Source organism: Falsiroseomonas sp. (assembly GCF_041690465.1).
Lineage (GTDB): Bacteria > Pseudomonadota > Alphaproteobacteria > Acetobacterales > Acetobacteraceae > Falsiroseomonas.
Genome location: NZ_JAWLHG010000002.1, coordinates 166,026 through 223,696, shown reverse-complemented (window position 1 = coordinate 223,696; position 57,671 = coordinate 166,026). Strand labels below are relative to the sequence as shown.

Below are 57,671 nucleotides of genomic sequence, written 5' to 3'. Positions count from 1 at the left end.
AGCCCGGCCAGCACCAGCGCGGCGGCGATCCAGGCGGCGCGCGCCTCGGCGGTGCCGCGGACCGACCAGGCGAAGGCGGCGCAGGCCAGCGGGGCGCCGAGCAGGCTGACGGCGCCCGCCACCGCATAGCCGGGGTAGAGGTTCTGCTGCACCACCAGCCAGGCTTCGGCGCCCAGGCGCAGCTTGCCCGGGATCTCCAGGACGTGCCCGGCCGGGGCGAACAGCGCGAACACCAGCATCAGCAAGGCGGCGAGCCGCAAACGATGGGCCATCTCCATCCGATCCCCGCATCCGGCAAGCGGCGGGGAACGTCGGCGGTGCCGCCCGGTTGCGGGTTCAGTCGGCGGGGATGGCGATGGGCAGCCAGAGCACCTGCCCGATCGCCTGCGCACCGCTGGCCAGCATCGCCAGCCGGTCGAAGCCGAGCGCGATGCCGGAGCCGGCGGGCATCCCATGAGCCAGGGCGGCGAGGAAATCCTCGTCCACCTCCCAGCCTTCCTCGCCGGCCTCCTGCTTGCGGGCCTCGACGTCGCGGGTGAAGCGGAGGCGCTGCTCGGCAGGGTCGGTGAGCTCGTCGAAGGCGTTGGCGATCTCAAGCCCGGCGACGAACAGCTCGAAGCGCAGCGCGGCGCGGGGATCGGCGGGGTCGCGCCGCGCCAGCGCGGCCTGCGGCGCCGGCCAGTGGGTGAGAAAGGTCGCCCGCCCACGGCCGATCGCCGGCTCGACATGGGTGAGCACCAGGTGGAAGAAGGCGTCTTCCCACCCCAGCCCCGGCGGCAGCGCCAGCCCCGCCGCGCGCGCGGCTTCGTGCAGCGCGGCGGCGCCGCCCTCGGCCGAGGCGGCGTCCACCGTCGCCAGGATGTCGAGGCCGTTGCAGTGGCGGCGGAAGGCCTCGGCCATGGTCAGCCGCTCGAAGGCCTGCCCGAGATCGGTCGTCACGCCGGCATGGGCGACCACGGTGGGGCAGACGGAGCGGAGCAGCGCCTCCGTCTCGTCCATCAGGCCGTCGAGGCCGAGGCCCGGCGCATACCATTCCAGCATGGTGAATTCGGGCGCGTGGCGCGGGCTGAGCTCGCCGTTGCGCCAGACGCGGGCCAGCTCGAACACCCGCCCGGCGCCGCCGACCAGCAGCCGCTTCAAGGCGAGCTCCGGCGAGGTGCGCAGCCACAGCGTCGCCGGCCGCCCGGCGCCGAGATGGGGGCGGAACGCGCTGCGGAAGGCGCGCAGATGCACCTCCATGCCCGGCACCGGGACCAGGGCGGGCGTCTCCACCTCGGTGTAGCCGCGGGCGGCGAGGAAGGCGCGGGTTTCGGCGGCAAGGCGGGCGCGGCGGCGGAGGAAGGGCAGCCGGGCGGCGAGGCTCTCGGGGTGCCAAGGGGGCATCGGTCGGGGCAGTGGTCGCGGGAGGGGCATGGACTTGACGGCCTCGATGGCGCTACGCGCCCGACCATGCCCGATGACGCGCCACCCCGCACCCCGAGCCCGGAGCGCACCTTGCGCAGCGTGGGCGAGCTGGTCGCCGCCGGCCTGCTCGCCCCCGCCGAAGCGCCGGCCCTCGCCCGCCTGGCCGAGCGCTACGCCGTCGCGGTGACGCCTGCGGTCGCGGCGCTGATGGATGCCGGCGACCCCGCCGACCCGATCGCGCGGCAATACATCCCCGACGCCGCCGAGCTTCTCACCGCGCCGGACGAGATCGACGACCCGACCGCCGACGCCCCCTTCACGCCGGTGAAGGGCGTGGTGCATCGCTATCCCGACCGCGCGCTGCTGAAGCCGCTGCTGGCCTGCCCGGTCTATTGCCGCTTCTGCTTCCGGCGCGAGGTGGTGGGCCCCGATGGCGGCCTGCTGACCGAGGCCGAGCTGGAGGCCGCACTCGCATGGCTCGCCGCCACGCCGGCGATCCGCGAGGTGATCCTGACCGGCGGCGACCCGCTGATGCTCTCGCCGCGGCGGCTGCAATGGCTGGTGCGGCGGCTTTCGGACATCCCCCATCTCGAGATCATCCGGGTGCACAGCCGCGTGCCGGTGGCCGACCCCGGGCGCGTGACGGCCGAGCTGGCGGCGGCGCTGGAGACGGAGAAGGCGTTCTTCCTCTGCGTCCATGCCAACCACGCGCGGGAGTTCTCCGACCGATCCCGCGCGGCGCTGGCGCTGCTCTCGCGCGCCGGGGTTCCGCTGCTGGGGCAGAGCGTGCTGCTGCGCGGCGTGAACGACACGGCCGAGGCGCTGGAGGCGCTGTTCCGGGCGATGCTGCGGGCGCGGGTGAAGCCCTACTACCTGCACCAGCTCGACCCCGCCCCCGGCACCGCGCGCTTCCGCGTGCCGGAGGCCGAGGGGCTGGCGCTGGTGGCGGGGCTGCGCGGCCGACTGAGCGGGCTGGCGCAGCCGGCCTATGTGAAGGAGACACCGGGGGGCGCGGGAAAGGTGCCGGTGCGGGGATAGCACCGGGACCGCTCGACCGACGTGAACCGCACCGGATTGATGGCGCGACGCGTCAGGCCACTTCCCGCGCCGCCGGCGCCAGCCTGGCCAGCATGGCACCGATCCGCTGGAGCGACGCAGCATCCTGGCGGAATGCCACGGCAACCTGGCCGGACCCGCACCGCGCCACGCGCGCAGGGATTGGCGCGACGCCGGCGAAGCCGACCTCCAGCTCGGTCCCGGGCTTCAGCGCGGTGTCACTCTCGAACAGCGCGCCGCCGCGCGCGATGTCCAGCAGCACGCCGGCGCTGGGCGCACCGCCACGCACACGCAGCTCGGCCGGCAGGCGCTGGCCCGGGATGCGCTCGAAGTGGCGGCGCTCCGATTCATCCACGCGCATCGCCTGGAGGAACTGCTCGACCTCCGAGCGGACCTCCTCCGCCACGCGGCTGACCTCGACCGAGGAGGTGCGGACGCGTTCAGCCTCGGCGCCGCCCTGCTCGGCGCTGCCGACCAGCGAATCCATCGCGCCGGTCGCGGCTTCGGTGCGGCTGGTCACCGCCAGCACGCTGGCGGCGATCTCGCGCGTCGCCGCGCCCTGCTGCTCCACCGCGCCGGCGATGGCGGAAGCGACGGCATCCACGCGCGCGATCGCCTCGCCGACGCCGGCGACCACCGTGACGGCCTCCGCCGTCGCGCCCTGGATCGCGGCAACCTGCTGCGAGATCCGCTCGGTCGCCGTCGCCGTCTGGGTGGCGAGCTGCTTCACCTCGCCGGCCACCACCGCGAAGCCCTTGCCGGCCTCGCCGGCCCGCGCCGCCTCGATGGTGGCGTTCAGCGCGAGCAGGTTGGTCTGCGCCGCGATGTCGGCGATCAGGCGCACCACCTCGCTCACCTGGCCCGCCGCATCGGCGAGGCCCTGCACCGTCCCGCGCGTGGCGTCCGCACGCTCCACGGCCTGCTGTGCCGCGGCCGCGGCGTGGCTCACCTGGCGGCCGATCTCCGCCACGCTCGCGGTCAGCTGTTCCGTCGCGGCGGCGACGGCTTGCAGGTTGCGCTGGCTCTCGCGGGCGCCTTCGGTGGTCTCGACGGCGCCGGCGCGGGTACGCGCCGCGCCGCTGGCCAGCGCATCCGCCGCCACGCGCGTCGCCTCGGCATTCGAAGCGAGGGCGGCCATCACGCCCGAGATGGACGCGCCGAACTCCTGGGTGTGATGGTCCATCGCCGCCTGGCGCCTCTCGCGCGCCTGCCGCACCGCCGCCGCCTCGGCGGCGAGCCGGCCATTCTCCTTCAGCTTTTCCAGGAAGACATGGGCGGCGCCCGCGATCGCGCCCACCTCGCCCGGTCCGCCGGGCGGCAGCTTCGCACCCTCCAGCCTGCCTTCCGCCATCTCGCGCAGCGCGTCGGCGAGCGAGCGCAGCGGCCGGGCGATGTCACGCTGCGTCAGCCAGAGCATGCCGCCGGTGACCACCGACACCGCCAGCGCGGCGAAGCCGATCAGCATCAGCGCCAACCGCCGCGAGGCGGCCACCGCCTCGGCCTGGAGGCGCTCCACCGTGGCGTCCAGCGAGACCGAGAGCGCGTCGAGCGCGTTGGAGAAGGCGGTGCGGTTGGAACGATTGGCGTCGTTGTTGCCCAGCCGGTCCGCCGCCTCCCGGCCTTCCTCCACGCCGATGCGCGCCAGTTCGCTGCGCAGCTCGACGAAGCCGCGGAGCGCACCTTCCAGCCGCGTGGCCGTGGCGGCCTCCCCCGGCGGAAGGCGCGGACGCAGCTCGGACCAGGCCTTCTGCATGTCGTCCAGATGGCGCGTGAGCCCACGGGCGAAGCCTTCCGCCTGGCGACGGCTGGCGGCGAGGTAGAGGCCGCGGCTCTCCATCACCACGGCATAGACGCCGACGCGCACGCGCTCGATCAGCGCCTGCGCCTCATGCAGGCGGGCGGTCTCCAGCTGGCGCGCGGCCTGTTGCTGCAGGGCGAGGAAGGTGACGCCGGCGCCGCCGAGGGCGACGGCACCGAGCAGGATCAGGCCGGCGGCAAGCCGCAGCCCGATCGAGGCGCGCCAACGGCGCATGGCAGTTCTCCCAGCGATTCTGCCGGGAGATTGCACGCACCGGGTTGAGGGATGGTTGAGGCGGCGGGTCTCATTTTCGTTCCGGCCCACCGGCCCGGAACACGCCCCGGAACACGCGCGGCGCGCCGGGTCGGTGGCCGCGGCCCCGCCCCGACGCCGCCGGCTTCAGCCGACGATCTCGCAGCCGGCGAAGAAGTAGGCGATCTCGATCGCGGCATTCTCGGCGCTGTCGGAGCCGTGCACGGAATTGGCCTCGATGCTCTCGGCGAAGAGCTTGCGGATGGTGCCGGGGGCGGCGTTGGCCGGGTTGGTGGCGCCCATGATCTCGCGGTTCTTCGCCACCGCATTCTCGCCTTCCAGCACCTGCACCACCACCGGGCCGGAGATCATGAAGGTGACCAGGTCGTTGAAGAAGGGCCGCTCGCGGTGCACGCCGTAGAAGGTCTCGGCCTGGGCGCGGGTCATCTGGATCCGCTTCTGGGCGACGATGCGCAGCCCGTGCTCCTCGAAGACGGCGTTGATCTTGCCGGTCAGGTTCCGGCGCGTCGCGTCGGGCTTGATGATCGAGAAGGTGCGCTCGGTGGCCATGGGGGCGTTCCTTGTTGCGTCTGCGAAGGCGGGCGCGGGATAGGGGCATGCGGGCGGCGGCGCAAGCCCTGCGCCGCCTAGACCCCGCCCTCCCGCCGGCGCGCCTCCTCGAAGCCGTCGTCCAGCGTGGCGTCGCGCCGGGCAGCCTCCGCAGCGCTGCGCAAGGCGCCCGCGAGGTCCGCCTCCGCACGGGCCAGGCGCTGGCGGGCCGCCTTCGCCCCGGCCTCGGCTTCCGCCAGCCGCACCTCGGCGGCGGAGATCCGGCTGACGGCATCCTCGGCACAGGCGTCCATCAGCAGGGCCGCCCGGCGTTCCCGCTGGCGCACCCAGAGCCGCGCACCGAGGCAGGCGGTGCCAAGGCCGCAGGCCAGCAGGAACAGCACCAGCGCCTCCTCGGCGCCGGCCGCGAACAGGCTCACCCGGCGTCCCTCGGCGACCCAGGTGACCGCAAGCGCAGCCACCAGCAGACCGAAGGCGGCGCTGCTGCCGCCAAACAGCAACCAGGCCAGCACCACGCCCGGCAGCGCCAGCAGCACCTCGGCATGGAAGGGCAGCACCGAGGCGAGCAGCACGCCGAGGCACACGCTCCACAGCGCCAGCGCCGCCGCGAAGGGATCGCGCAACAGCGGCGGCCACTTCGCCACGTCCCGGAGGAGGCGCTCCAGCGCCGCATGGATGCCGGCCGGGCCCATCTCAGGCAGTCCGGCGCAGGCGGCCCACGGCGCTGCGCAGCCCGTCGCGCAGCTGGAAGGCGATGGGCGGGACCAGCGACCGCGCGAAGGCCCTGATCCGCGTGCGCCGCCTGCCGGGCAGGAAGGTGATCGGCGCGCCCTGCTTCACGGCCTCCGGATCGGGGCTCCAGTAGAACACCGAGGCGGATCGGCGGGATCGGTCGGCGGGGCACCGCAGCGCGTCGGGGAAGCCGTGCAACGTCTCGGACGTCGTCGGGAAGAGCACGGCGCGATTGAACAGCGGCGCCAGCCGCGCGCCGGCCGCATCGGCACCGGGCTGCCAAAGCTCCAGCGCACCGCCCCATTCCTCCCGCCAGTCGCGGCTGAGATAGACGATCAGGTTCAGCCGCCGCACCAGCGGCAGGTGCGGGTGCTGCGTCCAGTCGGCGTGGATGTTGAGCCAGCCGCCGCGGAAGCTCTCATGCAGCCCGCCGCCGTGGAACATCGGGTCGGCGACCAGATCCTCGATACCGGTGACCTCGCGCAGCCATTCCAGGAAGGGCTCGGAGCAGAGCTGCCAGAGAAAGGCATTGGCATAGGCCGGCACGCCGATCAGCCCGCGGGAGGTGCGCTTGATCTCGTTGGCGGTGTCGTATTGCACCCAGTCGGGCGGCGTGGCGTCGGGGAAATCGGCGGCGACGCGGTCCAGCACATGCGGATCGAACAGCCCGTCCAGCACCACATGCGGATAGGGGCGGGCCGCCCGGTAGCGGCCGGCGATGGCCTGCCGCTCCGCGACGAGGCGCGCGAAAGGCACCATGCGCGCGACCTCGCCATCGAATCCCGGCAGCGGCCGCGTGGCCCCGGAGATATCCTGGTGTGCCGACGACATGCTTCCCCCGCTCGTTCCCGGCGCATGCCCGGCAATAGCCGGCTTGGCCGGGGGCGCCGAACACACGGAACGGTCAACGACCGACACTGTTGCGCGATCGGCCGCGCGGCCCCCCGCCGCATCCTGGCCTACGCGCGATGCCCGCTCCGGGCTATAGCGGCACCCCATGACCGTCCTCGCCATCCGCAACCTGGTGCTCCGCGTCGGCGGCCGCGTGCTGCTGGACGGCGCCGACATGACGCTCGACACCGGCCGCCGCCTCGGGCTGGTCGGGCGCAACGGCGCCGGCAAGTCCACGCTGCTGAAGGCGATCACCGGCGATCTCCAGCCCGATGGCGGGGAGATCCGGCTCGCCGCCCGCGCCCGGCTCGGCCAGGTCGCGCAGGAGGCGCCGGGTGGCGAGGGCAGCCTGCTCGACGCCGTGCTCGCCGCCGACACCGAGCGCGCCGCCCTGCTCGCCGAGCTGGAAGCAGAGCCCGAGGCCCATCGCGCCGCCGAGATCCATGAGCGGCTGATCGCCATCCGCGCCGATGCCGCCCCCGCCCGCGCCGCCGCCATCCTCGCCGGCCTCGGCTTCGACGAGGCGGCGCAGGCGCGGCCGCTGGCCTCTTTCTCCGGCGGCTGGCGGATGCGCGTGGCGCTTGCCCGCGCGCTGTTCCTCGAACCCGACCTGCTGCTGCTGGACGAGCCGACCAACCATCTCGACCTGGAAGCGACGATGTGGCTGGAGGGCTGGCTGGCGCGCTTCCCCGGTGCGGCCATCGTGGTCAGCCACGACCGCAACCTGCTCGATCGCTGCGTGGACATCATCGCCCATCTCGATCGCGGCAAGATCACCACCTACCAGGGCAATTTCGAGGATTTCGTCCGCCAGAAGACCGAGCGCGCGGCGCAGCAATCGGCGGAGGCGGCGAAGATCGCGCGCGCGCGGGCGCACATGCAGGCCTTCGTGGACCGTTTCCGCTACAAGGCTTCGAAGGCGCGCCAGGCGCAGTCGCGGCTGAAGGCATTGGCGAAGCTGCCGCCGCTCGACGCCGTCATCGAGGACACCCCGACCCGCTTCGCCTTCCCCGAGCCCGAGCAGCTTTCGCCCCCCGTGGTCGCGATCGAGCGTGCGGAAGTGGGCTATGGCGGGCCGCCGGTGCTGCGCGGGCTCAACCTGCGGCTGGACCAGGACGACCGCATCGCGCTGCTCGGCGCCAATGGCAACGGCAAGTCCACCCTCGCCAAGCTGCTTGCCGGGCGGCTGGCGCCGACCCGCGGCGAGATCCGCCGCGCCCCGCGCCTCAAGGTCGGCTTCTTCGCCCAGCACCAGGCGGAGGAGCTGGACCCCGAAGGCACGCCGCTCACCCACATGCAGGCGGCGCTGCCCAAGGCGACGGAGACGGTCTGCCGCGCGCAGCTCGCCCGCTTCGGCCTGGCCGGCGAGAAGGCGGAGACGCGGATCAGCCAATGCTCGGGCGGCGAGAAGGCGCGGCTGCTGCTGGCGCTCTGCACCCGCGACGCGCCGAACCTGCTGATCCTCGACGAGCCGACCAACCACCTCGACATCGATGCGCGCGAGGCGCTGGTGAAGGCGCTGGCGGAGTTCGAGGGCGCGGTGCTGCTGATCACCCACGACCCGCACCTGGTGGAACTGGTCGCGGACCGGCTCTGGCTGGTCGCCGACGGCATGGTGACGCCCTTCGAGGGCGACCTGGCGGAATACCGCACCCTGCTGGCCGAGCGGGCGCGCGCCACTGCCCGCGCCGAGGCCGTTCCGGGCACCGGCCGCGCCGCCGAACGGCGCGAGCGCGCCGAGAACCGCGCCCAGCTCGCACCGCTGCGCCAGCGCCTGCGGGAGATCGAGAAGCTGATGGAGCGCCTCGGGCTGGAGGCGAAGCTGATCGAGAAGCGGCTCGCCGATCCGGAGACCTATGCGAAGCGCAAGGCCGAGGACATCGCCTGGGCCACCACGCGGCGCGCGGCGATCGCCAGGGAGATCGCCGCGCTGGAAGAGGAATGGTTCGCCCTTTCGGAACAACTGGACGCCGCCTGAGCATCACAAGAATGCGAGGCGAAAGCTCCGCCCTTATGCGCGCGGACCGGTAGCGGCTAACGCTGGATCACGCGGTCGGCATCGCAACCGGTCCGCCCGCAGGCCAGCGCCTCGCGGCCCAACGACCGGAGGAAGCTTGGCCCCGCACCGCGTCAGTATCGCCATCCTGGCCCTGGTCCTGCTGTTCCTGGCGGCGCTGGTGGGGATGCGCGCCGACTCGCTGCGTGAAGACCGCGCGGCGGCGCTCCTGCGGGCCGAGAGCGACCTGTGGAACCTCTCCCGCGTCGCGGAGCAATACGCCCAGCGGGTGTTCGAGACGGCGGAGCTGGTCAGTGCCCAGGCGGCCGCCCGGGTCGCCGAGCTGGGCGGCACCGAGGCGCTGCGCGGCAGCGTCGCCGCCCATCACTGGCTGCGCGACCTGTCGGTGCGTTCGGCCGGCGACTACCTGACGGTCATCGATGCGCGCGGCCGCCCGGTACTGAGCTCCTACGACCATCCCGTGGCCGATGTGGACCTCTCCGACCGGCGCTGGTTCCGCGCCCACGCCGAGTTCGGTGACGAGACGCATGTGGGCGAAGCGTTGCACAGCCGCATCACCGACGAGATCCTGTTCACCTACTCCCGCATCCTGCGCACCCCGGACGGCGCGTTCGACGGCGTGGTGCAGCTTGCCGTGCGCACCGGATTCTTCCAGCAGATCTTCGCCTTCGGCCCCTTTGCCAGCCGCGCCACGATGGGTCTGTTCGATAGCGAGGGGCGCATCCTGGCCTACACCGGGCTGACGCCCGAACAGCTCGATCTCTCCCTGTCCGGGACGCCCCTGCTGGCGCGCGCGGCCGCACAGGCGGAAGGGATGCTGCGCACCGTCCTGCCCTTCGCCGAGGGAGAGCGGATCGTCGCCTTCCGCCGGCTCGCGGACTGGCCGGTGCTGGTCACCGCGAGCCTGCCGGTGGAGGCAGCGGTGGCGCCGTGGCGTCGCGCGGTGCGATGGTCCGTCGAGGTGATCGGGTCCGTCACGCTCGGGCTGCTGCTGCTCGCCGCGCTGGCAATCCTGCTGGCGAACCGGGAAGCGCGGGCGCGGACGGAACTCGCCGGCGCCAACCGGGCCCTGCGCGAGGCCGCGGTGGGGCTCGAGGCCCGCGTCGCCGCGCGCACCCGCGATCTGGCGGCCAGCGAGACGCGCTTCCGCGTCCTGTTCGACAGCACATTCCAGCTGATGGCGCTGCTCGACCAGCAGGGCGTCGTGCTGGAAGCGAACGAGACCGCGCTCGATTTCCTCGGGCTCACCCGCACGCAGGCAGTCGGGCAGGGGCTCGCCGAGCTGCCCTGCTGGCCCGATGGCAAGACCCGGGCCGGCCTGGCCGTGGCGATCGCAGCCGCCGGCCAGGGCCTGACGCGGCGCAGCGAGATCGTCGCCCGCGCCGCCGATGGCCGGCTCGCGCCGCTCGAAGTCTCGCTTCGGCCGGTGCGCGACGCCGGGGGCCGGATCTCCTGGCTGCTGGCCGAGGCGCATGACCTCACCGAGCTGAAGGCTGCCGAGGCGAAGCTGCGCGAGGCGCAGAAGGTCGAGGCGCTCGGCCAGCTCACCGGCGGGGTGGCGCATGATTTCAACAACCTGCTGATGGTGGTGCTCGGCAATCTTGGACTGCTGCGCAAGCGCCTGCCGCCCGACCCACGGCTGGTTCGCCTGCTGGACGGCGCGCAGCAGGGCGCCGAGCGCGGCGCCGCGCTCACCCAGCGGATGCTCGCCTTCGCCCGGCGGCAGGAGTTGCGCCCGGCCGCTGTGGATCTCGCCCAGCTGGTCCGGGGCGTCACGCCGCTGCTGGAGCGTTCGGCGGGGCCGACCGTGCGGATCGAGGCGGATCTGCGCGAGGATCTGCCGCCCGCCCTGGTGGACGCCAACCAGCTGGAACTCGCCTTGCTGAACCTGGTGGTGAACGCCCGCGACGCGATGGCGGAGGGTGGCCGGGTGGTGATCACCGCGGCGGCGGCGGAGGCACCCTCGCCGGAGGCGCCGCCCGAGCTGCTGCCGGGCCGCTACCTGCGGCTGGCCCTCAGCGACACCGGGGTGGGGATGGATGCGGCCACGCTGGCGCGCGCGACCGAGCCCTTCTTCACCACCAAGGGGGTCGGGCATGGCTCGGGCCTCGGCCTGTCCATGGTGCAGGGCCTGGCGCAGCAATCGGGCGGCGGCCTCACGCTCCGCAGCCGACCGGGCGAGGGCACCACCGCCGAGGTCTGGCTGCCCCGCGCCGGAGCCGAGAGCCCGCAGCCCAGTGGCCCGATGGCCGAGCAGGCGCCGAGCCTGGGGCCGCCGCGTCGCGTCCTGGTGGTGGATGACGACCCCCTGGTGGCGGCGGGCACGGCGATGATGCTGGAGGACCTTGGGCACAGCACCCTGGTCGCAACGTCGGCGGAGGATGCGCTGCTGCAGCTCGACCGGGATCCCATGGTGGACCTGGTGCTGACCGACCATGCGATGCCGGGGCTGACCGGGCTTGAGCTCGCGGAACGCCTGCGGGTGGAGCGGCCCGCCATGCCGGTGGCGCTCGCCACCGGCTATGCCGAGTTGCCGCCCAGCGCGACATCCTGGCTGCCGCGCCTGAACAAGCCCTACCGGCAGGAGGAGCTGGCCCGCCTGGTCCGGCGCCTGACCCGCGTGGAGGTCGCGTAGCGATCAGCGCCGCCGGCCCGGAGGCCCCGATCGGCTCGGCGGCACCGCCGATCCGGCCCTGGACCTTTTCGATTTGCCGTCGGATACTTCAACTATGGCGTTTTCAGTACTGGGACCGATGGTGTGCGAGCCCGTTGTGGCCGCCACCGCTGTCGGTCACCTGCGCGCGACGTCGCCCAGGGCGCGGGCGGCCCACGCCCCGCTGATCAGACCGGGGGGCTGAATGCCCGACCTGCTGCTGTTCACCGACATCGACCGCGGCTTCGAGCCAGCCGGTGCCGACGACGCGCCCACCGCGATGAGTATCGTGGCGGCGCTTGCCGGGCATGGCATCGCCGCCGAGTACGTGCCGTTCTTCAAGCCACCCTGGAATCCGCTGGCCGGCCAGCACGCGCTGTGGCGTGCGATCGATCCTGCCCGTGCAGTGTGGGCCATGCTGCGCCGAAGGAAGATGAAGGTGCTGCTGTCGATCGTGGAAAGCGGGGCGGTTGTGCCACTGGCGCTGCGCCCGCTGTTCCGCCGGCCGATACTGGTGATGCACGATTCCGACCATGCCGACTGGCGCCCTCGTCGCATCGTGCAGGAATTCGTGTTGCCGCGTGCCGACCTCGTGCTGACCCAGACGCACGCGCAGGCCGAGTACCTGGTGCGCCAGTTCACGCTGCGCCGGCCGCCCTTCTACGTCGGCCCGCGCATCGACGAGGCGTTCTTCCGCCCTGATCCCGCTGCCGGGCCCGGCGACTACGCGCTGGCGGTGGGCAACGATGCCGCGCGCGACTTCTCGCTGCTGGTCGAGGCGGCGGCCGGGCTCGACCTCGAGCTCAAGCTGTTGACGCGCCTGCCCGTGCCGCAGCCGACCGGCGCGCGCGCGAGGATCGAGGTGATCGACCGCCGCGTCAGCTACCGCGAACTGCGCACGCTATATGCTGGGGCGCGACTGGTGGCGCTTCCCCTCCGCCAGCGCATCAGCCCGGGCGGCATGACCTCGCTGCTGGAGGCGATGGCGATGGGCAAGCCTTATGTGCTCAGCGCCTCCTCCGGCGTGACGGAACTGGCCGAGGACGGCGTCACCGGCCGTGTCGTGCCCATCGGCGACACCGCCGCTTTCGGCGCCGCGCTGGCCGAGTTGTGGACCGATCCCGCGCGCGCAGCGGCGATGGGAGCGGCGGGCCGGGCGCGGGTGGAACGGGACTTCTCCACCGCCGCACGCGCGAGGCGCCTGGCGGCGGCGATGGACATGGTGCTGCCCGGCCCATCGGCTACTCGACCGGGCCCGAACATCATGGCAGCCAACAACCGACACACGCAGGCACCTGATGACTGATATGCCGCTCATCTCGATCGTGGTGCCAACGTTCAACCGCGCCGGCCCGCTAGCGCGCGCCCTTGCCGCCATCAAGGCGCAGACTCAATCGGATTTCGAATGCATCGTCATAGACGATGGGTCGGACGAGGCCACGATCAGGCAATATGCCGAGATATGGCAGATGCTCGACGACCGGTTCATACTGAGAACGCTTGCAGTCGGCGACCGGAAGAGTGGAAATCCCGGAAAAGCGCGCAATCGCGGTATCGCGATGGCACGTGGGACCTATCTGGCCTTCTGCGATGATGACGACGAGTGGGTGCGCGAGGATCATCTCGACGTTGCCGTTACTGCCATGCGCGAAGCAGGTGCCGACCTGTTCTTTGCCGATATCCGCTTCTCCAACAAGGAAAAGATTACGATTCCGAGTTGGAATTCCGTCGTCGATCCGCTGCTTCGTGGACACCCCCTCTCCGCTGGCCCGGAGTTGTTCGCCCCCTCGCGGACCAATCTGCAGAAATTTCTGCAGCACCGGCATTTCCACGCGGATACGCTTGTGGTTGCCCGCGCTCTCCTTGCATCGGCCGGACCGTATTGGGAGCACGCTGCCGTCGCCGAGGATGTGGAGATCACCTGGCGCCTGGTGGATCGTGCAAGACGTGTGGTGTACCGCGCCATGCCCATCGCCGCCGTCGATGTCAGCCCGCACCCGAGCGCAGTCCGCAGCTACAGCGCTCTGGACCGAGCCATGTATTTCATCATGGCCAGCCTGCGGGCCGAAAGCGTCATGTTCGATCCGGGCATGCGGCGAGTTGCGAGGAAATGCCGCGCTTGGGGCATGCTGGATCTCGCCGACATCCTGGCTGGAGAGAGCCAACCGCGACGGAGCCTCGAAGTCGCGTTGCAAGCGCTTATCCTCAGCCCCTCGGCAAGGGCTTTGCGGGCGGTCGGGCGCGGCGCCGTTACTGCGGCCCGTTCGAGCCGAGCGCGAATTGGCTGAACGCCATCCAAATGGGGCCCGTCTCGCTCAGGGACACGCGGAATGCGCAGTCCTTGCAAGGGTGGCTTGGCACGTTCCGCGCCAGCGGCTGCCAACGCTGCCTGCGAAGCGCGCCGCGCTTGCGTCAACCAGAACGTGCATTCTACCTGTGCGGAATTGCGGTGGCTCGCAGCGCCGGCAAGCGCGAGGCGGTGCCGCGGAGGCGGAAGGACAGGGTTTGGTCTCGAGCCTCCATGAGGGATATGCTCTGCCCCCACCCAACCCCGGCATGAGCGGCGGTCCGACGAGCCCTGGGCAGTCAATTCGCGTCTCGGCTTTCTTCACGGTCGGAGGGAGCGCCCTCCAATTCAGCATCCTATTCTTCGGGTCCGTCATCATTGCCAGGTTGCTGACGCCCGAGGAGATGGGCGTCTTCGCCATCGCCGTAACCGCCAACGGCCTCGTCTTCGCGCTTCAGAACACCGGCGTGTCGCAGTACATCGTGGCGGAGCAAACCCTTTCGGCGCGGCGGCTGGGCGCCTTACTGACGCTCCAGGCCTTGCAGTCCGCCGCGATGGCCGCCGTGCTGGTCCTGCTGTCCTTCGCACTGGCGGAGATCCTCGACGAGCCCCGGGTGGTGCCGGCAATCTCGCTGCTGTCGGTCGCGACACTGCTGGGCCCATGGGAACTGGTCGCGGGAGGCCTGCTGCAGCGGGAGATGCGCTTCGGCCGGCTCTTCGTGATAAGCGTCTCCAAGGCCGTAGTGACCACGGCAGTTGCTATCGTAGCGGCGGCGAATGGCTTCTCCTATGCCAGCCTCGCCCTGGGCACGGTGGCAGGCGCCGCGGCTGGCTCGGCACTCGGATTGGCGTTCTGCTGGCGTCGGATTCGGGTGCGGCCGAACCTGGAGGGATGGCGCCACTATTGGCGCTTCGGCTCAGCCATGCTGGGGATCACGGCCGTGACCAACCTGTGTAGCCGCACCGGGATCATCGTGCTCGGTCGGCTGACGGACATGGCTTCGGTCGGCCTGTTCAGCCGGGCGGCCGGCATCACCGAAATGGTGCAGCTCGGCGTCATGGAGCCACTCGGCCGCTTGGTCCTGCCCACGCTTGCGGCACAGCGCCGCGCAGGCAGCGACCTGTCGCGCACCTATCTCCGAGCTGCCGCGGTCATCACTGCGCTCAACTGGGCGGCGTTCGGTGGGGTGGCTGTGCTGGCGGACCCGCTGATCGCCCTGATCTACGGCCCCACCTGGCTGCCCGCCGCGCCGGTCCTGGTCTGGCTCTGCATCGCGCGCATGCTAGTCGAGCTGGTGGTGAGCCCGATCGAGCTCATGGTGGCCACGGAGCGCCTGCACCTGCTGACCCGCGTCCTTTGCGTGCGCTCGGTGATCGGGCTCGCGGCGTTCAGCGCTGGCGCCTGGGTCGGCCTGGAGTGGGCCGCGGCCGGACGTGCCCTGGAGGCATGGGTGGGGGTGTGCCTGACCTTGCCGCTGGTGCGTGCCGCCGCTGGGGTCACCCTGGGCGAGCTGTCCCGTGTCTGGGGCGTCAGCCTGATCGCCGCAGCCACGGCCGTCGCCCCGAGTGCAACCTGGATGCAGATGCAAGGCTGGCCGAGCGAGGTTGCACCGCAGATCCTGGCCGCACTCATCCTTGTCGGCGCCCTCGGCTGGCTGCTGGTGCTGTTCGCGTTTGGACATGAGATCTGGGGACAGGTGCGGCAGATGTGCTCCCTGGCGGCTTTTCGGCCGCAGGGTCGGAGATAGCCGGCATGTCAACGCTCGACATCATCCTCCCGAGCTTCAATCGGGCCGCATCCCTTCGGCGCGCGGTCGAGAGCCTCTTCGGCTGCCGCCGGCCCGCTGGCCTGCAGATCCGGATCATCGTGGTGGACAACAATTCCACCGACAGCACCCGCCAGGTTGTCGCCCACCTCGCCGCTTCTGGCATGTTGCCGGTGCACTACCTCTTCGAGGCGCGACAGGGAAAGCCGATCGCCATCAATGCGGGGATCGCGGCGTCCGAGGGCGAGCTCATAGCCTTCTTCGATGATGACGAGCGCGCCTTCCCGGACTGGCTTGAGGTGATCGCGACGGCATTCTCGGACCCAGCGCTCGGCTTCATCACCGGCCGATATGTGCCGGACTGGCTAGTGCCTCCTCCCGCATGGCTGCCTGCGACCCGCATGGGATTGGTCGGCGTGGTCGACTATGGCGAACACGCGAATGATTTCGTCTCGCTTTCGGATGGACTCGTGTTCCTGGGCGGCAACGCCGTCGCCCGTCGCCAAGCTGTCCTGGCGACCGGGGGCTACTCGGAGTGGCTGACCTACGGCGATGATGCGGAGTTCGGACTCAAGCTGATGCGCGCAGGAATGGCCGGGCGGTACGTCCCTGCCCTGCGGGTTCATCACGAGATCCCGGCGTCGCGGCTCACAAGGGCCTATCTCCGCCGACGGGCCATGATGAACCATGCTGCCAAGGTGCGGATCAGGCAGCGCTGGCCCGAACTCGATCAGCTCACCTTCGGCTTCCCTGTCAGGCTCGCCTATTACCGGCTGCTTGCGCTGCTGTCAGCAATGCCGGCGCTCGCTGGCAGGCGGGTGGATCCGGCCGAACGGTTTGAGGCGGAACTGCTCTTTTGGGACCTCTGGGGCATGCTGAGCGGATGGTTTTCCTCCAGCAATGACCGCCTTATGCGCTGACATTCTGTGCAGAGCGCCCATGCCGACAGCCTTGCCCCAACCAGTATAAGGCAATAATCAAGGCGCGCAGATGCATTCGGCTTCACTCCCCAAATTAGAACTTTCCCCTAAGCCGCCAGTGCGCAGCGTGCTCGCAACGACCGGCGAATCCTCTCCAAGACGATGCCAGGGACAATCCCTGAGAAAGTCCATAATCAGATGTAAGATACTCCAGCTTATGCAAGTTTTCACCTTCGCCTAGATCAATTTCGTTCACATCAGCTTCGTGAGCAGCGTTTATTATAAAATACTTCAAAATGTGACCAGGGCCGAAGGCTCGGAATTCCTTATTATACACCGCAAACCAATAACTTAAAACTCTTCCCGACTCAGACGCCGGGCCAAGCAACCCGAAATGCGACGCAACCCACTTATCTCCAGCATATAAAACGGAGAGCAGAGGGCAGAGATCCTCAGAATCGCGGAGATCTAGAAGCTCGTGAAGGAGAGCTCTCGTCCACTGCTCTTGTAGAGCATCGGCGACGCCCGTTGCCTTATATTGCGACCTCTTGTGTTCAATTATCTGATCGAGGGCGCGATGATCATACACATTTAGATCCAGCCGCAATTCACCACTCTGCTGAGCCAAGCCGCGAATACGTTTTTTTATTTTCCGCAAGAAATCTGGATTATGCTTCTTCATGGAAGCCCAGTAGTCTTCTGCCCCACGGTCAATTCGTATGATTTTTCCGGAAGTAATTTTTTCATCGCCGCCGCCCTCACGAGGATCACTACCTGCGTAATGATCAAACCGGAACGTATCGACCTTTAACAAATCCGCAAGCACAAGCAATTGAGCACTCGGCAGCGCTGGTCCAGCCGGCGAAAAACGGTCAGAAAGATGGCCACCAACCTTCGTAGCATGGCGCGTTAAATGAAAAGGCGAAGATTCCTTCTGAAACGGTATATACATACGCACGCCGTTTTCGTCAAATACTCGGGCAATTAGTGCTCCGGTCAGGACGCGTGAGCACGCTAAAGCAAAATCCAAAGTTAAGAAAGATACTTGCGACGACACATAGTCCGCCAGCAAATTCCTAAAAAGGCAGCGTTCCTCTCGATCCAGATCTCTCAGCTGAACGATCTCAGATCTCAGCCCACTCTGAAGCAGGGCCGATCGCTTGGCACGGAATCTCATCGCGAGGGCTCCTTTGAGGGATTGGCGAATTGCGATATGAAATTGGGAGAGGAGTATCCAGGAGCATCGCGGTGGCTTGGTTTCCTGTTACGACGTTTCCGTTTGGATTCGTAACATCCCGCCGGTCGGTTGGCGCGTCTTGCAGGTGGCATGACGCAGGGGTACAGGACGGCTTGCCGCGCGTTAGGCTGGACATTGGCAAAGCCCATCGTTGTTCCGCGCTCAGCAGCGCCGGCTTGGCTGCGCTCAGCGGGCAAGAAGCGCTTCTCCAGCGTCATCTCCCCAAGCTCCACATGCTACAACTGCAGCTGCAGATCGACTACCGGAGCCGTCTTGGCCACCGCAGCGCCAGAACAAAAGACGTCCGCCGCCCGTTCCTGCAACCGCACCTTTCACTCCGTGATCTCGCGCAGATGCACGTCGAAACGCTTCGCCAACTCGGCCAGCGCACCCTTGGTCGCGACCAACGCGGCCGTCGCCTCGAACCTAGGACTGGGCGTCCGCCGTGTGCGCTTCGTCATACTCGCTCCTGATCCACGGCAACTTCGCCACTGCCAGTCAGAAACCCAGCTATCAGACTACCCGAATTTCCCGAGCCGCCTCTCCGGTCAGAGCGCCCGGTCCAAGGACGCGAGCTTCGGCTGCGCCTTCCAGCATCGCCTTGAGGGCCAGCGGCGTCGTCGCCACCCCGCCGAGCGCGCCGAAGAAGTGCTCAAGGAAGCGTTCCGTACGCGCCAGCAGCGCCGCAACGTCATCCTCGCTCCGCACGTAGGGCGTGCCGCCCGGCATGAAGGAGGGACTGTGCAGCGAGAGCGCGAAGACGCGCGCGCCGTCGCGCAGCTGGCTGTCCACCAGCCGGCGCATTTCCTCGAAGGAGACGCCCTCGGGTGTGAGCATGATCCGTTCCAGCAGGTGGAAGCGGGCCAGCATGCCTGGAATGTAAAGCCGGCTTGAGAAGCGGCCGAACACCGCCTGGCCCAGCCCCCCCCGCCCCATCCGCCGCAGCGGCCCGATCAGCCCCTGGCTGACCGGCAGGTACAGCACGCGCCGCGAGGGGCAGGTCCAGAACGGTCGGTCGGGATAGCCGAAGAAGTCCGGGCCGCCGCCCAGGCCGGCAAAGCTGCGATAGGGCAGCACGCTGGTGTCCACCTCGTAGCCCAGATCCGCCAGCATCGCCTCGCGCCAGATGTCCAGCCCGTAGCGCCCGGCCTTGTAGACGCGCGGCACCACGCCCAGCCGTTCCATGATCCGCTGCGTCAGCACGGCAAGCTTCCGCTGCTCCAACGCAGGGTCGAGGTTGCAGGGATAGGAATTGAAGGGGCAGACCACCTCCTCGAACGGTGGCGTGACCCAGGGGTGCAACTGCGCGCCGACCAGGCATTCGCCGGCGGCCAGCCATGGCCCGAACACTCCCGCCGCGCGGTGATCGTCGATGATGGGGTAATCGACGAGATACGCCGGCACCAACCCGAAGCGGCGGAACAGCGCATGCCCGCGGCCCAGATGCTCGATCGCGTTGACCGAGGCATGGCGGCGCGAGAATGGCCCCCCCCAGTCGAACTCCTCCTCGGTGTCCAGGATCACGCACAGATGCGGGCGCGAGAGGCGGCCGGACCCCGCATCTTCCGAGGCGGGCAAGTTGGCGGCGTCAGGCATGCAGCCACGCCTTCATGCGGTTCTTGGTGCTGCGCACCAGCGGTGCCGTGAAGACGATCTGCCGCAGGCTATCGAGCGGCCGATAACCGGCCAGGGTGGCGAGCGCCAGGTGCTTGACGCTGCGCAGATACTGGCCAGGCGCACCGCTCAGGCTCTTGCCGATCTGGCTGTGCAGCAGGCCGATCGCACGCATCCGATCGCGCGCGCTCAGCAGGTCTGTGAAGGCCGCAAGGTGGCGGCGGATCATCGGGAGCGTGTGCTGGAGCACCAACGTGGCGTGACGGGCCATGAAGCTGTCGGCCGAGACCTTGATCAGGACCAGGCGCCGGTTCACCAGCCCGACCTGGCCGTTGCTGGCCAGGCGGATCCACAAATCGCGGTCCTCACCCACCCGCAGGCCGACGTCGAAGGGGGCTATGCCGAGGTCGATGCGGCGGGCCATCGCGCATGGCGTGGCGATGTAGCAGTTCCACAGCAGCAGCTTCCAGCCGTCCGGCAGCATCGCCGGCAGATCCTCGTACAGCGGGCGGATGTGCCGGCCGTCGGTGTCCATCCAGTCGGCCTGGCAACCGCACAGGGTGACCTGCGGATTGGCATCCATCAGCGCGGCCTGCAGGGCGAGCTTTTCGGGCAGCCATTCGTCATCGGCATCCAGGAAGGCCACGTATTCGCCACGCGCCAGGGCGACGCCGCGGTTGCGGGCGGCCGATGGCCCGCCATTCACCGGCTGGCGCACGACGGTATGGGGAAGGCCTGACGCGGCCAGCAGGGTGCGCGCGCGCTCTTCCGTGCCGTCGCTGCTGCAATCATCGACGACGATCACCTCGAGATCGCGCAGCGTCTGCCGCATGACGGATTCGATCGCCGCACCGATCAGACCGGCGGCATTGTAGGCCGGGATCACCACGCTGACCTTGGGCTGCGGCATGGCGTGCGGCACGGCCGGTCCGGTCATCCTCCAAGCCTCCATGCCACTGCCTGGGCCGTGCGCGCGAGCATCCCGCGCCAGCCGCGCGCTTGCCACGCAACGCGGCCGAAACTCTGCACTTCGGTCGAGAAGTCGCGTTTCGCCTGCGAATCCCCCTCGCCCCGGTCGATCAGTCGGATGCCCAGGCGGTCCGCTGCCTCGATCGTGCGCCACAACAGCAACCGCCCGGGCGAAACCTTCTGCGCAGCAGGATCGTAGACCGGGAACCAGTAGCTCAGGCAGCCGGCGTGCAGGAGGCCAAGATGACCCGCCAGCATCCGCCCGCCGGCCGAAAGCGTGGTCAGCACCGGTCGGCAATCGGCAGTGTCGGCTTCCAGCAGGGCGCGCAGCAGCGCAAGCGCGGCCGGGTTGCCGAGGGCGTCGCTCACGCCGGTGCGGGCATACTGGCCGCGCTTGGCCTCCAGCAGTGGCTGCACGGCGGACCAGTCCGGACGGTCCTGGACGGTGAAGCTGGCGGCTCCGAACTCCTTCTCCAGCCGGCGCATGCGCCGCTCGGTATCTGCCAGGAACGCCTTGTTGACCTCGCGCAGCCGGGCGAAGTAGGCGGCGGCCCCACCGGCGAGGTCGATCAAGTGGCCCGCACGCGTTTCCGTCGCGGCAAGGCCGAAAGCCGCCTGCCCGCCGCTGAGATGATCGTTGAACAAGGTGCCGATGCCGCACAGCCCTAGAAGCGTGGCCGGCTCTATGCTGAAGCCGCGGCGCGCGACCAGCCCGGCATGGTCGCACAAGGCGCCGCCGATCCGCTCCGCCATGCCCAGGCGCCGGCGCCAGGGGTCGGCATATTGGAAGGCGAGGAAGGCGACGATCATCTCGCCCTCGCGCAGCACTGCGACGCGCGCGCCCGGCCAGGCGCGCCCGGCCGCCTGCGCAAATCCCGGCGTGAAAAAGGCCCGCTGCAGATGTGGCGCTGCCGCCAGCATGGCGCGCCAGGCCGCGAGCTCGGCCTCGTCGAGCGCATCGGGGCGCTTCACCGTTGCGGTCAGGCCGGTCGCCGCCATCAGCCGGCCCTGTGCGGACGCATGATCAGGCTGAATGCCAGCGCGGCCAGGTCGAAGCCGCCCGCATGGCGCAGCGCAGCGAGCTCGATTGAGAGCCGGCCGATGCCGGCAGGCGAGTCCAGCCCGGCGCGGGAGACTAGGTGCTGCGCGCTGGTGAAGCAGCGGCCGAAGCCGGCCGCTCTGGCCTCCGCCACCAGCGCCGGCGTGACACGCCCATGCGGGAACGAGAACGCAGGCGAGGTGCCGCCAAGCCCGAGTTCGGCCAGCCGTGTGCGGCAGCCAGCCAGCTCGGCCGCGGCATCGCTCACCTCGGTCAGCGGCCGGTGCGTCATGCCGTGGCCGCCGATCGCGATGCCCGCCCGCTGCATCGCGGCCAGTTCGTCCACATCGGCCATGCGACGCGGCAGGGCGGGGGCGGGCAGGCCGTCCAGCTCGACCGTGCGAGCCGCCTCCGGCAGGGTCGCCAGGGTGGCGATCCGGGCATCAGCGGTCGCCGCGGCGCCCTGCCTGGCGAGGTGATCGTAGACACGCTCCTGCCAGAACCCGGTCTCATCACCGATGAAGTCGGTGGCGACGAACAGCACGGCAGGAAAGCCGCGCGCGCGCAGCGCCGGCAGCGCGAACTCGAACGTGTCGCGCCAGCCATCGTCGAAGGTGATCAGCAGCGGGCAAGAGGGCCATGGCTTCCGGTCGAGATCCTCCAGCCCCACCACGCTGTAGAAGCGGGCGAAGAAGTCCAGACAGGTTTCGAACTCGGCCAGGCTCAGGGTGTAGGTCGGGTTGGCGCCGGCGAAGCGCGGATCGTCGGTCGGCAGCACGCGATGGAACATCGCCACCGTCAGGACGTCGCGATTGCGGGCGCGGTGCAGCAGGCGCGCAAGTCCGAGCCGGAACAGCAGTCGCTTCAGGGTGGCTTTCATCGGGAGGGCGGGCGGGGCTCAAGCTCGCAGCCGACGGCACGGCCGCGGCTGAAGCCGCGCGGCACGATGGCGAAAGTGGGACAGCGCTGGTAGTCGATCGCCGCGGTGCCGGGCAACGAGAGCCCGACCAGGGACTGGAACACCGCTGCCGCCTCACGCGAGTCCAGTGCGTCGGCGATGCCGGCCATCGTCGCCAGCGCAAGCTGGTTGTAGTTGCCGTCCGCCCACGGTCGCGCGCGGGTCTGGCCGGGCGGTTCATTCTCCGCAGCGATCCGGGCCCAGCTCGTGTATATGGTTGCCTGTGTCGGCAGGTGCGAGGTCGGCTCGGCAACCATCAATCCGTAGCTGGTGCCGAGGTGCGGCGGGAAGCCCTTCTCGGCACTGGTGAAGCGGCCGAGCAGGAAGTTCGCCTGCCAGCGCAGGAAGCGGACAGCGTCGGCATTGCCCCGCTTGGCTGCTGCGGTGGTTGTGGAGGCGAAGTAGTCCTGCTGCCAGGGCGCGAGGGCGCCGCGGCCGCCATAGGTACCCGGCACCCAGCCATGCGCCTCGCCCTGGCGGCGGGTCCATTCCGGGATGTTGCCGACCAGCCACGCCCAGTTCCGCGCTTCGACCGTGTGGAAGTAGCGCTGCTCGGCACTGCCCTCCCGACTAAGCCAGGCGGCGTTGCCCACCTGCCGGAGCGCCCAGGCCGAGGCCCGCACCTGGCCGCCGTTCACCACCAGGCCATGGCCGTCCAGCCGCTCCGCGGGGTAGGTGGCCATCACGGTGGCCGACGTCTGCGCCTGCAGGTTGTCGAGGATCCAGCGCTCGCCGGTCAGCAGGAAGGGCACCGTGGAGAGGTCGGGCTGATGCGCCAGGTCCGGTGCCCAGCCGGTGTCTGCTCGCTGCTGCGTCAGCCCGGTCGAGGCCGCATCGCCCGGCCGGCCGGTGCCGCCGCGCGGGTCGGTCCAGAGCCGCGGGTAGTGGTCGGTGTTCAGCCACGTGCCGTTGCTCGCATCCCAGAAATGCCAGGGCACCGCGCCGGCGGCCTCGGCCTGGCCCATTGCGTAGTCTGCCGCGCGCTGATCGCCGCTCACCAGCCAGGCGACCTGCCACAGCGTCGCCGGACCCAGATCGCCACGCCCGCCGCCCGACGGCATGTACTGTGCGATGGCACGCGGTGCGAGAGGCACGTGCCATGCGGGCGTCGCCACGTCGCTGCCCAGCCTCCCCAGCAGGCCGGGATCGACGACAAGGCCAAGGTCGTACCGCGCAACGGCGCCGGTCTCGGCCAGATAGCCGACGTCGTGACGCATCCGCACCAGCGGCGCAGCTTCGCCGTCACGCCCCACTGCGCGGCTGCGCCCGAAGGCCTGATACTGCGCCTGGCGGAACGGTTCCGTAGCGAGCACCTCCCGTCCGTCCAGTAGCAGGCGCATGGCATAATGCGCCGCCCCGCCATCCGGCTGCATCGCGCCATCATTGCGAACCCACGCGGCGACCCAGAGCACGCCATCCGCGCGCATGGCGACATCGGCCACAAGCCGTGCCGCCCGCGCGCCCCCGACCGCCGCGGGCGGCAACGGCAGCATCAGGCGCGTCTGTGCAGCAAGGCCCCCCCGCTGCCAGGCCATGTGCGCCGGCGCCGTGGCGGCCAATGCGGCCAGGTCGGCCTGCCAGGGCATCCCGCCGTCCGCCGGGAGGAGTTCGACCACGGCGCCGCGGCCGGCCAGCGCCTCGGCAAGGTTGATCGGCGGCGCAGTCGCCGCGCCTTGCTGCCGCGCCAGCACGGCGCCGGCGCGCTGGCCTCCCGGATAGGAAATGCTGACCACCGCGAAGCGGGTCGAGCCGTCGGCATGGCGGGTGACGACGTCGGCCTGCACTGGCAGTGCTCGCCCGTCGAGCGAACGAGCGGCCAGCGTGGCGTCGCGCGGCAGGTCGCCCGGGCGGAAGGCCTGTCCGAACACGGCGACCGTGCCAGCCGGGGCCGGCCCTTCGAGCAGCAGGCCGACGATTTCGCCCGGGCGCACGGCACAAGGCGGCCCGGCACCCTGGCGAGCCGGCTGAGCGCGCGCCGAGGCCATCAACGCGGACAGCCCCAGCAGGCCGAGGCTGCGTCGCGGAATCGCCATGGCACTCATGAAAGACGTTGCGCCCCGGTGCCCGGCACGCGTGGGCGGCGTCGCTACCCGCTCAGCGGCCGGCACCAGGGCGACCCCGTCCTCAGTCACCAGCGGCTTCGGCAACGGCTTCGGCCTGCTCACGCGCTGAACCTCCTCGCGGCCAGCGCATCGCCGGCGGGGTCCTTACTCTAACCGCACGGACAGATGCACGGTAGAGTGAACCTGCGCCAATTGAACTGACTGGGCGTTAAGCCCTGCAACTGCAGCACCGCACGCTTCGGCGCGGCGCTCGGCCGGCCCGGCCTGCTGAAGCCTCCGGAAGACATGATGATCGAGAGCGCGCGGTCACGACCGCCCCGCTTCCCGGGCGAAGACGGCCACCGGGGCCCGCGTTCGATCCGCGAAGACCAGGATTGCGACTATTGCCGGACCCTGCCGCAGACCGCACACGCAAGATCGCCACAGGTGTTGCAAATTTGTTACTCAACGCACCGCCAGCAGATCGCGCAGGCCGAAATGAAATTCTTGTGCGAAATCAGCATGAAGGCGGCCATCCCCCAGGCTGTGCGGCGTCAGCAGCGCTTCTCGTCCCTGAGCAAGCCCCCTTCGCCGCAGAAACTTCGCGCTCGCCGGGCACACTGTTTCGTGATTCAACCGACACAACGAGGTTCCGGCTTGATTCGTTAGGCCCATATTCAGGTTTGCAGGGCAGAAACGGTGCTGCGCGCCAGGCTCCGCTGACAGCGGGACACTGGTGACAGCGGGACACTGGCCCGGCGCAGCGGGAATGCGCGGGAGGCGAGGCAATGAGTGGCTTCCAGCACCGGACGGCAAGTGCAGAGTGGCAGCGCTCCACGGCTGATCGCCTCGCCTGGCCCATCGCCGTGCTTGTCATCGCTGCCTTGTCGTTGGGGGCATGGCTCACGGTCGGACTGGTGGCCGGGTTGCTGTTCGGCTGACCGGCGCCGCCCGGCAGACCCGCACGAAACCCGCCCGTCCCACCGGCCCCGCATGAGGCGGGCGGTCAGAACACATCGAAGCGGCGGGCGAAGGCTCGGCTGAACCTCATGCCTTCGCCACGGGTGAAGCCAGGCGCCGCCGGAGCCTTCCCAGCGCCTGCCGCAGCAGCGCCATGGCGCCGGCAGGATGCAGCGGGTCGGCCAGCACCACCCCGATCCGCTGACGGCGCACCGCCACCCAGGCCTGCTTGTAGGCGTCGTCGCCGCGGCCGAAATCGAGTTCCGACACCCCATCCTCTTCGATCAGCCGGCGGATCATCTGCGCGCTCAGCACCGTGCCGGGCGAGGCGGCGCGGTCGGCCTGCACATGTGCCAGCTTCAGCACCGTGGCGCGCCGCCCGCCGCGGTCCACGATCCAGTATTGCGCGGCCAGCGGCGCCCCATCCGCCCGCGCCCGCAACACCCCGAGCCGCAGCAGACCAAGTCCCGCCGCCACCCGCATCAGCGCGCCGTCGAAATCCGGGAAGGGCTCGTCCGGCTTCCAGCTCGCCGCCCGCACCCGCTCATAGTCCTTGATGCCCGCCTCCAGCGACGCGCCGGGCGCGGCGACCAGCTCGAAATCCGTCTCCCGCCCGGCGCGCGCCAGCTTGCGCGTGATGGTGCTGCGCAGCACCGAGGGGCGCGCGGCCAGCCAGGCCTCCCATCCGGTGCCGGGGGGCAGCACCTCGTGCCAGTTGCCGGTATGCACGAAGCGCAGCGGCCGCAGCCTGGCGGCGGCCAGCCCCTCCAGCAGCGGTGCCACCCCCGGCGCATCGGGGTCCAGCGTGTTGAGGCGCAGCGGGGCCTGCCAGCGCAGCAGCCGGCCGAGCGACTGGCCGGCCTGCCGCAGCGCCGCCGCCTCCGCATGGGGCGCCGGCAACGGCCGCCAATCGAGGGTGTAGGGCGAAACCAGCGCGGAAAGCCGCCCGGCCTGCCGCATCAACGGCAGCACCGCCGCCTCCTCGGGGCCGCACAGGGCGAGCACGGGCTCCGCGCCTTCGGGCAGCGCATGCGCCAGCAGCGTGTCGTACCAGGCCCGCGAGGCGAAGAACTCGCCCGCGCCGGGCTGATCGAGGAAGCGATCGCACCAGCCGGGCAGGCCTGCCCGCGTGGCGGCGACGAGGCGGGACGCGGGCGCACCGCTCATCGGCCGGCGACCCGCGGCTCGCCCGGCCAGCGCCCCCCCCGCAGCAACTGCAGGAGGAGGATCGTGCCGGCCGCGATCACCGCATCGGTGATCTCCGCCGAGCGGCCCGGCAGCCAAGCCTGCGCGGCACTCACCGCCAGCGCCACCGCCACCGCGAAGCCCCCCGCGAGCAATGGCCGCAGCCCCGCCCGCAGACCGAGCCAGACCAGCCCACCATAGAGGAACGACTTGTAGAGCACCGCCTGCAACCCGTTCCCCCAATGCCCGGACATCAGCGACCGCAGCGGGATCCAGCCGAAGGGCCGCGGCTCCGCCAGGAAGGTGTAGGGCGCCAGCCCTTCGAGCAGGACGACGAACAGCAGCGCCGCGAACAGCAGCCGATCACGCCAGGAAAGCCGCCGCAGCACCAGCCAGGCCGGCAGCGCCAGGCCGACGGCGGCGATCTCCTCCACCGTCAGCCGCCGCCCGACCAGCGGCACCGCTGCGACTAGGCTGCCGAGCATCAGCACCGCCAGCAGCAGCCCTGCCTCCCCGCGCGGCCGCGCCGCGTCCAGCATGCGCGCCGCCACGAGCCAGAGGATCGCCAGCCGCAGGATGCGCAGCGGGTCGGGATCGAACGGCGGCAGCAGCGGCTTCAGGCTTGCCCGCCACTCGCCGAGATCGAGCGCCGGCACATAGGGGTATAGCCGGTAGCCGACCCAGCAGGCCAGCAGCGCCGCCGGGAAGGCGTCCGCGACACGCGGCCGCCAGGCGAGCGCCTCCGCCCCGCGCCGCGGCGCCAGCACCGTCCCGGTGGCGGCACCGAGGCCGGCACCGACGATGTTCAGCACCAGGTCCCCGCCGCTCGCCACTCGGTGCATGGCGAAGATCTGCGCAAACTCCAGGCCCGCCGAGAGCAGCGCGCAGAGCAGCACCGCGAGGACCGTCGCCGGCAGCGGCCGCAGCCGCGCGAAGGCCAGCGCCAACACCAGGCCGAGCGGCGCGTACAGCAGCAGGTTGGCTGCCAGGTCGCCCCGGCTGGTCGAGCGCAGCGCCCAGGCCTGCGCCACCGCCTCGGCAAGCGGCATCCGCTCCGGCAGCGGGTGGAAGCGGAACGGGTAGAGCGAGCCGTAGGCGATGAACCCGGCCATCAGCAGCGCGAGCAGGATGGCGGCCAGGATGGGCCGCCGCGTCTCCGTGATCCTGCTCACGAGGCTGTCCGTCTCCTTGCCGCGCGACCAGGATAGCCTGGATCTAGGTGATGATGGAGGGCTCCGCACGGCCGGTATGGCGCGCGATCTCCGCGATCTCGCCCGCCGCCGCGATCACCGGCGCCAGCACCTGCTGCACCGGCTCGGCATGTCGCGCCGCATCGGGCTCGAACCGCTCGAGATAGACGCGCAGCGTCGCCCCCGCCGTGCCGGTGCCGGAGAGGCGGAACACCGCCCGCGCATCCTCCGCGAACAGGATCCGCACGCCCTGCTTCGGCGTGACCGAGCCATCCACCGGATCCGTGTAGGCAAAATCGTCGCAGGCCGCGACGGTGAGCCCGCCGAAGCGCTTCCCCGGCAGGCCGGCGAGCCTCCCCCGCAACGCCTGCATCAGCCTGTTCGCCGCGGCGGCATCCACCTCCTCGTAGTCGTGGCGGCTGTAGTAGTCACGGCCGTGTTCGGCCCAGTGCGCGCGTACCAGGTCATCGGCGCGCTGCCCGGTCGCCGCGAGGATGTCGAGCCAGAGCAGAACGGCCCAGAGCCCGTCCTTCTCCCGCACATGGTCGGAGCCGGTGCCCGCGCTCTCCTCGCCGCAAAGGGTGATCTTCCCGGCGTCCAGCAGGTTGGCGAAGAACTTCCACCCCGTCGGCGTCTCGTAGCAGGGAATGCCGAGCCGCTTCGCGACCCTGTCCACCGCCCGGCTGGTCGGCATGGAGCGTGCGACGCCCGCCAGCCCCTTCGCATAGCCGGGCGCGCGATGGGCATGCGCCGCGAGGATCGCCAGGCTGTCGCTCGGCGTGACGAACATGCCGGGTGCGACGATCATGTTGCGGTCGCCGTCGCCGTCGGAAGCGGCGCCGAAATCCGGCGCGTCCGGCCCGGTCATCAGCGCCATCAGCTCGGCCGCGTGCACCGGGTTCGGATCCGGGTGGTGACCGCCGAAATCGGGCAGCGGCTCGGCATTCACCACCGTGCCGGCGGGCGCGCCGAGGCGGTCCTCCAGGATCGCCTTCGCATAGGGGCCGGTCACCGCGCTCATCGCGTCGAAGCGCATGCGGAAGCCGCGGCGGAACAGCGCGGCGATGCGGTCGAAATCCACCAGCCGCTGCATCAGCGCGGCATAGTCCGCCACGGGGTCGAGCACCGCGACCACCGCCTCGCCCAGCCGCGTCTCGCCGATCCGGTCGAGGTCGAGGTCCGGCGCCTCCAGCGTGCGGTATTCGGCGATCGCGGAGGCGCGGCGGAACACCTCCTCGGTGAAGCTCTCCGGCGCCGGGCCGCCATGGGCGACGTTGAACTTGATGCCGAAATCGCCCTCCGGCCCGCCCGGATTGTGGCTGGCGGACAGCACGATGCCGCCGAGCGCCGCGTTTGCCCGGATCAGGTTCGACGCCGCCGGCGTCGAGAGCAGCCCGCCCTGCCCCACCAGCAGCCGCCCCGCCCCGTTCGCCGCCGCCATCCGGAGCGCGACCTGCACCACCTCCCGGTTCAGGAAGCGGCCATCGCCGCCGATCACCAGCGTGGCGCCGCGCAGCCTGTCGCCGAGCGTGTCGAGGATCGCCTGCAGGAAGTTCTCGACATAGTTGGGCTGGCGGAAATGCGGCACCTTCTTGCGCAGTCCGGAGGTGCCGGGCTTCTGGTCGGCATAGGGCGTGGTCGCGACGCGACGGATCTGCATGAAAGGGCCTCCCGATGCGTTGGAGAAAGCCCTAGCACCCGATCCGTTGCGTGTCCCGCCTCCCAACCCCGCGAGGTCAGCCGGCCGCGCGCCGTTCGACCATCCCCTTCAGCCGCGCCAGCCCCTCGCGCAGCGTCGCCTCCGGCACCGTCAGCGCGACGCGCACGAAGCGGTCCGAGGCCGGCCCGAAACTGATCCCCGGCACCACCGCCACCGCCGTCTCCGCCAGCGCCGCGCGCGCGAAGTCGAGCGAGCCCAGTCCCGAGCCACCGATATCCAGGAACGCGTAGAAGGCGCCATGCGGCAGCACCGGCAGCAGCGGCGACTGGCCGAGCACCTCCGCCACCACGTCGCGCCGGCGGCGGAACAGCGCCGCCATCTCCGCCACGCTCTCCTGCGGCCCGGCCAGCGCCGCCTCGCCGGCCATCTGGACCATGGTCGGCGCACAGGAGATCACCGGCTCCAGCAGCCCCGCCACCACCGGCGCCAGCCCAGGCGGGCAGACCACCCAGCCGAGCCGCCAGCCGGTCATCGCGTAGCTCTTGGAGAAGCCGGAGATCAGGAAGCTGCGATCCGCCACGTCGTAGGCGCCGATCGAGGCGTGCGTGCCCTCGAAGACGATGTCCTCGTAGATCTCGTCGCTGACCAGGTGCAGCCCGGTCTCCTGCGCCAATGCCGCGATCGCGGCCATCAGCGGCGCCGGGAAGACGGCGCCGGTCGGGTTGCCCGGTGTGTTGAGCAGCAGCGCCCTGGTGCGCGGCCCGACCAGCGCGCGAATCTCCGCGACATCCGGCAGGAAGCCGCGCGCGGCCGGCATCGGATAATGCCGGCAGGTCGCGCCGGCGAGATGCGCGATGCTCTCGTAGTTCGGCCAGCCGGGATCGGGCAGCAGCACCTCGTCGCCGGGATCGAGCACGGCGAGCAGGCTGGCGAACAGCGCGTTCACCGCGCCCGCCGTCACCACGATGCGCTCCGCCGCGACCGGCTGGCCGGTGCGGGAAGCGACGCGCGCAGCGATGGCCGTGCGCAGGCCGGCAAGGCCGGCATTCGGCGCGTAATGCGTGGCCCCCGAAAGCGCCGCCGCGCCCAGCGCCGCCGAGACATGCGTCGGCGTGTCGAGATCGGGGTCGCCCACCTCCAGGTGGATCACCTCCGGCCGCCCGGCGGCCAGCGTCATGATCTCCCGGATCGCCGAGCGCGGCATGGAGGTGGCCCGGCGCGCGGCGGGATGCGGGGGGACGCTCATCTCAATGCTCCGCCAGCAGCCGCCCGAGCCCGGGCAGCCTGGTGGCGTTGCCCGCCAGCCGCAGCCCGCGCCACAGCAGCACCTGGTTCGAGGACAGCACCGGCAGGCCGCATTCGGCCTCGAGCCGTTCCAGCGCGGCGAAGCTCGGCAGGTCGGTGGCGAGCAGCACCACCGCCTCCGCTCCCTCCCGCGCCAGGCCGCGCACCAGGCCGAGCAGCCGGTCCGCCCGCACCTCCGGCACCTCGCGCATCGCCAGGATGTCGAGCGTCGCATGGCCGGTGAGGTCCAGCCCCTCCGCCGCGAAGAAGCCCGGCGCCAGCGCGTGCACCGCGGCGGGATAGGGCGTGCCGAGCGCGACGCGGCGGGCGCCGAAGGCGGCCAGCGCATCGCGCATCGCGCTCCAGGCCGAGGCGCAGGCCGCGCCGGTGGCGGCCGCGACGGCGCGCGTGCGGCGATCGTTCCAGCCCGGCTCCATGATGAAGCTGGTCACCATGTCGGCCAGCAGGATCACGTCCACCCCGGTGGCGGCGAGTTCCTCCACCGCGCGGTCGAAATGCGCCTCCATCGCGCGCACCGCATCCGGCGTCAGGTCGCCGCGGGCCAGGATGCGGGTGGCGTAGAGAGCAGCGTCGCGCGGCAGCGCCGACCAGAACTCCGGCTCGAGCACCGAGTTGTTCGCCGGCACGACGACGCCGATACGGCCCGCGGCGCCGAATTGCGGTCGCGCCGCGCTGCCGGGCCCGGCCTGTGCTGCCCTTGGTGGATCCACCCATCCATCTCATCGAAGCGCCGGATGGCGGTCAAGCCCGCCCGAATACCTTGACAGGCCGGGCGCCCGGACCCGACACGCCCAGACCAAGAACGAGACGCCAGGCCCACACGACATGCAACACCAGTCCGCCCAGGACATCTGCTACGGCTACCTGCGCGAGGAGATCGCCGCGGGCCGCATGCCGGCCGGCGCGCGCATCGTCACCGACAAGGTGGCGCAGCAACTCGGCCTGAGCCGCATGCCGGTGCGCGAGGCGCTGCGTCAGCTCGACGCCGAAGGGCTGGTGACGATCCGCCCGAACCGCGGCGCCGTCGTCACCTCCCTCGCGCCCGATGCCATCGCCGAGATCCTGGAGATGCGCGGCGTGCTGGAGGGCCTCGCCGCGCGGCATGCGGCGCGCCGCGCCGCACCGCCCGACATCGAGGACCTCGATGCGCTGGTCGCCGCGATGCGCCGCGCCGTGACGGATTCGGTGCGCTGGAGCCAGCGGCACGAGGAATTCCACGACCGCGTCTGCACCCTGTCCGGCCGCCCGCGCCTGGCAGCGGAAGCGCGGCGGCTGCGCCTCGCGGTGCGCCCCTATACAACGCTCTACGCCGACAGCCACAGCGAACCGGAGGCGCTCGGCCATGAGCACGAGTTGATCGTGGACGCGCTGCGCGACCGCGATGCGCGACGCGCGGAGCGGCTGGTAGTGGCGCATGTCGCGGCCAATGCCGCCGGCATCCTGGCGCTGCTCGGCGCACCCGCGGCGCGCGAGCCCGCCGCGCCGCGCGCGAAGGCCGGCACCGCCGTCAAGGCACCAGGATGAAGCCGTACTCCTGCAGCGTGCGGCTCAGCGCGGCCGCATCGCCGCGGGCGCTGGTGATCACCAACAGCATCTGCTCCCGCACGAGGATGCGGCTGACGGAACGAATGTAGTCGGGGTTCGAGAAGCGGTCGGGGTTGCCGGCCCAGCGCGGCTCCGCATCCAGCGCGCTCAGCGAGCGCCAGGCCGCTTCCATCTGGTTCACCGCGTCGCGGTGGTCGCGAGCGATCTCGAAGCCCTGCCGTTCCTGCGCCTGCAGCGCCTGGCGCTGCGCGCCGGCCTCGACGCCGAGGTTGCGCGTCAGGTTCTCGACCAGCGCGCTGACCGAGGAGACGGTGACCGGGCTGCCGTCCGGGTTCCTGAGCGACTTGTCGTCGCCGAGGATCACCGGCACGCGCGAGCCCTCCGGCCGCTCCACGCCGGGCGGCGTGCGCGCCACCAGCACCAGGTCGATGCCCGGGTCGTTCGGGCCATGGCTGCCGCGGCCGAAGCGGTCGCCGGCCGGGCCGCCGCGCAGCACGAAGGCATCGAACAGCGCGGCCAGGTGGCGCGCCGCCTCGGCCTCCGCCACGGCAGGGCGCAGCATCGCCTCCTCATGGCGCTGCAGGTAGCCTTCGAAGGCGTCCGGGCTGTTGCGCACCGCGGCGTATTCGTCCTTGGTCAGGAAGCGCTGGAACCGGTGCCGGAGATGCGCGGGATCGGCGCCGGCCAGATGCGCGATGGTCGGATGGTCGCGCGCCCAGCCGCGCAGCGGCTCGGACAGCCGGCCGATGGCGGCGCGGTTGGCGGCGTAGCCGGTGGCATGGCCCACCGCGCGCGCCACCGCCGCCTCCCGCCACAGGCTGCCGAGCCGGCGCAGCTCCGCCTGCACCGCGGCGGGCGGCATGCCGGCCTCGCGCAGCGCGTTGCGCAACGCCGCGACCGCGGCGCGGCGCGCCGCCGGCGTCTCGGCGGTCAGCGCCGCGCGCACCGGCTCCGGCGCCAGGTCGAGCAGGTGGCGCACGGTGTCGGCGGCATCCGGGTGGGTCGTCGCCAGCCGGCGCACCGCATCATCCACCACCGAGCGGCGGAGCCGCAGCAGCCGCTGTTCCGCGCGGTAGGTCTCGGCCGGCGTTGCCGGTCCGCGCGGCGCCACGGCCGGGCCATCCGGCAGGTGCAGCACCGGATCGGCGCCGGCATTCGCATCCTCCACCGCGCGCCGCAGCAGCCGCAGCCCGTCCGCATCCATCCCCGGATCATCGAGCAGCCGGGCGAGCCGCGGCAGCACCTCGGCGTCATCGGCCAGGCCGAGATCGCGCACGGCGCCGCGCGCCGCGGCGCGCAAGGCGTCGATCTCCGCCTGCCGGGCGGCGCTCTCGGCGGGCGGCAGGTTCGCCTCGCGCTGGTCCGCCTGCAAGGCCCGCTCCCGCGCATCGAGATGCACCATCCGCGCCCGCAGCGCGGCCAGCCGCGCGCGATCCCCGATGCTGAGCGGGCGGTCGAGCGGCGCGCCCGGCGCCAGCGCGGGCGGGCCTTCGGGCGGCAGCTCGTTGTCGCCGCGGCGGATGCGCGCTTCCTCGGCCCGCTGCATCCGGGCGAAGCCGCCCGCCAGGCCGGGGGCGATCTCGGCCGGGTCGGCATCGGCGCGGATGCGGATGACGTAGGAGCCATCGGCCTCGCGGATCGTGCCGCCGGGCGGGTTGCGCTCGAAGCGCACCGGCGCATCGCCGGGCGCGCCGGGTTCCACCACGATCCGCGCGCGGACGTGGGTGCGCGCATCGGCGCCGCCGTCCGGGCGCGGCAGGCTCACCAGGATGGTGTCGTCGGAGTCGCGAACCGTGATGCCGATATCCCTGCCGCGGCCCGGCGGGCGGGCGTCGCGGGCGGCCTCCACGGCGCGTGCGGTGGTGGCTTCCTCCGCGACGGTCGGCGGCGGGCGGGCCGGGCGCGGCGACGGCGCCGGCGCCGGCGGACGTGCGGGGACGACGATGGCACCTGCGGATGTCGGGCCAAGGGGCGCATCGCTGCGCGGCACCACCGGATGCGAGGGGGTGGTGCCGCCAACCGGCGAGGATGGCGGCAGCGGTATGCCGGCGGCCCGGTTGGCCCAGGCATCATAGGCGGCGGTGCTCGCGAAGTCGTAGCGCTCGCGCCTGCCGGTGAAGGGGTTGTCGATCTCCACCCAGTAGCGTGCGGTCCTGGAGTTCGGGTCGAAGCCGAAATCCGTGTATCCCCACTTCCCTTCGTGCACATAGGTGATCCGAGAGCTGCGCGGGCCGCCTCCGGACTGTGCCGAATCGAAGGCCACCACGCCGAGATCGCCATGCGCCCCGCTCGGGATGCGGCGACCGAACCCGGTCTGCTGCGGGTTCCGGGGATCGGGCGGATGGAAATGCTCCTCCAGCACCCAGTGGCCGATGTCGTGGTCCAGCAATTCCTTCCATCGCTGCGCGTAGCCGCTGCCGACCGGTGCCTCGCTCTGACCGGCAGCGTTGCGGCCGACGAAGACGGTGTTCTCCACGCCCTGCACGACCACGTATTCCCCGGTGACCGGGTTGCGGTAGATCGCCGCCTCCCGCGTCGGGTCGTCGCGGATCATCGCGGCGTAGTTCGCGATCGCCGCGTTCAGGTCGTGCGGGTTGGGGTCCATCATCACCGTCATCTCCGGCAGGCGGACGAGTTCCACCTCCTCGGGCGGCGCGGGGCGACGCGTGATGACCGTCGGTTCCTCATCCGGCGAGGGCGGCGGCCGGCGGGTGACAAGCGTCGGCTCCTCCTCCGGCGAAGGCGGCGGCCGACGCATGATGACCGTCGGTTCCTCCTCCGGCGAAGGCGGCGGCCGGCGCGTGACAAGCGTCGGCTCCTCCTCCGGCGAGGGCGGCGGCCGACGCATGATGACCGTCGGCTCCTCCTCCGGCGAGGGCGGCGGGCGACGCGTGATGACGGTCGGCTCCTCCTCCGGCGAGGGCGGCGGGCGACGCGTGATGACTGTCGGCTCCTCCTCCGGCAAAGGCGGCGGCCGACGCGTGATGACCGTCGGCTCCTCCTCCGGCGAAGGCGGCGGGCGACGGGTGACGAGTTTCGGCGCGTCATCCGCATCGCCGACCCGCGGCACCGGCCCAGGGCGCGCGACGGCCGGCTCCGCCGCCGGCTCGGCAGCCGGGCGCGCGACAGGCGCCGGCGCCGGAGGTTCCGCGGCGTCCGCCGCGCGCCCCGCAGCCGCACGACGTGCCGCGCGCAGGCGCGCCGCATCCTCCGCGCGCGCCTCGCCCAGCCCCTGCACGAAGCCCTGCGCGCCGGCGCCGAGAATGTCGGAGACGGTCGCCGCCGTGCTGGCGCGATGCCGACCGCGCCCATGCTCGTAGCCGATCTCGGTCGCGCGCGTTGCGCTGCCAGCGAACCCCTGCCCGATCGCCCGCCCGCCGCGCCGCACCAGGGCGGAGCTGGAACCCGCCGCCCCCGCGAAGGGCCGCATCGCGCCCGCGCCGATCACACCCGAGAAGAAGCTGCGCAGCGCCGCATGGCCGACTTCCGTGCCGTATTCGCCGCCATGCCAGTTGGTCGGGTCCATCATCGCGCCGGCCATGCCGTTCACCATGTTGCTGGCGCCGCCGATCACCGCCTCCTCGCCCAGGGTCAGCGCGGCGCGCATGCCGGTACGGCCGCCGGCGGCCATCGCCGTCTCCATCGCCGTCTCGCTCACGCGCATGCTGCCGGCCGCCGCACGCAGCGCCGGCGCGCCGCCACGCAGCGCCGTGGTGGCCGCGGCGCCGAGGCCGGCGGTCGCCGCCTGCACCACCGTCATCACCAGGTCGCGCGCGGCTTCCTCATGCCCATAGCGGCCGCCCTTGATCAGCGCGCTCATCCCCATGCCGGCCAGCCCCGCCCCCGCGGTCACCAGCACCGGGATCCAGATGGAGGCCGCGGCGCCGCCGGTCAGCGCGGTGGTGACGATCGCCGCCGTCACCATCAGCGCCATCGTCACCGCGCTGGCGATGCGGTCGGTCGCCAGCGAGTAGGATTCGGCAGAGAGCTTCGCCAGGCCCATCGCCACCTCGAACTCCTCGCGCGAGCCCTCGCGCGGCGGCACGAAGTCGCCCGCGGCGTTGAAATGCCCCACCGGCAGCATCGCGCCCGTCGCCGGATCGCGGGCACGGATCAGCCGTCCGCGCCGGTCGAAGCTGCCCTCCGAGACGCCCATGCCGGAGAGCAGGCTGGCGTAATCCTCCTTCAGGTAGCCGTATTCGTCGCCGGCGAGGAACCGCCCCAGCACGCCGGATTCGCGGATCTGCTGGCGCGCCGTCAGCGCGGCGAGCTCGGCACGTTCCATGTCGTTCTGCGGCACGCCGAGCGAGGCGCGCTCGATCTCCAGCCGCTCGTCGCCCGACAGCTCGGAAACGACCCAGTTGCCCTCGCCATGGATGCCGAGCCGGGCGTAGAGCGAGGGTCCGTTCGGATGTGCGGCATTGTAGGCGGTGACGGCCTGGTCCACCTGCTCGCGCGTCATGCGCCCGAACTGCCGCCGCAGCACGTCCACCCGCGTGCCGGTGCCCTCCACCGCATAGTTGAAGGCGGCCACGGCAGCATCGGCACGGCTGCGATCGGTGGTGGCGCGCGCATCCTCAAGCGTGGAGGCGGCATAGGCGCCGGCCGGATCCTCCTGTCCGAAGCGGCCGCGCACCTCGGCCTGCAATTCCCGGCGCACCATCTCCGGGCTGCGCGGCGGGCCGGTGGCGTGCGGGCCGCGCGTGTAGTCCTCGTACAGCGCGAAGACGCGGTCGCGCCGCGCCAGCGCCTCGTCGCGACGACGACGCGCCTCGGGCGTGTTGCCGGCCAGCGCCGGGTTCAGCGCGGCATCCCAGGTCGCGGCGTCCAGGCGCGCAGGATCGGGCCGGCCACCGGGCCGGTTCATCTCCACCACCAGCGCGGCGGCCGAGGCCTCCGCGCTCTCCGGCCCGTGGCGGACGATTGCGGTGATCTGCCGCGCGTGGTGCGCATCCACGCCCTCGCGCACCACCTCGTAGCGGCCGCCGCCATGCGGGCCGCCGGCGTGGGTCTGCACGATGTAGTCGCGTTCGCCGGTGGCAGCGGCGATCAGCGCGGCCTGGCCCTGCTCCAGCGTCGGCGGGCCGGTGGCGCCCGCAGCACCGGGCTCGCGCGGCAGCGGGCGGACGCTGGCGAAGCCGGTGACGGTGCTGCGCCACACCGCTTCCCGGCGCGCGGTGCGTTCCGCCTCGGTCTCCAGCTCCGGCAGGTCGGACATGCCGGAAAGGCGGTCGCTTCCCGCATTGCGGGCGGCGGCGGCGATGGCATCGGCGGTGCGATCGGCGGCGCGGTAGCCGCGCTGGGCTCGGCCGCGATCCACCTCGCCGGCCAGGCGGATGGCATTGGCCCGGCCGATGCTCTCGGGTGTCGCCGCGCGCAGAGCCTCGAACACCTGGCGGTCGGCGCCGTCGAGGTCGTCGCGGATGTCGTTGAGGATCGCCTCGGCGCCGGGCATGCCGCGCAGCGCTGTGGCCTGCGCCGGCGTCAGCGAACGCTGCACGCGCTCCACCCGCGCCTCGTCGTTCCACATGTTCACGGCAGCCTGCATCTCCGACAGCGCACCGCGCTCGGCATCGCCGTTCAGGTAGTTCATCGCCGCGTTGATGTTGTGGCGGATGGTGCCGGGGAAGGAGAAGTTGTCGAGGAAGCGGCGCCTGATCGTGGCGCGCAGATTGCCGCCCGGGCGTTCGGCGTAGCGCGCGATCACCGCCTGCGCACGCCGGCGCGTGAGCCCGCGCAGCCCGCTCATCACCATCTCCACATCCGGCCCGATCCAGTCGTTCAGCCCGTTCATGATGGAGGTGGTGCGCGTATTGACGTCGCTGCGGACGGCGGTGCCGACGCGGCCGGCGAAGGCGGCGATCTCGGCCTCGGTCCTGGCGTCCTGCGCGACGCCGCGGGCGCGCTCCACGAATTCGCGCGCGGAGCGCGCACCGCCTTCGATCGGCGCCGCCGGTGGCGCGGGTGGCGCGGCGCTGTCGGCCGCGGCGCCCGCCGCCGTGCCGCGGCCCTCGTTCAGGATGGTGGTGATCTCGGTGCCCAGATTGGTGATGCGGGTGCGCAGATCGGCGAGCTGCGTCGCATAGCTGCGGCGGATCGGCTCGATGTAGCCGCCGATCGAGCGCGTCACGGGCCGCGCGACCGTCCGGAAGCTGGTCGTGCCGTCCTCCACCTGGCGGCGCAGCGCATCACCGGTCTCCTGCGCGGCCCCGAGGATCTGCGCCGCCTGCTCGCCGACCGAGCCGGCGATGCGCGCCGAGGCATCCTGCGCCGCCGCGTCCTGCGCAGCGCGGCGCTCGGCGCCGCTGCGGGCGATGCGCGGCGCGGCGGTCGCGGCGGTCTCGGCGAGCCGTTCGCGCAGCCCTTCCGCGCTGCGGACCACCAGCGTGGCGAATTCCGGCGCCGGCCGCCGCTGCTCCGGCCGCAGCCTGGCGACCAGCGCGCGCAGCGCAGCCCCTTGCGCCGCGGCCAGTCCGGTCGCCGCCTGGATCTGGCCACCGGCCTGGCGCGCGGCGTTATCGCGCTCCGCGGCGGCGCGGCGGCGTCCGCCCTCCGCCGCCTGCCGCCGCGCGGCATCGTGCTGGCGCACCAGCGCCGCCTCGCTGCGTGCGCGGCCGGCGGTGACGGCGGCGGTCAGGGAGGTGGCGGTGCTGCGCACCTGCTCCAGCGCCGCATCCCGCGTGCGCGTCACGGCGGCCGGCGCGGTGACGGTCAGAGTCTGCTCCATCTGGCGGAACGGCGCGAAGGCATTGGTGATGTCGGTGCGCAGCCGTTCCACCGTGGGCGTCAGGTTGTTCGCCATGCCGGTGGTGCCGCTGCGCATCACCCGCTCGCGCTCCGTCGCGCGCGGCGGCAGGCGTTCGACGATCGCTTCGTTCTTCGCCGAGGTCAGCGCCTCGCCTGCCTCCGGATAGGCGGCGGTGGGCGTCGTGGAGAGCGCACGCAGCGCATCGGCCGCCTGGATGCCGATGCGGCGCAGCTCGGCGATGCGGCCATCGGCGCCGGTGGCGACGGCATCCGCACGGCGGCGCTCGGTGCCGCCCTCGCCGGTGTCCCGCGCCACCTCCGTCGCCTTGGCCGTGAGCGCTGCGTTGGCGCGGCGGGCGGCGCCGCGGATGCTGGCGCGGGCTTCGCGCGACGCGGCGGCGATCAGCGCGTGGCACTCGGCCTCGCCGGAGGCCAGCACGCCGCGTGCTTCCGCGAGCTCGGTGCCGAGGAGGCCGAGCGCACCGTCCAGGTCGCGCTGGCGCAGCGTGGCGCGGCGCGCTTCGCCGTCGCGCGCCGCATCCGCCTCCCGCGCCGCGAGCCTGATCAGTTCGGCATGCAGCCGCGCGGCGGCCGTGGCGGCCGCGGCGAAGATGTCGGCGTGGCGGTCGAGCTCCGGCGTGCGTTCCTGTGCCGGGCGCTCCGGCCGCAATTCGAGGCGCAGCGGCGCATCGAAGGCAACCGAGGTCGGTGGCAGGCCGAGCGAAGCCGTTGGTAACGTGACCGGGCCAGTCTCCGGCTCCGGCACCATCTCGACCCGCGCGGCGGCGAGACCGTCACCGCCCTCCTGCGCCGCGCCCGTGCCTGCGGCGACAACCTCCGCACCCGCCTCGCGCGGTGCGGCCGCATCGCCCTCGCGAACCGCATCGCCTTGGTCCGCAACGCCGTGGGAGCCATCGAGCCGCCGGCCCTCCGGCGCATCCGCCGACGCATCCATCCGGTCCGGCCCGCCGCGCGGCGGTGCCGGCTCCGTGGGCCGCAGCCAGGCCGGGCGCGGCGGCGCGGCGGTGGGGGTGACGCGGTCGGCGACCGGGGCCTCCGGCACGCGCAGCGGCGAGGCCGGGCGGCGGATCACCGGCCCGCGCTCACGCTCCGGCGCCAGGGCGCGCATCGGCGTCACGCCCATGGCGGCAGGTCCGGCGGCGGGCGCGCGAGCTTGGCGTATTCCTCGGCGATGGCGGCCGTCACGTCGGGCCAGCCGATCCGCCGCGCCTCGGCCTTCGCCCGCGCGGCGGCGGCGAGCACGACGTTGCGGATATGCCCGCCCGCGAGGTCCACCGAGACCGCCAGCCTGTCCAGCGCCTCGGCCGGCAAGGCGTGCGCAGCGCCGAGATGCGCATCCCACAGCGCGCGGCGCGCCGGCGCCTCAGGCAGCGGGAATTCCAGGATCGCGTCGAGCCGCCGCACGAAAGCGGGATCGAAGCGCTCGCGGCTGTTGCTGGCCAGCAGCGCGATGCCGTCGAACTCCTCGATGCGTTGCAACAGGTAGTTGGTCTGCGCATTGGCGAAGCGGTCATTGGCGTCGCCGACATCCGTGCGGGCGGCGAACAGCGCGTCCGCCTCGTCGAAGAACAGCAGCACATCGGCGTGCTCCGCCGCGCCGAGGATGGCGGAGAGGTTCTTCTCCGTCTCGCCGATCCACTTGCTGGTCAGCGCCGCGAGGTCCACGCGGTAGAGCGGCAGGCCGAGGCGCGTCGCCAGCCAGTGCGCCGCGAGCGTCTTGCCGGTGCCGCTCTCGCCGACCAGCAGAGCGCGCAGCCCCGGCCGGTCGCGCGCCGCGATGGCGGGGCCGAGCCCTTCGGAGAGCCGCCCGCGCAGCTCCGCCCGCGCCAGCAGCCCGTGCAGCGCGGCCCGCAGCGTTGCGGGCAGCACGAGCGCGTCCTCCTCCACCCGGTCCGCGCTGCGCCGCGCGAGCGCATCGAGCGTCGCGGCGTTGCCCGCGACACCGGCGGTGACATCCGGCCAGGCGGGCGCGGCACGCCCCGCGCGCGCGGCGGCCAGGCGGGCGCGCGCCGCCGCTTCGGCGATGCGGCCCGCGCCCTGGCGGAACGCGGCGCCGGCGCGCGCGGCGTCTTCCTCCGGCACGCCATGGTCCCGCCACAAGGCGACGCGTTCGGCCGGCGCCGGAACCGGCAGCAGCCATTCATCGGGCGGCGCCTCCGCCTCCACCGCACCGTCGAGGCCGGGCAGCAGGATCCAGGGACCGTCATAGGGTGCGAGCGCCGGCAGCGCCCAGCGTTCCCCGGGGCCCGGCCGCGGCGCGAAGACCGGCAGGCAATCGGCGGCGATCAGCCAGGGCGCAAGACCCGCCGGCGGCTCCGCCTCGATCCGCGCGAGGCCCAGGCCGAGCGAGGCCGCCACCTCGCCCGCCACCGCCAGCGCCTCGGCCGCCGAGGCGGAGCGGATCACCAGTCCGGCGCGCCTCGCTTCGCCGAGCAATCGCGCACGCAGCCGCGCCTGCTCGCGCGTGGCCGCGGTCAGCGGGATGGCGGGCGGGGTGGCGATGCGCACGCCCTCCGGCGCCATCGCCCGTCCCTCCAGCGCGGCGAGCAGCGGCAGCGGCAGGACCAGGCTGCGTTCCGGCAAGGCCGCACGTTCCTCGCCGAGCTGCAGCAGCCCGCACGCGATCGCGCCACCGCAGCCAAGCCCGGCCACCGTCGCCCCCAGCGGTTCCAGCACCGCAGCGGCGAGGCCGAGCAGCGGGCGCGAGCCGCCGAGGCCCGATTGCGCCTCCGCCACCGCGCGCGCCACCGAGGCATCCGTCTCCGCGGCACGGCAGAGCGCGACGGCCATCAGCTCCGCATCGGTCAGCGCCAGCGCCTCCGCCACCGCCGCCAGCCGCCGGTCCTGCGCGGCGGGCGCGGCGCGCAGCGCGGCGACGGCCGGGGCGAGCATGGCCGCGTTCCATCCCTCAGCCAGGGCCGGCGCCTGCGCGGGCAGCGCGCGCAGCGCCAGCGCCGCCACCGCGAGCGTCCCAAAGCCGGGGTCCGGTGCGCGACCATCCGCTGTCATGGCACCGCATCGTCGCGGAAATGGTAGCGGATGGCGAGGCCGAGCCACGGCACCCAGCCGGGATCCACATCCAGCGCCAGGCGGCGCAGGCGCGCATCGGCGGCGTCGGCGGGGAAGCGGACGGCGATCCGGTCCTCCGTGCAGGCGAGCCAGCCGGGCCGGCGCGCGACCTCCGCCAGGCGCCGCCGCGCGCGCCGGCGCAGCCAGCGGTCCAGGCCGACGCGCCAGGCATCGAGCGCCGTCCCCGGCAGCGCGTCCTCGGCCGGCAGCAGGCCGAGCAGCGGATCCTCCGCCGGCACCCGCATGCGCAGGGCCACATGGCGAAGCAGCGCGCGTACGAAGCCGGACGCGGCGAGGACCGGATGGCGGTCGAGCCAACCGGGCAGGCCCATGCGCGCGAGCGGCCGCACCAGCAGCAGCACGCCTGCGGCGCGGCTGAAGCGCTCCGCATCATCATCCGGCGTGGCGGCGGCCGGCCGTGCGCGCGCCACCACGGCCGCCGGATCGGGCTGCGCTTCCCCGGCCGGCGGCGTGCGGCGGCGAGGCGTAGCCGGCGGAGAGATCGGGCGCGCATCGGGAAGCGGCCCGCTGCCGCCGGGTCGCGCCTGCGCTTCGCGGGACGAAGCGACCTGTGCGGCCGGCGCGGCCTGCGGCATGGCGCCACGCGGCGCAGCGGCCGGCGTGCCCTCCCCAGCGATCACCGCCTCGGTCATGGCGACGAGCAGATCGGGCTGCGCCGCGGCTTCCGGCGCCGCGGCCAGCAGCGCCAGCCGCGCCAGCCAAGCCGCGGCGCGGCCTTGCGGCGGCGCGGCGCGCATCGCCGCCAGCAGCCTCGCGCGCGCCACCGCCGCGTGACGGTCCATCAGCCGGACGGCGAGGCGCGGCGCCTCCACCGCCATCCGGCCGCCGCGCGCCGGCGCGCTGCTGCGCGGCGCCGCCACCTGCGCCGGCTCCGCGCGCGGCGGCGCTGGCGCGGCCTCCAGCGCCTGCACCACTCGCGGCAGCAGCCCCGCTTCCGCCAAGCGCAGCACCGCGCGCGCCAGTGCGACCTCGCTCTCCGCGTCGCGCATCCCCGCCGCGATCAGGCGCGGCACCCATGCCGCCAGGCTCAGGCCGCGCCAACCCGGCACCGCCAGGCGCCAGAACCACGCCTCCGGCCACCGCCCCGCCGCCAGCTCGCGCAGCAGCAGCCAGCGCGCCTCCGCCACCGAGGCGAACCACACCGCCTCCACCGCCGCCGCGCCGGGCGAGAGCGCGTGCACCGCGCGCGCGCCCGCCTCGCGCAGCGCCAGGCCGGCGCGTGCCTCCCACAGCGCCGCACCGCCGGTCACCGGCAAGCGCCCAAGCGCCAAGCGGCGGAGCACCAGCAGCCGCTCGCCCTCCGGCGCGGCCAGGCGCAGCGCCTCCTCCGCCCGCGCGTTGGCGCGGAAGGCCAGCGCCGGCGGGCCGCGCAGTCGCAGGCGCGAGACGGCGAGCTGCGCCATCCGCCTATCCCGTCAGCTCCACGCGCAGCCCCGCCGCGAGGGTCACGGCGCTCGTCGTCAGCCCCTTGACGATGCGCGCGCGCGCGATCCCCTCGCCGAGGTCCTCCACCACCGCCGTGCCGACCGGCCGCGCCTCCGCATCGCGCAGCAGCGCCGTCATCCCCACGCGCGCCACCTTGATGTCGAGCGCAAGATCCAGCCGCACGCCCGGCCGCACCGTCACCGGCGCCACCAGCCGCGCCGGGATGACGCGGTCGAGCGGTGCATGCGCGGCCATCAGCAGGCAGACGCGCACCAGCTCGTTCATCGCCGCCTCGGCGCGCGGGATGTCGCGTGCGATACGGCTCAACAGCCAGTCCACCAGTCCCTGCTGGCGACGGCGCAGCGCAATCGGCAATTCGCTCCAGCCCGGCAGGCCGGCGAGGGTCGCGAGCGGCGCCGGCTCGTCGAAGCCCGAGAGCAGCTCCGCCCAGCCGAGCCGGATGGCCGGCTCCGCCTCGCCGAAGGCCGCATGCAGGCAGGCGGCGACGCGCCCGACATCCTCGATCTCCGCCGAGGCACGGCGCGCGAGTTCCGGCCGGTTGTGCTCGCCGGAAGCGAGATCGCCGAGGCTCGCGCGTTCATTCACCAGCCGCCGGATGCCGCTGAGATCCAGCGTCGCGACGGCGGCAAGATCGATCCGCACCGCCTCCAGCCGCCGCGGCTCCAGCGCCGCACGCTGCGCCGCGATCACGCGATGCACCACGCCGAGCAGCCTCGGCGCACTCGCCACCACCGGCACCGGTTCGAACGCCAGCGCGGCCCGGATGCGCGAGGCCGCGAGCGCCGCGCGCGCCGCCTCCAGCCGGTCCAGCAGCGCCAGCCGCTTCGCGACATGCGGGAACCAGGCCACCGGCGCCTCGCGGAACAGCGCGACATAGTCGCGGATCTCCTCCGGCACCTCCTCATGCGCATCGAGGCAGGCGGCGGCGGGTTCCGGCACCAGCCCGGCGACGGCGGGCGCCGTCGGCGTGACCAGGGCGCGATCCGCCTGGCGCGCGCGGCGATAGGCGATGGCGGTGACATGCGAGGCCAGCACCGCCTGCCGCCTTGCATTCAGCGCCGCCACGCGCTGCGTCTCCTCCGCCAGCAGCGCATCGGCGACGCCGAGGTCGTGGCGCGCTTCCTCCACCTCCACGCCGATGCTGCGCAGCCGCGCATCGGCGCCGGCGATGCGCCCGGCGAGCTCCGTTCGCAGCGCCTTCGCCTCCGCGATCAGGCGGGAGTACAGCGCGGCGCGGCCCTCGATATGGCGCAGCAGGGCGATGCTGTTGTCCACCGCACTGGCGCCGGCGCCGAAGAACTGCGCCTCATGCGTGCCGTCCCGCACATCGTCGGTGTCCACGGTCGCGCGGTCGCGCGGCTTCTCCAGGTCGGCGATCACATCGGCCAGCGTCGGCGTCGTCGCGGTGCCTTCCACGAACCGGAAGCCGGGCGCAGGCAGGTCGCCGAGCGCGATGCCGGTCGCCTCCCCGCCATCCGCGCCGATCAGCGAGGCGACCGCCGCGACCAGCGCCATCTTGCCTTCGAGCGCATAGCGCTGCGCCTCCAGCGAGGGCGGCGGGGCGAGCCGCTCGGCGATGCTCGCGGTGCGCTCGACACGGCCGATCAGCGGAAGCTGCGCACGGATGTCCGCGGCCTCCACGCCGCGCGTGAAGCCGGCGGCGAGGCCGGCGATGCTGGTGGTGCGCGTCGTCGTCTGCCGGAGATTGAGGAACGAGAGGTTGGCGGTGAAGAGCGGCTGGTTGATCGCGCCGAGAATACCGCCACTGCTGCGCGGATCGAAGGCCACCGGCGCATCGCCAGGGCCGGCGCCGATGATCGTGTCGCTCGGCGTCCTTGGCTTGGGCTGCGTCTCCAGCGGCTCGTTCGGATCGCGCGCGGGCGAGGTCTGCCAGGCGGCCTTCAGGTAGCCGGCGAGGTCATCCGCGCGGGCGCGCGCGCTTTCGTCGCGGGTCGCGATGCCGGCCAGCGCCGGCGAGGTGACCAGCCGCGCGGCCGCATCGCCGCCGAGCACCAGCTGGCGCAGCCGGTAGATGTCGGCCTGCGCGCGCACGAAGCCGAGGTCGATGCGGTCATTCGTCGCTGCCAGCCGCGCCTCGGCATCGGCGATGAAGCGATCCAGCCCGATCTCCTGCAGGCGCTGCATCTCGTTCGCCAGGAAGGGCTGCGTCCAGCGCGCGCGGAAGGCGGTGCTGGCGACGATCGCGCGCACGCCGCCGGATTCCGCGGTGCCGTAGCCATCCTCCGCCGGCGGCTCCTCGCCCGTTGCGGCGGGGATCTGCGTCCAGCCGGGGCCGGCGCGGCCGGTCTCCGTCAGCTCGCTGCCCGGTGGCGCGTCGTCGGCGATCCACACCGCCTCCATGGCGTCGGCCGAGATGCGCCCGACCGGGCCCCACTCCGCCGTGCCGCCGATCGCCGAGACCTCGATCCCGTCCAGCGCCAGGCCTTCCAGCGTGCCGCCATTGGCATCCCAGCGCGACGCAGCCGGCACCTCCATCCGCGTCCAGGCGCCGGCAGCCGGCACGTCGCCCTGCCGCCGCAGCGCCAGCTGCGGGTCGGAGGTGGGGCTGATCAGGCCCGCCGGCGCGCCCCAATAGACCGCGCCGCTCAGCCCCCCGGCGCCTGACGTCGAGGTGTTCGCACCGAGCCGCAGCGCGATGCCGGTGACACCGGCGCCGGCGCGCAGCCAGAGGAACAGCCGGTCGCCCTTGCGCATGGGCAGCGAGCTGCCGGCACGCAGCATCGCCTGTGCGCGCGCCTGCCCCGCGGTCGCCGGCAGCCGGCGCACCCGCGTGCAGCCCACCGGCGCACGGCCGGCCGGATCGGGCAGCACTTCCGCCGCCGTCGCATCCGCTGCCGGCCAGGTCGGGCGCTCGCCGGTGATCGCATCCAGCAGCAGGTCGCGCCGGCGCCGCACCATCTCGCGGCGCACCAGCCATCCCGTGCGGTCCGCCGTGTAGCGCGCGACGGCGCGCGCGAAGGCGGGATCCACCTCGGCAGTCAGCAGCAGCCCGGGCTCGTACACGCGGTCCGGCACCGGGACGAGCAGGTCCACCTCCTCCGGCGCCTCGAGGTCGAGCGGCGCGAGGCCCGCACTCGCGCGCAGCACCAACTCCAGCTCGCCGAGCGGCACCGGCGCGGCGCTCAGAGCAAAGCCCGGCGGGAACAGGAACTGCCGCTTCGTCGCGAGATCGACCAGGGAAGCCGGCAGCACGCCGACCGGCGGCAGGTGATGCAGCGCACCACGAACGGTGGCAGGTGAAAGATCCGGCAGCGCGCCGAGATGCTCGACAAGCTGCGCGAGCCTCGCCTGCCACAGCAGCGCATCGCCCCGCCCCGGCACCAGCGCGCGCCGCGGCCGCGGCTGCCCGCCCATCCGCACCACCACGGCGCGGTCGCGGAAATCGAGCGTCCAATCCTCCGCGAAGGCCACCACCGCCAGCGGCACGCCGAGCCCTTCCCAGGGATGCATCCCGCCCGCACCGAAGCGCGCCTCGGCGGTGAAGACGCGCTCGGCCAGGCGGTTGCGGCGCAGCGCGCCGGGCGGCGGCAGCGCGTACGCCGCGAGCTCCGCGGGCCAGACATCCAGCACCAGCCGGCAACCATCGATGCGCTGCAGATCGTCATAGGGATCGTCGCGCGGATCGGGCGGGCAATCGTCGCGCGGGCCGGCGAGGATGGTCGCCGTCACCGGCTCGGCCACCAGCACCGCAACGCGCGGCAGGTCGGCGGCCGCCGGCGCATCGAGCAGCGCGCCGAGCATCGGCCCGATGCGGCGCGGCAGCAGCACGCCGGAAGACGAAGCGGTGCCGCCCGCATCGTCGCCAGCCGCGATGGCATCCAGCTGGTCCACCCGCGCACGCACCGGCAGGTCGGCCAGACGCAGGCGGCGCGGCGCCGCGACCACCACATCCTCGCCCGCGCGCGTCAGGCCGGACCCCGGCAGCACCTGCACCCAGGCCGCATCCGGCGCCTGGCCGAAGCCGTCGGGCTCCGCCAGCAGGTCGAGGCCGGCGATGATGCCGGCGGTCACCGACTCCCCGCGCAGCCGCTGCACGCCCGCGCGCGCCTCCTGCTCCGCCGTCAGCGCGCGGTCGGAAAGCACGCGGCCGGTGAAGGGGTTGATGCGCCGCCGCCAGACGCCCGGCAGTTCCGGCCGCAGCGGCGGATCGGTGCCGATCACGTGCTCGTCGGCCAGCGGCGCGTCGATGGCGGAGAGGATGCGCATGGCCGGTCAGCCTTCCTCGACGATCAGCTTCTCCAGCGCGGCTGCGTCCTTCGCATCGGCCGCCTTGGCGAGGCGCTCGGCAAAGCGCGGCAGGTCGGCGGCGTCGATCGCGCGCAGCACGCCGTCCAGCTCCACCGCGCGCCCCTGGTCGCCGATCCAGACCTGGCCGGCGGCGGGGATTCTCGTCGGCGTGGCCGCCAGCCGCTCCAGCCCCTCGCCCAGCCGCGGCCCGGCATAGGCAGCGGCGACGGCCAGCACCTCCGCCTCGGTGATCTCGCCGGGCACCGGCTTCTCGGCACGGATCGCGGCGAGGACGTTGCGCAGTTCCTCGGCGCGGGAGCCGGGCAGGCCGAGGGTCGGCGCGCGCAGCGCATCGCGTAGGCCGGCGAGCGCAGCGGGCTGCCCAAGGCGCTCGCGCGCGCCCGGCAGCGTGAGGCGCCCACCCGCTTCGCGCTCCGGCGTGACGCGCTCCACCGGCGCGTCACCATCCTCGGCGGGCAGAGCGCGTTCCAGGTCACGCACCACGGAGGCGACCAGCATGTCATGCGCGGCGATGCGCGGCGCGGCGAGCAGGGCGGCGATGCGCGCCTCGGCAAAGGGCGTCGCCGCCGTTGCGATGCGCTCCGCGCGTTCCGTCAGGCCAAGCGCGGCCAGCCGCTCACCGGTGGCGCGCTGCTGGCCGGCATCGTCGCCCGTCACCGCGATGGCGACGCCGGTGATGCTGGCGCGGTCGGCCACCGCGCGGCGCCGGACGTACCACAGCAGCGGCGAGCCGCCTTCGGCCACGGGCAGCGCGGCGACCGCTTCCGCCCAGGCGGTGGTCCAGGCGCGGATCTCCGCCTCCGACGCGGCCGCGCGGGCTTCGGCCTCGGCGTCGCGCAGCGCCGTCTCGCGCGCCCGCGAACGCCGCGCCAGCATCGCCTCCAGCGCCGCCAGCGGCGCGCGGCGCAGCCCCTGGCCAGGATCGGGCCGCGCCGCGAAGGAAGGCTGCGCCAGCTGCGCCCGGAAACGGGCGAGGCGCGCGCGGGAGACCGGCGCCAGCACCACCACGCCGGTCGCGTCCAGATCCTCCGCATCGCCGAGCAGGTCGATCGGCGGCATGGCGAGGCTTTCCTCGACCAGGCTCGGGATCTCGTCCTCCGGCACGAAGCTGACATCCACCTCCATCGTTGGCGGAAACCAGATCTGCCGGAAGCCGAGCGAATCCGTCAGGATCGAGGCCGCCGTCAGCAGCCCCGCCGCCGGCAGCGCGGCGAAATGCTCGGCCGCGGCGAAGCCCGCCGGCTGGCCGGCGCGCGCGCGCTCCTCCAGCACATCGGCCAGATGCGACTGGTGCTGCAGCACGAAGGCTTCGGCCAGCGCGCGCGGACGCCCGCCGAGGCTCACCTGCAGCGGCGTGTCGGCGCCGGTCTCGCGGCGGACCAGCGGCATGTCGATCCAGCGGATCGCGCCGCGCTCCATCGCGACCATCGCCAGCGGCAGCGCATCCTGCGGCAGGCCCACCGCGTCGCCGAGGAAGAACCTGCGCGCCAGCGCGCGCCGCGCCTCGCCCAGCGTGGCGGCGCCGCCGGTATCCGGCCAGGGGATGAGCGTGACGGCGGTCGCCTCGATCACGTCGCCATCCTCCACGCGGCGCGGCCCATCGATGCGCGTGGGATAGGCGGCGATCGGGTTGGCGGTGAACTCCACCGCCCGCAGCGCCAGCAGGAAAAGCCCCGTTCGCCGGCCGAGCGGCGCGCGCGGCACCGCGCGCAGGCCGAGCGTCGCATCCAGTCGCTCCACCGCCGGCAGGTCGAGCGGCGCGAAGCTGCGCCGCGTGGTGACCAGCACGAGATCGCCAGAGGGCGTCACGCCATGCCCCGGCTCGATCACCAGCATCTCGTTGCCGGCCGAGCCCTCCAGGCTCACCTCCAGCCCTGCGACGACGCCGGTGCCGGTGGCGCGCGCAAGATCCGCCTGGCGCCGCCGCACATACTCCTGGTCGCGCGTGAGGTCGGCGCCGGTGAGGAACCGCCCGTCGAAGTAGCGCGGCCGCCGCCGCAGCCCGTCCAGCACCAAAGCGGAGCGGCCGAGCAGCGCCTCCACCTCCTCCCGCGCGACGATGGTGGGATCGCCGGCGCGGGCGAGGCGCGCGATCTCGCTGGCCTCCGCCACGTCGATCCGGGTGCGGGCCGAGCTTGCCGTCAGGTCGGACATGGCTTGCCTCCTTCAGGGCTGGACCAGCGGCGCCGCATCGGGCGCGCGGCCGAGCCACTTGCCGGGCAGGAAGACGAAGGGACGCAGCGCATTGTCCACCGAGACGCGCTGCGTCATGTCGAGCGCCGGCCGCGTGCCGGAAGGCGCGTCCTCCGCCAGGGTCACAGGGATCGCGACGCGCGCGAGCAGCACGGCCGAAGCCTCGCGACCCACCACATGCTCGGTGAGCGGATCGAGCGCGCCATCCTGGCCGGCGGTCTCGAAGCTGCCGAGCACGGCGATCAGCTTGTCCTCGTCGCTGGCATCGGCGGCCGGCCAGAAGTTGCGCGGCGACGGGATGGGATCGGGCCCGCCCTCGGCACGCGGCACCAGTTCCAGCACCGGCGTCTCCGCCAGCCGCGCCGGCACCACCGCATCCAGCGCCGCGAAGGGTCCGGAGGCGAAGGCGGGCGTCTTGGCGCGCGCGCAATCGGCGGCCGAGAGGAACACATCCACCACCACCGCTGCCGGCGGCGCCACGCGCGGCGCGCGATGCAGCGCGGCGACGAGGTCCGCCGTCGCGGCCGCGGCGAACCAGCGCGCCAGGCGGATGCACCAGGGCGCCTGCAACTCCATCAGCCGTCCGTGGCGATCCAGCGCCAGCCCGGGCGCGACATGCAGTTCCAGCTCGGCATCGTCTGTCGCCGGCGGCAGCACGCGAAGCCCGGCGACCGTGCCATGGCCGTGCAACGCGGAGAGCGCCCGCGCAAGCCTGCCGCGGTGATAGGTCTGCTCGTCCCGAAAGTCCTGCGCATCGAGCAGCACGCCGGTGGCGTAGTTCACCCGCTCCGGCGCAGGGCGGGCGAGCAGCGGGTCCGGGAGGTCGTTCATCGCGGGATCACCGGTCTGATCACGGGTTGCACGATGGTGCCGAGGTCGGGGCGGATGACGGGATCGATCACCGCGCGCAGCACGCGCACCGTCAGCTCCACCGGCGCGCTCTCGTTCCGCGCGGCGTCCAGCACGGTCAGGCGGAACACGTAGCTGCCGGGCGCGAGGCGGTTCTCGACCCTGAGCGTCGGCTCGCGCGTCGCGACGGTCCGGCCCGGTTCGAGCACCGGCATGATCAGCGCTCCACCAGCGTGAAGCGGTACTCCACCACGCGCCCGCCTCCGACATCGCTCGACCGCGCGCCGGACAGGATGAAGGAGGCGCCGGACGCCACCACCGGCTCGATGCGGCGGCCATTCGCGTCCACGATGTCCAGCACCGCGGTCGGCCGCTCCGCATCGCGCACCACGATGTCGAGGAAGGTCGCTTCGCTCTCGTTCCCGCTGTCGTCCACGACGACCAGGCGGAAGCGGTTGGCACCCAGCGGCAGCGGCGCCGCGGGATTCACCTCCACCCGCACCACCGGCTCCGGCTGGACGACGGGTTCGTTCACCTTGAATTCCGGCATGGTCGGCGCTCCCTCAGGTCCAGGTCCAGATGTTGCGGGCGATGCGCCGGCCCGGCGCGGCCTCGGATCGTGCGGCGCTCAGCAGAAAGCCGGTGCCGGACCACACCTCGGCCGGGCCGTCCGCCACCGCGACCGGCGCCGGCGAGACGGGGCCGTCACCACGCGCATCCAGCCGCCCCTCGCCCTGCACCTGGTCGCCCTCGCCGAGCCGCGTGGCATCCAGGCGCACGCGGCCCGGCTGCGGCTTCGGCGTGAGGAAGCTGTCCACGCCCACCAGCGAGGCCGCACCCACCATCAAGGGTCGCGAGGCGGGCAGCAGGTTCACCTCCACATGCGCCGGCGCCGTTGCGGCGGCGAGCGTGGCGAGGCGCTGCGTATCCACCGTGCGCGGCGAGGCGCGCACCAGCACCAGCACGCGATGCGCGAGGCGGCGGAAGAACGCCTCCACTGCCGCGCGCTCGCCGGCGGATTGCAGCTCGGCGGAGAACAGCGCCTGCACCTCCCGCCGCGCATCGTCGCCGAGGATCAGCGTGTCGCCGACGAAGGAATTGCCGGAGGGCGCGAGGCCGAGGGTGAGCGGATCGTCCTCCTCCTCGAGGTCCGCACCGAGGATGGTCGCGAAGGTGCGGCGCAGGCGGAAGCCCTCGACCACCACGATCTCGCCGCGCGTCACCGCCCCGCCCGCCAGCACCACGGTGGGATCCCCGACGGCGAGCACCAGGCTGCGCAGCGTGCGCCCTTCCAGCTCCGCAAGTGCCAGATGCCCGGGCCGCGGCACGCCGCGCGCGGGATCCACGCGGCCGCCCTCCACCACCACGCCGCCGGTCGCCATCTCCAGCTCCGCCAGAAGGCCGCCGAGCGTGCCATGCAAGCGCGCCGTATAGGGCGCCGCGCGCAGGCGCTGGCGCAGCCGCTGCGGCGGCTCGCCGCGTTCCTCCGCAATGCCGATCCAGCGCCCGAGCCAGGGCAGCGCGGGATCGGGCGCGCCGGCGGCGTCGGTCAGCCGCCAGGCACCGACGATGCGATCCTCGAGCTGCGTCAGCGGGCCTTCGAACAGGCCGAGGAAGCGGTCGAGGAAATCGGGCGGGGTGGCGCCACCCGCCGCGACCGCGTCGCGGCCGGCGAGCGTCTCGCGATACAGCGCGGGCAGGTAGCGGTCGCGCCAGGCGAAGCGCTCGCCATGCACCCGGATCGCCGCGATCTCCGGCGTCGCCAGGCTGTCACCGAACAGGTCGAGCCGCAGCCAGAGATACCGCCCGGCGATGCGGCGCACGCGCCGGCCCTCCTGCTGCAGCAGGACCGTGAACAGCCCGGCGCGGTCGGGCTCGGCCGGGCAGGGCAGCAGCGGCGCGGCGAAGGGCATCTCGGTCGGCTCGACGCACCAGGCGCCACGCGGCGCCTGCGGCCGGCGCGCCACCGCCGCCTCGCCGAACAGATGCGGCGCCCAGGGCGGCGCGCCGGGCTGCGCGGGCGCCAGCGGCCGTGTGCCGTCATCATCGGCATGCGCCCAGACCCGCACGCCGCTGCCGCGCGGCAGCGAGGCTTCGAGGAACAGCCGATGCCAGACATGGCCGGGCCGCCCGGCATCGAACGGGCCGAGCAGCGTCCAGCCGGTGCGCGCATAGGTCGCGCCGGAGAGCGCGCGCAGGCGACGCAGCCCCCTCGGCGTGTCGGGCGCGCCGGTGGCAACCGGGTAGTCCGGCACGGCGGCCAGCGCGTTGCAGAAGCCGCCATGCCAGGGCGCAACCAGCGGGTGGATTTCCCCCAGCGGCAGCGCCTCCTCCGCCGCGTCCAGCTCATAGACGAAGGCCTGCGCGGCCGGCCGCGCGCCGTCGCTGGCCAGCACGGCGATGCGATCCTCGCCCAGGAAGGCGAGCGCATAGGGGAAGCGCAGCCCGGCCAGCGCGAAGCGCCGCACCAGCCGGCCGTCTTCCAGCGTGAAGACCAGCGCATCGGCATCTGCCCGCCAGGCGAGCAGCGCCAGCCGACCGCCCACCGATGCGGCGATCAGCTTCGGCTCGACCTCCACCGGCAGCCGCGCCTCCTGCAACAGGCGCAGGCGTGGCGGGTCGGGGTTCGGCTCGACCGGGTTGAAGCGCTCCGCCTCGTCGCCGAGCAGGCCGCCGATGCGCAGCGGCACGCCCTCGATGCGTGCGAGCCGGCGCGCCGTGCGGTCCAGCACCCAGACGCCGCCATCCGGCGCGGGCACCAGCCGGTCGGCGCTGAACCCTGCCCGCGCCACGCGCGCCGGCGCCCAGCGCTCGCGACGGTCCAGCAGCAGCACCGCGCCGTTGCGCGCGACGTAGAGGATTTCCTCAGCGCCACAGGCAAGGTCGGTCGGCTGCGGCAGTCCGGGTGGCGAGTCGGGCGGCAGCGCGATCGGCGTGCTGCCGGCACCGAAGCCCGCCGCGCGGAGCACACCCGCCGCGCCATCCCACCAGGCGAAGCTGCCGCCGGCATCGCGCACCGGCGAAGGCCGCAGCGCCATGGCGCGCGCAAAATCCGCATCCTCGGCAATCAGCGGCGCGGCCTGCTGGCGCGCCAGGCGCAGCGTGCGGCCTTCGGCATCCCAGCCGAGCCGACGCGCACCATGCGCGCGAAGCCCCGCCCGATCCGCCGCCTGCCAGACGCGCAGCCCGTTCGCATCCATCAGCAGCGCTCCGGCACCACGGGTACCGCCACGTCGTCCGCGCTGGCCTCCACCACCGGCGCGAGCGAGGTGGCGGCGCGCTCGCCTTCCGCCACGGCGAGCATCAGCAGCTCCGGCATCTGCCAGCGCAGCAACGGCAGGCGTGCGCGGCCGGTCGCATCCTCCGGCACCATGCGCCACCGCCGCTCCTTCGGTCGGCGCGCGAAGAGGTGCACCGGGGCCACCGCGCGCACGCCGGGCACGCGGCCGATCGCGGTCTCGATCAGCCGGTCGTCCACCGCACGGCCGAGCGGCCAGCCGGTGCCGTCCGGCCCGCCCGGCGGCAGCGCCCAGAGATGCAGGCGGATCGCCTCCGCCACCGCATCCAGCACCGCCTCGCGCTGCGTGCTGTCCACCAGCTCCACGGCCGCGGAGACACCGAGCGGCACGTAGTCCGCGCCGATCACGTAGAGCTCGGTCGCAAGCGGCCGGCGCTCGTCGAGCCAGGCATGCACCGTCTCCAGCATCGGCCGGTCGGCGCGCGGTGCCGGCGCGGCGGTGCCCTCGCGCGCCGGGATCACCATGACGGAAACGACGCCCGGCACGCCGTCGCGGCGCTGCGCCGGCACGAAGCGTTCCAGCACCTCCACGCGCCCGACCGGCACGCCCGGCGAGCGCAGCGCAAGCTCGGAATAGTCGGCGGCGGTCACCGCGCGGTTGCCGTGGCGGATCATCGCGGGGATGCGCGCTTCCGCCGCGGCCAGCGTCTCGGCATCCGCACCGCCGGTTGTTGCCAGCGGCTGCACCACCTTCAGCCGCGGCGCGCCGGTGGGCAGCGCGATGGCCTTGATGCTGCCCGGCGGCAGGTTGCCCGCGGCGCCGCCGCCCGCCCGCATCCGCACCACCTGCACGATGCGCCCGGCCGCCGGCACCATGCCGCGCACGCCATCGCCGAAGCGGATGCTGCCGGCCTCCGCATCCAGGCTGAACACGCGGTCGTCGCGCCCGGTGGCGGCGACATCGGGAACGAGGCGCCAGGGCCGCATGCCCTCCTCCTCCTCCACCTCAACCTGCAGCGTCGCCGCTTCCACCGAGCCGGCGCCGAGCGACAATTCCAGGTCGGACGCGCCGGTGCCCTGCCCCAGCGTCTGACGCCCCAGCGTGCGCCGCTGCTCGATCGCCACCGCGTTCACGCCTGCCCAGGCCAGGCGCAGAGACGCCAGCCGCGTGCCCGGCGCCGGCCGCAGCCGCAGCCAGCAGACCAGCCTTCCCGCCACCGCCGGATCGTCGAGCCGCGGCGGCCGGTCGCCGACGCCGGCGCGCAACTGTTGCAGCACGTCGTTGGAGGGCGCGCCGAGATCGTCCTTGCCCGGCAGCAGCAGCCGCACCACGCCGGCGCGCGTCAGCCCGGCGCTGCCATCCTCCAGCACCTGCAGCGGCAGGAAATCGTCGCCCTCGCCGCGGCCGGTGCTGACCTCCCACAGATGCGGGATGCGGGCGCGGATGCCGATGTCGTCGAAGGCTTCCGGCATCGCGATCGCCGGCGCGACGGCGACGTTGATCACGCGCCGGCGATTGCCCGCGCCGCCGCCCAGCTCGTCCCGCACCGCCGCGACCTGCGCCGGCAGTGCGCGGGCCGCGAGCAGCGCGACCCAGAGGCAGCCATCGCGGCTCTCGGCGACGATGTCGCGCCCGTCCCGTTCCGCCGCCTCGAAGATCCGGGTGGTGACATAGCCGGCCGGCTGGCCCTCGATGCCATAGAGCTCGCGCAGATCCGGCAGCAGGTCGTGCAGCTGCCGCGCCTCGTCGCGGTCAGGCTTGCGCTTGATGTAGCAGGCGCCTTCCACGGCATGCACCGTGACCTCGCTCAGCGTCTCGAAGGGCACCGGCTTGGCGATGGCGCTGTGCAGCGGCAGCGTCGCGGGCTGCGTCGCCGCAGGATCGGCGATGGTGAGTTGCAGCATCCCGCGCGCCGGCACCGCCGGCCGCATGCCGGCGCCGAGCAGCCGCAGGAAGGCCAGCCGCTGCCGCTCCGGGATCAGGTTGGCGCGGTAGAGGATGGTGTCCGCCAGCCAGGCGAACAGGGCGATCAGCGTGCGGCCGGGATCGCCCTCGCGCGGGTTGGTCCATTCCGGCGTATGCGCAGGGATGCGCCGCAGCAGGTCGGCAACCAGATCCTCGAAGCCGCGATCGTCGAGGGCGGGCGGCGTGATGGGCATCAGCCTCCTCCGACGGGAATGCGCGCCGCGATGCGGCCCGGCTCGCCGGTCAGTGCCAGCCGATAGGCGATGGTCACCAGCAGCTCGCCCGGGTTGCTGCCCTGGTCCACCTCGACGCGGTCGAGCAGGATGCGCTTCTCATGGGTGCGCAGCGTCTGCGTGATGGCGTCATGCGCGCGGGCGCGGGTCTCCAGCGTGTTCGGCTGGTGCAGCAGCGCCTCCAGTCCCGCGCCAAGCAGCGGGCGCATCAGCTGCTCGCCCGGCGTGGTGCGCAGCAGCGCCTCGATGGTCTCGCGCACGGAGCGCGCGGGATCGGGCCAGTTCAGCCGCCCTTCCGCATCCGGCACCGGCAGCAGCGGCCAGCCCACCGCGACATGCGGAAGCTGCGGGCGCCGCGTGGTGAGGACCGGGCCGCTCATCGCCGCCTCGGGATCGGGATGCAGATCTTGATGAAGGCCATCCAGCGGAAGATCAGGTCGAACAGCGAGAGGAAGATGTTGAGCACGATGAAGGCGCAGATCGTGATGATCGGGATGGAGAAGGAGCAGATCCAGCCAAGCGTGAGGCCCGCGGTGGAGCCTTCGCCATCCTTCAGCTTCTTCATGTCGCCCTGCAGCAGGTTGGCGAGCGCGGGCGGCAGCTCGAAGGCGACGTTGGGCTTCACCTTCTTCAGCGCGGCGACATCGGGCAGCGTGATGCGCGCGGCGGGGCCGTCCGACTCCCACCAGGGCAGGATGCGGAAGGGCTCGCTCTGCGGTCCCCAAACGAGGCGCGGCGGGCACCCGGCGTGGCCGCGCACGCGCACGAACGGGCGCACGGCGTAGAGCCGCGTATCGCCGTCGAATTTCGGCGTCGGCGGCAACAGCGCGGCGTGACGCTGGGACAAGCAGGCAAGCGCCGCCTGTGTCAGGCGCTCGCCGAGCGCCGCGCCCACCGTGGGCCATTCCAGCGGCATGCGCAGCCCGGTGGCGTTCGGCTCCCCGCCGATCAGGATCGGCGCGGCCGCGGCGCAGAAGGCGGCGGCATTGGTGCTGCGCGTCACCCGGCCGAAGCTGTCGCGCTCGACCGGCAGCGTGATACCGGCAAGCGCCGCGCGCAGCAGCCCCGCCGCGCTCCCCTCGCCGAAGGCATCCAGCTCGACGAGAAGCTGGTGCAGGAAGACGCCGAAGCTGCGCAGCAGCCCATCCGCCCCGCCCGCATCCTCCGCGATTTCGAGCGGCCGCCAGGATGGGCTGAGCATCTGCTCCGACCGCGGCAGGTCCACGCGCGGCCGCGCCTTCAGGAATGCGGAGAGGTGCTGGCGCATCTCCTCGGCCTCGTCCTCCGGCAGCGCGGCGTAGTCGGGCGAGGGTTCGGGCGTGTCGGCGCGCTCCGCGCTCGCCACCGGGATCACGCCGTAGAGCAGCGTGCGCCCTGCCTTCGCGCAGAGTTCGGACGGCGCGACGAAGAGCGACAGCACCTCCTCCGCCGGCGGCGGCGCGCCGCGGCGCAACGCGATCTCGGCGGCGATCACCCCGGCCCCGCCCACACGCGGCGGCACGCGCCGGGCCGGATCGGGATCAAGTGCGGGCGAGACGTTCATCCAGCCGCGCCGCGCACCCGCCATCC

39 protein-coding genes (2 of these 39 cut by a window edge) are annotated in these 57,671 nt (G+C 72.9%); 9 read left to right on the top strand and 30 right to left on the bottom strand.

What is annotated here, in order from left to right:
- On the bottom strand, window positions 1-272 hold the 5' portion of the coding sequence (locus ACESM1_RS03130) for a hypothetical protein (protein ID WP_372617633.1). The gene continues 223 nt to the left of window position 1, outside the view; only the first 272 of its 495 coding nucleotides appear in the window; the start codon lies at window positions 270-272; the stop codon falls past the left edge of the window.
- 64 nt (window positions 273-336) lie between these two features.
- Window positions 337-1,383 carry an EF-P lysine aminoacylase EpmA gene (gene epmA / locus ACESM1_RS03125; protein ID WP_372617631.1) on the bottom strand — a complete coding sequence of 349 codons (1,047 nt, stop codon included), beginning with the start codon at window positions 1,381-1,383 and terminating at the stop codon, window positions 337-339.
- Between the two features lie 66 nt (window positions 1,384-1,449).
- On the opposite strand from epmA, the gene ACESM1_RS03120 reads away from it, so the two are divergent.
- On the top strand, window positions 1,450-2,442 hold the full coding sequence (locus ACESM1_RS03120; protein WP_372617630.1) for a lysine-2,3-aminomutase-like protein: 993 nt from the start codon (window positions 1,450-1,452) through the stop codon (window positions 2,440-2,442).
- A gap of 52 nt (window positions 2,443-2,494) precedes the next feature.
- Here ACESM1_RS03120 and ACESM1_RS03115 read toward each other — a convergent pair whose 3' ends face one another.
- The 4 genes from ACESM1_RS03115 to ACESM1_RS03100 all read right to left on the bottom strand — a co-directional run bounded on the left by ACESM1_RS03115 (window position 2,495) and on the right by ACESM1_RS03100 (window position 6,643).
- Window positions 2,495-4,492 carry a methyl-accepting chemotaxis protein gene (locus ACESM1_RS03115; RefSeq protein ID WP_372617629.1) on the bottom strand — a complete coding sequence of 666 codons (1,998 nt, stop codon included), beginning with the start codon at window positions 4,490-4,492 and terminating at the stop codon, window positions 2,495-2,497.
- Between the two features lie 165 nt (window positions 4,493-4,657).
- Window positions 4,658-5,080 carry a nucleoside-diphosphate kinase gene (gene ndk, locus ACESM1_RS03110; RefSeq protein WP_372617627.1) on the bottom strand — a complete coding sequence of 141 codons (423 nt, stop codon included), beginning with the start codon at window positions 5,078-5,080 and terminating at the stop codon, window positions 4,658-4,660.
- Window positions 5,081-5,157: 77 nt separating this feature from the next.
- The gene (locus tag ACESM1_RS03105; RefSeq protein ID WP_372617626.1) at window positions 5,158-5,772 is read right to left on the bottom strand and encodes a hypothetical protein; all 615 of its coding nucleotides are present in this window, start codon (window positions 5,770-5,772) and stop codon (window positions 5,158-5,160) included.
- Between the two features lies 1 nt (window position 5,773).
- The gene (locus tag ACESM1_RS03100; RefSeq protein ID WP_372617624.1) at window positions 5,774-6,643 is read right to left on the bottom strand and encodes a 2OG-Fe(II) oxygenase; all 870 of its coding nucleotides are present in this window, start codon (window positions 6,641-6,643) and stop codon (window positions 5,774-5,776) included.
- 166 nt (window positions 6,644-6,809) lie between these two features.
- Here ACESM1_RS03100 and ACESM1_RS03095 point away from each other — a divergent pair, with 166 nt between their 5' ends.
- From ACESM1_RS03095 to ACESM1_RS03070, 6 genes are all read left to right on the top strand, one after another.
- On the top strand, window positions 6,810-8,681 hold the full coding sequence (locus tag ACESM1_RS03095; protein ID WP_372617622.1) for an ABC-F family ATP-binding cassette domain-containing protein: 1,872 nt from the start codon (window positions 6,810-6,812) through the stop codon (window positions 8,679-8,681).
- Between the two features lie 136 nt (window positions 8,682-8,817).
- On the top strand, window positions 8,818-11,355 hold the full coding sequence (locus tag ACESM1_RS03090; RefSeq protein WP_372617621.1) for an ATP-binding protein: 2,538 nt from the start codon (window positions 8,818-8,820) through the stop codon (window positions 11,353-11,355).
- A gap of 223 nt (window positions 11,356-11,578) precedes the next feature.
- Complete coding sequence (locus ACESM1_RS03085; RefSeq protein WP_372617619.1) at window positions 11,579-12,679, top strand: glycosyltransferase family 4 protein; 1,101 nt, start codon at window positions 11,579-11,581, stop codon at window positions 12,677-12,679.
- Window positions 12,672-13,661: a glycosyltransferase family 2 protein gene (locus tag ACESM1_RS03080; RefSeq protein ID WP_372617617.1), complete on the top strand. Its 990-nt coding sequence runs from the start codon at window positions 12,672-12,674 to the stop codon at window positions 13,659-13,661. Before ACESM1_RS03085 ends, ACESM1_RS03080 begins: the two co-directional genes overlap by 8 nt.
- Before the next feature lie 268 nt (window positions 13,662-13,929).
- The gene (locus ACESM1_RS03075) at window positions 13,930-15,408 is read left to right on the top strand and encodes an oligosaccharide flippase family protein (RefSeq protein ID WP_372617616.1); all 1,479 of its coding nucleotides are present in this window, start codon (window positions 13,930-13,932) and stop codon (window positions 15,406-15,408) included.
- Between the two features lie 5 nt (window positions 15,409-15,413).
- The gene (locus ACESM1_RS03070; RefSeq protein WP_372617614.1) at window positions 15,414-16,346 is read left to right on the top strand and encodes a glycosyltransferase; all 933 of its coding nucleotides are present in this window, start codon (window positions 15,414-15,416) and stop codon (window positions 16,344-16,346) included.
- A 94-nt stretch (window positions 16,347-16,440) separates the two neighbouring features.
- Here ACESM1_RS03070 and ACESM1_RS03065 read toward each other — a convergent pair whose 3' ends face one another.
- The 7 genes from ACESM1_RS03065 to ACESM1_RS03035 form a co-directional block, all read right to left on the bottom strand.
- On the bottom strand, window positions 16,441-17,523 hold the full coding sequence (locus tag ACESM1_RS03065; RefSeq protein ID WP_372617612.1) for a GNAT family N-acetyltransferase: 1,083 nt from the start codon (window positions 17,521-17,523) through the stop codon (window positions 16,441-16,443).
- A gap of 392 nt (window positions 17,524-17,915) precedes the next feature.
- Window positions 17,916-18,044 carry a hypothetical protein gene (locus ACESM1_RS03060; RefSeq protein ID WP_372617611.1) on the bottom strand — a complete coding sequence of 43 codons (129 nt, stop codon included), beginning with the start codon at window positions 18,042-18,044 and terminating at the stop codon, window positions 17,916-17,918.
- A gap of 52 nt (window positions 18,045-18,096) precedes the next feature.
- Window positions 18,097-19,179: a polysaccharide deacetylase family protein gene (locus ACESM1_RS03055; RefSeq protein WP_372617609.1), complete on the bottom strand. Its 1,083-nt coding sequence runs from the start codon at window positions 19,177-19,179 to the stop codon at window positions 18,097-18,099.
- The gene (locus ACESM1_RS03050; RefSeq protein WP_372617607.1) at window positions 19,172-20,134 is read right to left on the bottom strand and encodes a glycosyltransferase family 2 protein; all 963 of its coding nucleotides are present in this window, start codon (window positions 20,132-20,134) and stop codon (window positions 19,172-19,174) included. The genes ACESM1_RS03055 and ACESM1_RS03050 overlap by 8 nt, the downstream gene beginning before the upstream one ends.
- Entirely contained in the window at window positions 20,131-20,976 is an 846-nt protein-coding gene (locus tag ACESM1_RS03045; RefSeq protein WP_372617605.1) for a GNAT family N-acetyltransferase, read from the bottom strand. The genes ACESM1_RS03050 and ACESM1_RS03045 overlap by 4 nt, the downstream gene beginning before the upstream one ends.
- Before the next feature lie 188 nt (window positions 20,977-21,164).
- Window positions 21,165-22,085 (bottom strand): polysaccharide deacetylase family protein, encoded by a 921-nt coding sequence (locus tag ACESM1_RS03040; protein ID WP_372617603.1) that lies wholly within the window; start codon window positions 22,083-22,085, stop codon window positions 21,165-21,167.
- A complete protein-coding gene (locus tag ACESM1_RS03035) occupies window positions 22,082-24,196 on the bottom strand; it encodes a hypothetical protein (protein ID WP_372617601.1) in 2,115 nt (704 codons plus the stop codon). The genes ACESM1_RS03040 and ACESM1_RS03035 overlap by 4 nt, the downstream gene beginning before the upstream one ends.
- A 797-nt stretch (window positions 24,197-24,993) precedes the next feature.
- On the opposite strand from ACESM1_RS03035, the gene ACESM1_RS03030 reads away from it, so the two are divergent.
- A complete protein-coding gene (locus ACESM1_RS03030) occupies window positions 24,994-25,146 on the top strand; it encodes a hypothetical protein (protein WP_372617599.1) in 153 nt (50 codons plus the stop codon).
- 106 nt (window positions 25,147-25,252) lie between these two features.
- Here the strand turns inward: ACESM1_RS03030 and ACESM1_RS03025 are convergent, their stop codons facing one another.
- The 5 genes from ACESM1_RS03025 to ACESM1_RS03005 all read right to left on the bottom strand — a co-directional run bounded on the left by ACESM1_RS03025 (window position 25,253) and on the right by ACESM1_RS03005 (window position 31,215).
- Window positions 25,253-26,332, bottom strand: a complete 1,080-nt coding sequence (locus tag ACESM1_RS03025) for a GNAT family N-acetyltransferase (RefSeq protein WP_372617597.1) — start codon at window positions 26,330-26,332, stop codon at window positions 25,253-25,255.
- On the bottom strand, window positions 26,329-27,522 hold the full coding sequence (locus ACESM1_RS03020; protein WP_372617595.1) for a VanZ family protein: 1,194 nt from the start codon (window positions 27,520-27,522) through the stop codon (window positions 26,329-26,331). Before ACESM1_RS03020 ends, ACESM1_RS03025 begins: the two co-directional genes overlap by 4 nt.
- A gap of 43 nt (window positions 27,523-27,565) precedes the next feature.
- Window positions 27,566-29,200 (bottom strand): alpha-D-glucose phosphate-specific phosphoglucomutase, encoded by a 1,635-nt coding sequence (locus ACESM1_RS03015; RefSeq protein WP_372617594.1) that lies wholly within the window; start codon window positions 29,198-29,200, stop codon window positions 27,566-27,568.
- A 76-nt stretch (window positions 29,201-29,276) separates the two neighbouring features.
- Window positions 29,277-30,446, bottom strand: coding sequence for a pyridoxal phosphate-dependent aminotransferase (locus ACESM1_RS03010; RefSeq protein ID WP_372617592.1), 1,170 nt, complete (start codon window positions 30,444-30,446; stop codon window positions 29,277-29,279).
- 1 nt (window position 30,447) lies between these two features.
- Window positions 30,448-31,215, bottom strand: a complete 768-nt coding sequence (locus tag ACESM1_RS03005; protein WP_372617590.1) for a hypothetical protein — start codon at window positions 31,213-31,215, stop codon at window positions 30,448-30,450.
- A 115-nt stretch (window positions 31,216-31,330) separates the two neighbouring features.
- On the opposite strand from ACESM1_RS03005, the gene ACESM1_RS03000 reads away from it, so the two are divergent.
- Window positions 31,331-32,029, top strand: coding sequence for a GntR family transcriptional regulator (locus ACESM1_RS03000; protein ID WP_372617588.1), 699 nt, complete (start codon window positions 31,331-31,333; stop codon window positions 32,027-32,029).
- Here ACESM1_RS03000 and ACESM1_RS02995 read toward each other — a convergent pair.
- The 12 genes in view from ACESM1_RS02995 to ACESM1_RS02940 are tightly spaced (at most 13 nt apart) and all read right to left on the bottom strand, a layout consistent with a single transcriptional unit that may run on beyond the window.
- Entirely contained in the window at window positions 32,013-39,941 is a 7,929-nt protein-coding gene (locus ACESM1_RS02995; protein ID WP_372617587.1) for a hypothetical protein, read from the bottom strand. The genes ACESM1_RS03000 and ACESM1_RS02995 overlap by 17 nt on opposite strands.
- Window positions 39,932-41,827 (bottom strand): ATP-binding protein, encoded by a 1,896-nt coding sequence (locus ACESM1_RS02990; protein ID WP_372617586.1) that lies wholly within the window; start codon window positions 41,825-41,827, stop codon window positions 39,932-39,934. Before ACESM1_RS02990 ends, ACESM1_RS02995 begins: the two co-directional genes overlap by 10 nt.
- Window positions 41,824-43,311, bottom strand: a complete 1,488-nt coding sequence (locus ACESM1_RS02985) for a hypothetical protein (protein WP_372617585.1) — start codon at window positions 43,309-43,311, stop codon at window positions 41,824-41,826. The genes ACESM1_RS02990 and ACESM1_RS02985 overlap by 4 nt, the downstream gene beginning before the upstream one ends.
- A 4-nt stretch (window positions 43,312-43,315) precedes the next feature.
- A complete protein-coding gene (locus ACESM1_RS02980) occupies window positions 43,316-47,581 on the bottom strand; it encodes a hypothetical protein (protein WP_372617584.1) in 4,266 nt (1,421 codons plus the stop codon).
- Between the two features lie 6 nt (window positions 47,582-47,587).
- The gene (locus tag ACESM1_RS02975; protein WP_372617583.1) at window positions 47,588-49,777 is read right to left on the bottom strand and encodes a hypothetical protein; all 2,190 of its coding nucleotides are present in this window, start codon (window positions 49,775-49,777) and stop codon (window positions 47,588-47,590) included.
- 12 nt (window positions 49,778-49,789) lie between these two features.
- Window positions 49,790-50,647 (bottom strand): hypothetical protein, encoded by an 858-nt coding sequence (locus tag ACESM1_RS02970; RefSeq protein WP_372617581.1) that lies wholly within the window; start codon window positions 50,645-50,647, stop codon window positions 49,790-49,792.
- A complete protein-coding gene (locus ACESM1_RS02965) occupies window positions 50,644-50,880 on the bottom strand; it encodes a hypothetical protein (protein WP_372617577.1) in 237 nt (78 codons plus the stop codon). The genes ACESM1_RS02970 and ACESM1_RS02965 overlap by 4 nt, the downstream gene beginning before the upstream one ends.
- A 2-nt stretch (window positions 50,881-50,882) precedes the next feature.
- On the bottom strand, window positions 50,883-51,215 hold the full coding sequence (locus ACESM1_RS02960; protein WP_372617575.1) for a hypothetical protein: 333 nt from the start codon (window positions 51,213-51,215) through the stop codon (window positions 50,883-50,885).
- 13 nt (window positions 51,216-51,228) lie between these two features.
- Window positions 51,229-53,865 carry a hypothetical protein gene (locus ACESM1_RS02955; RefSeq protein WP_372617573.1) on the bottom strand — a complete coding sequence of 879 codons (2,637 nt, stop codon included), beginning with the start codon at window positions 53,863-53,865 and terminating at the stop codon, window positions 51,229-51,231.
- Entirely contained in the window at window positions 53,865-56,063 is a 2,199-nt protein-coding gene (locus tag ACESM1_RS02950) for a putative baseplate assembly protein (RefSeq protein ID WP_372617571.1), read from the bottom strand. Before ACESM1_RS02950 ends, ACESM1_RS02955 begins: the two co-directional genes overlap by 1 nt.
- A complete protein-coding gene (locus ACESM1_RS02945) occupies window positions 56,063-56,482 on the bottom strand; it encodes a GPW/gp25 family protein (RefSeq protein WP_372617569.1) in 420 nt (139 codons plus the stop codon). The genes ACESM1_RS02950 and ACESM1_RS02945 overlap by 1 nt, the downstream gene beginning before the upstream one ends.
- On the bottom strand, window positions 56,479-57,671 hold the 3' portion of the coding sequence (locus tag ACESM1_RS02940; protein WP_372617567.1) for a hypothetical protein. Its footprint extends 385 nt past the window's final position; only the last 1,193 of its 1,578 coding nucleotides appear in the window; its start codon lies off the right edge, out of view; the stop codon is at window positions 56,479-56,481. The genes ACESM1_RS02945 and ACESM1_RS02940 overlap by 4 nt, the downstream gene beginning before the upstream one ends.

What these genes read in the sequence shown, in the direction of transcription:
- epmA (WP_372617631.1), bottom strand. Translation starts at nt 1,383, where the DNA reads ATGCCCCCTTGGCACCCCGAGAGCCTCGCCGCCCGGCTGCCCTTCCTC.
- ACESM1_RS03120 (WP_372617630.1), top strand. Translation starts at nt 1,450, where the DNA reads ATGCCCGATGACGCGCCACCCCGCACCCCGAGCCCGGAGCGCACCTTG.
- ACESM1_RS03115 (WP_372617629.1), bottom strand. Translation starts at nt 4,492, where the DNA reads ATGCGCCGTTGGCGCGCCTCGATCGGGCTGCGGCTTGCCGCCGGCCTG.
- ndk (WP_372617627.1), bottom strand. Translation starts at nt 5,080, where the DNA reads ATGGCCACCGAGCGCACCTTCTCGATCATCAAGCCCGACGCGACGCGC.
- ACESM1_RS03105 (WP_372617626.1), bottom strand. Translation starts at nt 5,772, where the DNA reads ATGGGCCCGGCCGGCATCCATGCGGCGCTGGAGCGCCTCCTCCGGGAC.
- ACESM1_RS03100 (WP_372617624.1), bottom strand. Translation starts at nt 6,643, where the DNA reads ATGTCGTCGGCACACCAGGATATCTCCGGGGCCACGCGGCCGCTGCCG.
- ACESM1_RS03095 (WP_372617622.1), top strand. Translation starts at nt 6,810, where the DNA reads ATGACCGTCCTCGCCATCCGCAACCTGGTGCTCCGCGTCGGCGGCCGC.
- ACESM1_RS03085 (WP_372617619.1), top strand. Translation starts at nt 11,579, where the DNA reads ATGCCCGACCTGCTGCTGTTCACCGACATCGACCGCGGCTTCGAGCCA.
- ACESM1_RS03080 (WP_372617617.1), top strand. Translation starts at nt 12,672, where the DNA reads ATGACTGATATGCCGCTCATCTCGATCGTGGTGCCAACGTTCAACCGC.
- ACESM1_RS03075 (WP_372617616.1), top strand. Translation starts at nt 13,930, where the DNA reads ATGAGCGGCGGTCCGACGAGCCCTGGGCAGTCAATTCGCGTCTCGGCT.
- ACESM1_RS03070 (WP_372617614.1), top strand. Translation starts at nt 15,414, where the DNA reads ATGTCAACGCTCGACATCATCCTCCCGAGCTTCAATCGGGCCGCATCC.
- ACESM1_RS03065 (WP_372617612.1), bottom strand. Translation starts at nt 17,523, where the DNA reads ATGAGATTCCGTGCCAAGCGATCGGCCCTGCTTCAGAGTGGGCTGAGA.
- ACESM1_RS03060 (WP_372617611.1), bottom strand. Translation starts at nt 18,044, where the DNA reads ATGACGAAGCGCACACGGCGGACGCCCAGTCCTAGGTTCGAGGCGACG.
- ACESM1_RS03055 (WP_372617609.1), bottom strand. Translation starts at nt 19,179, where the DNA reads ATGCCTGACGCCGCCAACTTGCCCGCCTCGGAAGATGCGGGGTCCGGC.
- ACESM1_RS03050 (WP_372617607.1), bottom strand. Translation starts at nt 20,134, where the DNA reads ATGACCGGACCGGCCGTGCCGCACGCCATGCCGCAGCCCAAGGTCAGC.
- ACESM1_RS03045 (WP_372617605.1), bottom strand. Translation starts at nt 20,976, where the DNA reads ATGATCGTCGCCTTCCTCGCCTTCCAATATGCCGACCCCTGGCGCCGG.
- ACESM1_RS03040 (WP_372617603.1), bottom strand. Translation starts at nt 22,085, where the DNA reads ATGAAAGCCACCCTGAAGCGACTGCTGTTCCGGCTCGGACTTGCGCGC.
- ACESM1_RS03035 (WP_372617601.1), bottom strand. Translation starts at nt 24,196, where the DNA reads ATGGCGATTCCGCGACGCAGCCTCGGCCTGCTGGGGCTGTCCGCGTTG.
- ACESM1_RS03030 (WP_372617599.1), top strand. Translation starts at nt 24,994, where the DNA reads ATGAGTGGCTTCCAGCACCGGACGGCAAGTGCAGAGTGGCAGCGCTCC.
- ACESM1_RS03025 (WP_372617597.1), bottom strand. Translation starts at nt 26,332, where the DNA reads ATGAGCGGTGCGCCCGCGTCCCGCCTCGTCGCCGCCACGCGGGCAGGC.
- ACESM1_RS03015 (WP_372617594.1), bottom strand. Translation starts at nt 29,200, where the DNA reads ATGCAGATCCGTCGCGTCGCGACCACGCCCTATGCCGACCAGAAGCCC.
- ACESM1_RS03010 (WP_372617592.1), bottom strand. Translation starts at nt 30,446, where the DNA reads ATGAGCGTCCCCCCGCATCCCGCCGCGCGCCGGGCCACCTCCATGCCG.
- ACESM1_RS03000 (WP_372617588.1), top strand. Translation starts at nt 31,331, where the DNA reads ATGCAACACCAGTCCGCCCAGGACATCTGCTACGGCTACCTGCGCGAG.
- ACESM1_RS02995 (WP_372617587.1), bottom strand. Translation starts at nt 39,941, where the DNA reads ATGGGCGTGACGCCGATGCGCGCCCTGGCGCCGGAGCGTGAGCGCGGG.
- ACESM1_RS02990 (WP_372617586.1), bottom strand. Translation starts at nt 41,827, where the DNA reads ATGACAGCGGATGGTCGCGCACCGGACCCCGGCTTTGGGACGCTCGCG.
- ACESM1_RS02985 (WP_372617585.1), bottom strand. Translation starts at nt 43,311, where the DNA reads ATGGCGCAGCTCGCCGTCTCGCGCCTGCGACTGCGCGGCCCGCCGGCG.
- ACESM1_RS02980 (WP_372617584.1), bottom strand. Translation starts at nt 47,581, where the DNA reads ATGCGCATCCTCTCCGCCATCGACGCGCCGCTGGCCGACGAGCACGTG.
- ACESM1_RS02975 (WP_372617583.1), bottom strand. Translation starts at nt 49,777, where the DNA reads ATGTCCGACCTGACGGCAAGCTCGGCCCGCACCCGGATCGACGTGGCG.
- ACESM1_RS02970 (WP_372617581.1), bottom strand. Translation starts at nt 50,647, where the DNA reads ATGAACGACCTCCCGGACCCGCTGCTCGCCCGCCCTGCGCCGGAGCGG.
- ACESM1_RS02965 (WP_372617577.1), bottom strand. Translation starts at nt 50,880, where the DNA reads ATGCCGGTGCTCGAACCGGGCCGGACCGTCGCGACGCGCGAGCCGACG.
- ACESM1_RS02960 (WP_372617575.1), bottom strand. Translation starts at nt 51,215, where the DNA reads ATGCCGGAATTCAAGGTGAACGAACCCGTCGTCCAGCCGGAGCCGGTG.
- ACESM1_RS02955 (WP_372617573.1), bottom strand. Translation starts at nt 53,865, where the DNA reads ATGGATGCGAACGGGCTGCGCGTCTGGCAGGCGGCGGATCGGGCGGGG.
- ACESM1_RS02950 (WP_372617571.1), bottom strand. Translation starts at nt 56,063, where the DNA reads ATGCCCATCACGCCGCCCGCCCTCGACGATCGCGGCTTCGAGGATCTG.
- ACESM1_RS02945 (WP_372617569.1), bottom strand. Translation starts at nt 56,482, where the DNA reads ATGAGCGGCCCGGTCCTCACCACGCGGCGCCCGCAGCTTCCGCATGTC.